Below are 57,671 nucleotides of genomic sequence, written 5' to 3' on the forward strand. Positions count from 1 at the left end.
GCATTAATTAAACTTTCTTTCTGCCTATTTTAAACATCCGCCGATAATCGACTAAACTTTGCCCGTTTTAATAGCATTTGGTAGCGCAGCAAGGGAGTCAATAACGATATCCGCCGCTTTCTCTCCCTCTTCGGTTATGGATTTACCGCTTCGGACTAGAACCTTATGACCGACGCCGGCTTTTTGAGCCGCCAGCATGTCTTCAACTTTATCACCCACCATGTAGGAAGCGGCCATATCGATGTTTAGCTCATCTTTGGCCGATAAAAACATGCCGGGTTCCGGTTTACGGCAGTCGCACTGCTGACGATACTCATCGACGCTTCCTTCTGGGTGATGGGGGCAGTAATAAATGCCGTCCAGATCCACGTCTCTGTCAGCTAAAGACCAATCCATCCACTCCGTCAGGGATATAAACTGATCTTCTGTGAACATGCCTCTGGCAATACCGGACTGGTTCGTAACAACCACCAGCGCAAACCCCATCTTCTTCAATTCCTGACAGGCTTCAATGACGCCATCAATAAACTGAAACCGATCTATTTCATAGACGTAGCCGTGATCGACATTAATGGTGCCATCCCGGTCTAGAAAAATTGCAGGAACAAGATTTGCCACGGGTCCCCCTCTGATGGCCTATAACTTACTGTGATTGTGCTCGATTTTACCCCCTGAGGGCGCTTTCCGATAGATCTAAAATTGTTTGACTTAGACGTCTAGACGCCTTAACATCCGTTCAATCACTCGGCCGATGCCGAGTTCTCTTTTATTGTCAATCGCCCGACGTTATAGCGATTGTAATGGCAGCTACAAATAGAAAATGATTAAACTTCATAATATTACAAAGGTTTTTCACTTAAAGGATAGAGCCGTCAGCGCGCTTTCCGACGTGAGCCTGCACGTCCCTGCCGGACAAATATACGGCGTTATCGGTGAATCCGGTGCTGGTAAGAGTACGCTTATCCGCTGCGTCAACCTGCTCGAGCGGCCGACGTCAGGTCAGGTTTTAGTAGACAATCAGGATCTCACCAAGCTGCTCCCCGGCGAATTAACAAAAGCGCGTCGGCAGATCGGCATGATTTTCCAACATTTTAATCTGCTCTCTTCACGTACCGTTTTTGGCAACGTCTCTTTGCCGCTGGAATTAGACAATACTCCGGTAGAGGCGAGGAATAAGCGCGTAGAAGAGCTGCTGGCTCTGGTCGGGCTGTCGGACAAACGCGACGCCTATCCAGCCAACCTGTCCGGTGGCCAGAAGCAGCGTGTCGCTATCGCCCGCGCGCTGGCGAGTAATCCTAAAGTTCTGCTGTGCGATGAAGCCACCAGCGCGCTGGATCCGGCAACGACGCGTTCTATATTAGAGCTGTTGAAAGACATCAATCGTCGCCTTGGATTGACTATTTTGCTCATCACCCACGAGATGGACGTCGTTAAGCGCATCTGCGATCAGGTCGCGGTTATCAGCGGCGGCAAGCTGATAGAGCAGGATACCGTCAGCGCCATGTTCTCGCATCCCAAGACGCCGTTGGCGCAGCAGTTTATTCAATCAACGCTGCACTTAGACATTCCGGACGACTACTCAGCCCGCCTGCGGCCTGAACAGCAGGAAAACACGCATCCTCTACTGCGTTTGGAGTTTACCGGCCAGTCGGTTGACGCGCCGCTGCTGTCGGAAGTGGCCCGCCGCTACGGCATTAACAACAATATCATCAGCGCCCAGATGGACTACGCCGGCGGCGTAAAGTTTGGCATCATGCTGACCGAAATCCACGGCACCAAGGAAAACACTGAGGACGCCGTTAAGTTTCTCCAAGAACACCACGTAAAAGTTGAGGTACTAGGCTATGTCTGAAGCAATGATTTGGATGATGCTGCAGGCGACCGGCGAAACCATCGTCATGACCTTCGCCTCCGGCTTTTTTGGTTTCCTGATTGGGCTCCCCGCCGGCGTGCTGCTATACGTCACCAGGCCGGGGCAAATACTTGAAAACGCCACGCTCTATCGCGGACTGTCCGCCGTTATCAACGTACTGCGTTCAATCCCATTCATTATTTTAATCGTGTGGATTATCCCCTTCACGACGATCATCGTCGGCACCTTTATCGGCCTTAAGGCCGCGCTGGTGCCGTTGAGTATCGGCGCCGCGCCGTTTATCGCCCGCATGGTGGAAAACTCGCTGTTAGAGATCCCGACCGGGCTGATTGAAGCCGCACGCGCCATGGGTGCCACGCCAATGCAAATTGTCAATAAAGTGCTGCTGCCGGAAGCCCTGCCGGGCCTCATCAACAGCGCGACCATTACGCTGATTACCCTTCTGGGCTACTCGGCAATGGCGGGCGCCGTTGGCGCTGGCGGCCTTGGTCAGCTAGGCTATCAGTACGGCTACGTTAGATATGACGCTACGGTAATGAATACCGTTCTGATCCTGCTGGTTATTTTGGTGTATATCATTCAGTTTAGTGGCGATCGCATCGTTAAGTCCGTTACCCACAAGTAACGGGTATAAATTAAGGCTGCTTGCAGCATACTGTTAACAGAGAGAGAAATTTATGTCATTTAAGTTCAAAACGTTTGCCGCCGTCGGCGCCCTCATTGGATCTCTCGCGCTGGCGGGATGTGGACAAGAAGAGAAGAACCCAAACCACGTTAAAGTCGGCGTGATCGTCGGCTCCGAGCTGAAAGTCGCTGAGGTCGCCAAGCAGGTGGCTAAAGACAAATACGGTCTGGACGTTGAGCTGGTCACCTTCAACGACTACGTGCTGCCCAACGAAGCGCTGAGCAAAGGCAATATCGACATCAACGCCTTCCAGCACAAGCCCTATCTGGATCAGCAGATGAAAGAGCGCGGCTATAAGCTGGCCGTAGTCGGCAACACCTTCGTTTACCCGATTGCCGCCTATTCCAAGAAGATCAAAAGCATTGACGAACTTAAGGACGGCGCGCAAATCGCTATCCCTAACGATCCGACCAATATGGGCCGTTCGCTTCTGCTGCTGCAAAAGCAGGGCTTTATCAAGCTCAAGGACGGCGTTGGCCTGATGCCGACCCCGCTGGACATCGTCGACAATCCGAGAAACTTCAAAATCGTTGAGTTGGAAGCGCCCCAGTTGCCGCGCGCGCTGGATGACAACCAAATCACGCTGGCCATCATCAATACCGCCTATTCCAGCCAGATCGGCCTGACGCCGACCAAAGACGGCATCTTCGTTGAGGATAAAAACTCGCCTTACGTCAACATCATCGTTTCACGTGAAGACAACAAGGACTCAGAGGCGGTGAAGAAGTTTGTTCAGGCCTTCCAGTCTGACGAAGTCGCTCAGGCCGCCAATACCGAATTCAAAGGTGGCGCGGTTAAAGGCTGGTAATAAATTACCTGACTGAGGCCCGTTCTCAGATATACTAAGGCAGATTGATTAATCTGCCTTTTTTATTATCCGCTCGCCCTGTTTACGATGGCGAAGCAGAGGCCCTTACGGCCCATTATTAACGATTAAGGACAAGCTATGCGAACTCTCTCTTTCTGCCTGCTGGCGCTGCTCTTGGGCGGGTGCGCTCAGCAAACCTCGCTTTCGCACGTTGAGCCGGTAAAGCTCTATAAAACCGAAGCAGAGCTTTCCGGCGCAAAGTTTCAGGAGCTGGGCACGGTATCCGGCGACGCCTGCCAGTTTAGCGCTCAGGATTCCCCGCCCAGCATCACCGCGGCGATGCTGGACATGCAAAAGCGCGCAGCCTATAAGGACGCCAACGCCGTATTGCTACACCGCTGCGAGATGATGTCTTCCGCGCCGGGATGCTATCAGGTTGCCGTCTGCGAAGGCACGGCGCTGCGCGTTGCGTTTTAAATGAATTCACTGTCGCTACAGCCTATTGGCGTTATCCGCTCGCCCTACCGTGAAAAATTCGCCGTGCCGCGCCAACCGGGCCTGGTGGAAGACGGTACGGGCGAACTGCTCCTGCTGCCGCCCTACTCTCAGCCTGAGGCGGTACGCGGTCTGGAACAGTTTAGCCACGTTTGGATCCTGTTTATCTTTCATCAGACCAAAGACGGCGGCTGGCGTCCTACCGTTCGCCCGCCCAGGCTGGGCGGCAATGCCCGCATGGGCGTTTTCGCGACTCGCTCCACCTTCCGCCCCAATCCTATCGGCATGTCACTGGTCGAGCTTAAGGGGATCCGCCTGAAAGGGGCGGAGGTTGTCCTTGAACTCGGCAGCCTCGATCTGGTTGACGGAACGCCGGTCATTGACATCAAGCCCTACCTTCCCTTTGCTGAAAGCTTACCCCACGCGCGAGCGGGCTTTGCGCAAGATGCGCCCTCAGCCAACATGCCCGTCGCGTTTTCGCCCGACGCGCGGCAAACGCTGCTGCGAGAAGCGGTAAAATACCCTCACCTTGAGCGATTCATTACCCAAGTATTGGCGCAGGATCCTCGCCCCGCCTACCTCCAAAAAGAGCAGGAAGCGCGGGAGTTTGCCGTTCACCTGCTGGACTTCAACGTCGTCTGGCGGGTTGAAAACGATGAAACCTGCGTCGTCGCTATTGATAAAAGATAGAAATTCCCGCTTCTCTCTTTTGACAAGCCTTCGTCGCTGATACACTAAACCCCTTTTAAAAATCGGGCCGATTTCCTTTCGCCGCCGGTCTTCGGCCGGTGGAAGCAATCTCATGCCGTAACCTGACGTTTATATGGAAGCACTACACCATGCGCACTAGTCAATACCTGCTCTCGACTCTCAAAGAGACGCCTGCCGATGCGGAAGTTATCAGCCACCAGCTCATGCTGCGCGCCGGGATGATCCGTAAACTGGCCTCCGGTCTTTACACCTGGTTACCCACTGGCTTACGCGTTCTGCACAAGGTAGAAACCATCGTTCGTGAAGAAATGAATAACGCCGGCGCGATTGAGGTTTCCATGCCGGTAGTTCAGCCAGCGGACCTGTGGCAAGAGAGTGGACGCTGGGAGCAGTACGGCCCCGAGCTGCTGCGCCTTGTCGATCGCGGCGATCGTCCCTTCGTACTGGGCCCGACGCATGAAGAGGTCATCACCGATCTGGTGCGTAACGAAATCAGCTCCTACAAGCAGCTGCCGCTGAACTTCTATCAGATTCAGACCAAGTTCCGTGATGAAGTGCGCCCGCGCTTCGGCGTTATGCGCTCTCGCGAATTCATCATGAAGGACGCCTACTCCTTCCACACCACGCAGGAGTCGCTGCAGGTTACCTACGACAAAATGTACGACGCCTACAGCAAGATCTTTACCCGCATGGGCTTGGACTTCCGTCCGGTGTTGGCCGATACCGGTTCTATCGGCGGTAGTTCTTCCCACGAGTTTCAGGTACTGGCCAGCAGCGGTGAAGACGACATCGTCTTTTCTACCGATTCCGACTACGCGGCCAATATCGAACTGGCCGAAGCGGTTGCGCCAAGCGCCCCCCGTGCGGAACCAACGCAGGAGATGCGCCTGGTTGATACGCCTAACGCAAAAACCATCGCCGAGCTGGTTGAGCAGTTCAGCCTGCCGGTAGAAAAAACCGTAAAAACGCTGATCGTCCACGCGGCCGAAGAGAGCGGCCACAAGCTTGTCGCCCTGCTCGTTCGCGGCGACCACGAGCTCAACGAAGTCAAAGCGCAAAACCTGCCGATGGTGGCAAGCCCGCTCGAGTTCGCAGGCGAAGAAGAAATTCGCGCGGCGATTGGCGCAGGCCCCGGCTCTCTCGGCCCGGTCAACATGCCTCTGCCGATTGTCGCTGACCGCGCCGTCGCCGCCATGAGCGACTTTGGCGCAGGCGCTAACGTTGACGGTAAGCACTACTTCGGCATCAACTGGTTACGCGACCTGCCGCTGCCGACCGTTGCCGACATCCGTAACGTCGTCATCGGTGACGCCAGCCCCGACGGCAAAGGTACGCTGCTTATCAAACGCGGCATCGAAGTGGGCCATATTTTCCAACTGGGCACCAAATACTCTGAGGCCATGAAGGCCACCGTTCAGGGCGAAGACGGCCGCAATATCACCATGACCATGGGCTGTTACGGCATCGGCGTAACCCGCGTCGTCGCAGCGGCCATTGAGCAAAATCACGATGAACGCGGCATCATTTGGCCCGACGCCATCGCGCCGTTCGAAGTGGTCATCATTCCGATGAACATGAGCAAGTCTTTCCGCGTACAAGAAGCCGCTGAGTCACTGTATGAAACCCTGAAGGCTAACGGCGTCGACGTGCTGCTAGACGATCGCAAAGAGCGCCCGGGCGTGATGTTTGCCGACATGGAGCTTATCGGCGTTCCTCACACCGTTGTCATCGGCGATCGCAACCTCGATAACGACGAGCTGGAATATAAAAACCGCCGCGTTGGCGAGAAGCAGATGATTAAGAGCGGCGACGTCGTCTCTTTCCTGCTGTCTCAAATCAAACGCGCGTAATTCCAACGCTCACATAGACAAAGCGCGCCAAATGGCGCGCTTTTGCTTTATCACCGCTTAACGCGGGTCCGATATTGGCAGGCTACTTACTGATAGGTAAAAGACACCATCATTACGCTAACGAAAACGCCCGAGAAAATGCTGTTCGTCGTGCTCTGCAGTCGGCTGTCAAACGCGAAAGTCACTGAATGGGTATCAGAGGAAATGGCCTTGGTTATTGTCGCCCCTCCCGCCGGATACACGCTGTTATCACTCCAACCGGCCTCTTGCGGCTTAACCTTAATCCCAAAACCCCCATAGTCTCCATCAATAGAAGTGCCGAACAGATAGGCGCTGTTAGGATCTATTTTTCCGGAAATCAACATGGTCGCCGACGTGGTCGTCTCCGGGCAGTCAGTCAACCGAATGGAAAAAGACTTTGTCAATCCGGCCGATCCAATGGGAGAAAGGCTGGCTGCGGGGACCCTGCCGAAATCCACCGTCTGTGACCTGTCATTCACATCAACAACGCATGGAGAAGCTAACACGTTCCCCGTGATGTTAACCGTTACCGTATCCGCTCGGCTGTAAAAGCTACAAACGGTCAAAAGCGATAACAGGCAGTGGCGCCAAGCGCCAGACATGCTCGTCTTATTCATCATCTTGCGCCCTCTCACTGATAAATCATAGTAAGCAGTGCCGTCGTGTTGGCGCTGCCGGGCGTTACTTTAGGGCGGGTCTGGTAGTAACGAGCGGTAAAATTAAGCAGCTCTGACGTGTTGGCAGAACTCACGATCATACGGGTTTCACCTATATGCAGGGGCTGTGAATCTTGTAGGATCTGAACCCCCAGTCCCGTCGCAACGCCGCTTTGCCCTGCATTGGTCAACGCCAGCACGCTGTCGTCGGACGTATCGCCGTTTTGAGTACCCGTCATAGCAACGCTAACGATAGTTCCGCTTTCACAGGTCAAGCCAATCTGGAAATCTTTGGAAACAGTCGTTGCCCCTACCTGGGTCAGGCTATTGGACTGAACGTCCCCAAGAGGCACCTGCAGCTGCGTCGTGTTGACCTGGCAGGAGAGCGACTGGGGATAGATATTTATCGGATTAGAAGCGTATGCTTCAGTTGTAGTCACAGGATCGTATGTCGTAAGGGCAAGCGGCGAATACATCGTTATTGTCCCTTCCCTGACGGTATCCACTAGCACAAGCTCCATACGATAGTAAGCGGCCGGCGTATAGGTATTCGCAATCATGCCATCATAAAACGAACTGCTTGAGCGCTCGGACGGAACAACCTGCCCATAGCTTGTATCATTAGAATTGGAATAATAAAGCCTAATTCCCACAGAGCTGTTAGTACTGGTGATAACGCCGTTTCCATAGGGAGAAGCGGGCGTTGCACCGTAGTATCCTACAGTGGTTGTACTTGTCCACGAACAGCTAACTTTCGAGTTGCCCCCGCTAACCCATCCGCTATCGAAAAGTATGGTGCCCGGTTCAGCGTTGCGCTTAACGTAAATGACCGAAGGGGTATTAATCGTTGTTTTTATTGTTCCACTGCCCCCGGAAAACGAGCAGTTAGCGAACGCTTTTCCCATTGGCAGCAGCGCCAACGCGATAAACAAGGCATATGCAATGCGCGCTTTTTTCATAGTCTTTCCTTTCCTATAAACAAACCGTTGACAGGCGATAAATCCCGGCAGCTTCCTGCGCCTGGCTCGCTTGATAAACGACGTTACACTGCTGCGAAGCATCGTTGCCCCATTTCACAATAAAGCGCCCTTGTTCAGGCATCCCCGTCATAAAAACGTCGCCGCCGTCGCCAACAATCGCCGAATTAGCCTTTTCGCTTTGCAAGCTGGCTATGCTGCCAAAAGGCACCGCATCGCCATTTTCCCTCGTGAGTGAAATCAGCATACGAAGCCCCACGTTAGGCGAGAACTCGGCGCGAACCATCGCGCCGCGCGTTGGAATGACCATTTGGCTGGTCAATGTCATATCGACATTATCCTTTAACGACGCCGTATCCAGAGTTATAGGCGTCTTACGGTATGGCGATACGTAGGGAACCACCGTGTAACCCCGCCAGTCAGTGCTGATGCCCACGCCGTTCATCACGCGAACGTCGCTTGCCAGCGGCGCCTTAACCAGCACGGCCGTTTCGCCAAACGCCTGAGAAAGCGTAATCCCGTCAGCGTGCGCAGCGACACCGCCGCGCAGGCCGTAATTTACGCGCTGCATGTTTTGATCGTAGCTATAGGCCACGCTGGCTTCGCCGTATCCGCCCTTAAAGTTCAGACCGGCGTTACCCGTCGCGCCATCGCCGCCGTCGGTGTACCCTTGGCTAACGCTGTAGCTCAAGTTGTTCCTCGCCAACATCGTGCCGTTTATCCCAACGGTGTTTACCGTTTTTCCGTTGCGGCTGCTGTTTAAGCTGTAGTTGGCATAGCTGTTGGACAGCAGGCTGTCGATCGGGATACTCACGTTAAAAGAGAAAAGGTGATCATCCGTTGAGTCGTCCGTTGTCGTATCGCTGCGGTTTTGGCTATAGGTATAGTTAATCCCATAGTTAGCGCTCTTCCAGCTATTGTTGTAGCCAAGGCTTGCAGAACGAACGTGTCGACCGTTATTCCAATATTCCTCATTACTGAGGCTAACCGAAAGGCTGCCGCCGTTTTCCCAAAGCCTCTGGCTTAGCAGCAGCTCAGAGCGGCTTTTCTTGTGGTCGTAGCTTGAATCGCTGATGTCATACCTGTTGTTATAGCTATCCAACCCTTCCTGTAAGGTATAGAAGCCGGAGGTTGAGTAGCGATATCCCGCCAGTGAAAAGTTTGTTCCCGTGTCGACAAAATTCTTGCTGTAGCGCAACCGCCATGACTGCCCTCTTTCCGACGCACGATCTCTAAGCTCGGCTTTCGCATCCGTCATATCAACAGAAACGGCGCCGACCCATCCCATGTTTTTCCCCAGGCCAAGCGCCATTGAGCTATACCTGTCGCCCGCTGACTGAAAGCCACCGTACGCCGTCAGTCCCCAGGGTAAGCCATAAATCGCGGTTCCCTGAACGAACGACTTCTTCTCTATGTCACCGTTTGAAGGGCGATACTTCCCGCCCGTCACGCTGAACTTAAGGCGCCCCTCGCGCTGCAAAACGGGTACCGAAGCATACGGAACGGTGAAACTGCGTTCGCTACCGTCCGCTTCTTTCACTGTCACGGTAAGGTCGCCGCTGCCCGCGGTAGGATAAAGGTCTGATATCTCAAACGCGCCCGGCGGCACATAGTTCTGATAAATCTGGTAGCCGTTTTGATAAATCGTCACCTGCGCGTTGGTGTTGGCAATGCCTTTAACTACGGGGGAATATCCTTTCATGCTCTCCGGCAGCATGTCATCGTCGGAGGCAAGCTGGGCGCCGCGAAACGGTACGCTGTCGAACACGTCGCTGGGAGAAGTACTGTCGCCCAAGGTGAACTGACTTTTTAATGGAATAACGTCACGCTGCAGGTAAGTATTGATCGAGTCCCAGCGGTCTTCGCCGCCAGAATCTCTGCTCCAGGTGGAATAGTTACGCAAACGCCATGCGCCGACGTTTAACCCGGAACGTAAATTCAAATAGTAGTCATCGCTGTCCTGATCGTTGCCCTGGCGCCCTTTAGAGTGTGCGCCGCTAAAACTATAGTTTAAAAGCAGCGCGTTAATGCCCTGTTCAAACTTATCGGGTGAAACATAGCCCCGAGCCTGAGAGTAAAGCGCCGCCTGAGGAATAGTGAGGTTCAACCGCTGTTGATTGAACTCAAACTTCACTGACGACATGGCGACCGCCTTCGTCAGGTCCACGCATTCTTCACTGTCACTTTGAGAAGAGAGCTCCGTTAGCCTAACGCCCAGAGACTCAAGCAGCGCTTTGCTCAGGCAGGGCTGTAGAAACGCATTTCCTGCAGTATCTTTTTCCAAAGTGAAGTCAATATCACGAGACTCAACGCTCTCGCCGTTTAAATACAGATCGACATGGTATGTACCGGGAGCCTGTACGTCCCCCTGCTCGAACAAAGAAAGATCCGCACCTTCTAACGACGGATTGTCTAGCGAGAGAAGCGCCGGGTTAAAGTATTCATCCGCTCTGGCGCTTGCGCCAAGCGCCAGCGCAACGTGAACTGAAAGAATCGCATATATAAACGGGCGGCAAGCCTTACGTCTGGCCATACTCTTTATTACTCCGGATGTCCTTGCCCCAACGGTGATGGCTCCTTTACCCCTGACTGTTTTTAGCCTGTCGGGCCATTACCTATTAACTTATAAAGAGGTCGAATAAACTTTACTGATGCCGCCGTAGTCGTTAATGATTTTCCAACTCAGCGTTCCACTGCGCGCGCCTGCAGGTAGCTTAAACGTCATGTTGCCACCCGGAGGGAGCATCGTTGCTTCAGAAACCTTGGCGCCGTTGAGCGTTACGGAAAAAAACGTGATGTAAAAAGGAGACGCGTTTGTTGCGACTAACGAACTTCCTTCTTTTCGCCATTTCATCCCTTCTGCCGCTGCCTCCAACGTTTGGCCGAGGCCTGCGGGGCGATAAATCAGCTTGATGCGGGTTTTAACCGCGATCTGTAGTGAATTTTCAGCCTTCTTCGAAGAGGGGATTGACTTGATGTTTAGCCAAAACAAAGACTCTTTGTCTTCCGGTAGGTTTCCCCCGGTACGAACGACGCGCAGAACGTTCTCTCGTCCATCACCGTCCAGACGAAACAGCGGCGGCGTTACCGTAAAGGGCGCCTTTCCCGATACGCCGTCAGGGTTATCCACCCATGACTGAATCAGATACGACAAACTGTCAGGATTGGCTACGCTGATAGAGGACTCTTTACTCCCCCCGTCATAAATCAGGCGAGTACCGCCGATAACAACGCCGGCCTGGGCATAGGCGCATATCATCAGTAAAAAGGAAGTAACGGCTATCTTTATCATGGTTTTCATTTCGGTATTCCAACGAAAATGGAATAGCCAAGACAGGAACGTATAGACTTTCCCTCTTGGCCGTTCCAGACGGTTGACTAAATGAATTAGGTAATATTACGGATAGACAACGGTAAAGTTGGCTACTGCGTTTGCTGAACCAGAAACGATAGCTGTGTTGGTTGAAATATAATAAGCGGTGAAATCCAGAGAGTTCGCACCTTCACTCAGAGGATATTTGGAGGAATCAGAACCAAAGACGATCTTCTGACCGGCATTGTCCTTAATCTGAACGCCTACGCCAGTCGCTACGCTGCCGCTAGCCAGATCGAGGACGTCCGTTTTACCAGTAACGGTTGTTCCTTCAAAGCGAATTTTTGCTCCGTCGGTCGTTACTGCCGCAGGGCATCCGGTTAATTTGAGGCTAAACGGCATTGCCGTAGAAACATCACCCACGCTGGTGAATACCGTTTTAGCCACCCGCCCCAAATTTACGTCCAGGTTCTTAGAATTAATATCAACCGTACAGGCAGTATCTAAAATCGTGCCCTTAAAGTTAACCTGTCCGTCATAAGCCTGAGCGGATGAAACCAGAGAAGCGCCCACGCAAAGCGCAGAAATAAGCAGATACTTATTCATATCTTTTCCTTTATCGAATATATCTTTGTGGCGTAGATCCCAGCCACTCCTTTCCTAAAAACAAAAAACCATCATCCCGTTATGTTTCAACGGGTTTTAGATGACAGGGGTTTTGTTTGATTTATATATTATAAAAAAAGCTTAGAACGCGTTATCCAAAAAGCGAAATCAGAACTAAAAATATTGAAATGGGCTCAATCATCTAAATATGAATAACAGGCTATCCTATGAAGATCAAATAAATAGGAAAATCAAAAGTCCAACAATAGACAATTGATATTTTGACGCAGAATCTCTCTGGCGGCATTTTCTTGGCCAAAAATAAGCCCTCCGAGGCAATACTCATACAAATACCCAGCAAAGCTCAGCCAATAAATTACGCCAATCGCAATAATAAGACTTACCTTATTTAAAACTAAACCAACCCCCAAATACAGGAGACGAGCAATCGTTAAAAATCCTTAATATAGAAAAAATTACGTCACCCATTTACCTCTAAATGGGTGGCCAACTCATATTTATTACTCCCAAAAACGTTGCTGATTAATATATTCATAGAAAATACAACTTTTATAATATGCCCATCCTTCGTAATTAAGAAAACTATTTCTATAATAACAGTTAGTTATCCTAGAATTTTACTTCTCTATAGAGGGCCAATCCGCGTAGCGAAGCAGTAATAAAAGCGCCTCATGAAGGCGGCGGACAGCAAAGCCATTGACGCCCGTTGTTGGCCATTGCGGACGGCGCTAAAATAGCGGCCAATCGCACACCACAAAAAGAGAGCTCGCCTTTGGCCAAGAAGTTTCAGGCGCTGATCCCCGCTCTGTTTCCAGAGGAAGAAGCTCAGTTCTGGCAACGATTATTTGACTCTGCGCCCCTGAGCATTTTCATCAGCCAACTTATTTTGGTCTTCCGGGAAGAACAGCGCTACTTGCCCAGAGAGGCCGCTCCGCTGTTTGAGGAAGCCGCCAGGTGCAGCCATCTGGATGCTGCCTATCGGGAAATTACGCCAGAATATCGCATTGAACGATGCGAATTTTCGCCCTGCCCCCGTCCCTCAAAAGAGCTGAAAGAGGCAGGCTATCGCCACCTGCAGGAAAGGGGAAGAGAAGAGGATCGGGCTATCCCCTTTGAGGAGTACGATATTGAAGTTTTTCTCGATGAAGAGGCGGATGTGGCAAGGCTGGACTTTCTGCCTAAAATTCCGCCGGGCCTGAGCTGGATGGATATCGGTATGGGCGGGCCAGGTATGACTATCTATATAACGCTGACCCAACGCGGTCTGATTCAATGCTGGGGCTATCGCTAACCTCAGCGAACGGCGTAGGCCAAAAGCACTCGACGAGCGCCGATGTAGTGGTCCTGCCAATAGTCATCGTCGAGTCGGCTAATCTGGATGTCTTTTCCCGTACGCGGCGCCTGAATAAACTCGCCGTCGCCCAGATAAACGCCCACGTGGTCGGCATGCTGATTGCTGCGGCCGTGGGTGCGGAAGAAGACCAGATCGCCCACGCGCAGTTCCCCTCTATCAACCCGCTTAGCCTGCGAAGAAGACATGTGATACATGCTGTTTGCCGTACGCGGCAGCGTCGACTTTAGCTTATCCCGATAGGCATAGTTGACCAACCCGCTGCAGTCAAAGCCGGTTATCGGCGACATGCCGCCATAGCGATAAGGCTTACCCAGCTGATTCATCAATTTGGATATCACGATGTGCCTTGCTGACTGGATTTTACTCTTTTCCTGAGCGGTCAACATGGGGGCGGCGCCTTTTGGCTCACTTGAAGCAAAGGGGTTTTTTCCTACCGGAGCGCGGTACTGTGACGTGAGCGACGCAGAGCTGCTGCCCCCCCGCTGCCCTGACGCGCTTTTCTTACGCTTATAGCCGCTCTTGTTTTGAACCTTGGTTGCGACCGGAGTCTTAATATACTTGTGATGCCCCGTAGCATGAGCGCAGGAAGAAAAAAGCAGCAATATCGCTACAAATGCCATCGTCTCCCAGGAAAAATTGAATAAAGCATCGAGTCTTGTTTGTAAGTAAGTCGTCATCATAAGCCAATTTGGATCTGTCTGTTTTCGATTAGCCAGCGGCGGCGACATTTAGTCTATTCAGGAAATCCTCGTTGGGAATGGCTTTTTTGTAACGTAACAGCCGATAAAAATGACAGGATATTTCAGCGTGAAACATGATTCGCAAAATTCGGGTCGTATCATCAATGCGAAAAAGCGAGAGCGCAACCAAGGAAACGAGTGTAAAAACGCCGGGAAATCCCCGGCGTTTTCAATCATAAAGCAAAAGTAAGCTTACTCAGCGACAACGCCCGCCGGCGATGCCTCACTCTGCCTGCGTTTTGCCGTCCAGCCCTTATAGGAGAGCGGCAGAAACGCCACGGCAACGGCCAGCAGCGATACGAAGCCCACATAGTAGGCCGGCGCCATATGGCTTTGCTGCAACCATGCGCCGGTAATCATCGGCGTCAGGCCGCCAAAGACGGCGTAAGACAGGTTATAGGCAAAGGACAGCCCGGAGAAACGGATCGCCGGAGGGAATGCGCGGGCGCCGACAATAGGCGTCGTCGCGATAGCCCCGGAGAACAGCCCCATCAGGCCGTAGTTAAACATCAGTTCGCCTGCGCCGATGCCCGTATGCAGCGCGCTATAGAAGTGGAAGGCGCTCAAGGCCAGGCCGCCCCACGACGCTACCATGCAGACGCGGGTTCCCAGCTTATCGCTAATCCATCCCCAAAAAATACAGCCCAAAGTCAGCATTAGCGTCGCAACGCAGTTCGCCTGTAGCGAAACGGTGCGATCGATCTGATACATTTTTTCCACTACCACGGCCGGCGTCATCAGTACCGTCACGACCACCGCGGTTGACAGAGACCAGGTTAATATCGCCGTAATGATACAGGCCTCTTTATGGCTCCTCATGACGGTTTTCACCGGCATCTCTTTAGCCAGCGCGTGCTTGGCGGCCATTTCCTTAAAGATCGGCGTTTCCTGCAGGAACTTGCGCAGATAAACGGAAATAAAGCCGAATATGCCGCCAAGAACGAAGGGAATACGCCAGGCATAGTCATTGATTTCAGCCGCGCTGTAGCTGCGTTGGATAAAAATAGCCACGATAGAGCCCAGCAGAATGCCGCCGGTAATACCGGAGGTCAGCGTACCAACGCCCAGGCCATAGCGCTGAGCGGGCGTATGCTCTGCGATAAACACCCATGCGCCAGGCATTTCGCCGCCGATGGCCGCGCCCTGAAGAATGCGCATTAACAGCAGCAGAGCCGGAGCCAGCATGCCGATCGTTTCGTAAGTCGGCAGGAGGCCAATCACCAGCGTAGGCAATGCCATAAGGAAAATACTTAGCGTGAACATGCGCTTACGGCCAATTTTATCGCCGTAGTGCGCCATAATAATCCCGCCGATGGGGCGAGCGAGGTAACCCGCAGCGAAAATGCCCAGCGTTTTCATCTGAGCGATAAACTCATTGTCGCCCGGGAAAAACAGATGGGTTAACGTTCCCGTGAAGAATACGAAAATAACGAAATCATAAAACTCTAAAGTTCCCCCCAAAGAAGACAACCCTAAAGTTTTATAATCATTTTTATCTAACGGTCTAGCCTGGGGCTGGCCCGCCTGCGGATCTGAAGACGCTGTCATTGCCTTATAACCTGCCATTAAAACTGTCGTTTTTAAAACGTCGCCTAAAACACTGTCGGTTAATGCAACCGACGCCAAACGCGCCCGCTCAATAAAAAGCGAGGCCGGAATTTATCATTCAAAAATGGTCTATCGCTGAAGTCGTTCAATCCGTTGAAACGCGGTTGGTACTACGCAGCTGTGATGAATGGGTTCGTCTTAATGTTATAGCAGTATGTTCGAATCTCTGTAAACCTTTTAGTTCAAAATAGGGTTATCTGCTTTAAGCATCAGCGAAATATGGAACAAACCACCAAACAAAACGCATTTAGCACGTTTATTGTTGTTGAAGGCGGGGTTCACTCCGGCGCATGCGTTAGTCTTTTAGTGCTATTTTTATTAAAAATGCCCGATTAGCGCCGTTCGACAGGCTAATAATTCACCCCTACCGATAAAAAATCGCTGAAAAAAAGCCGACGCCCCATAAAAAAGCGTCGGCCTTAATCGCCTCAAGTTAAACCTTCGGCTTAGAAATTATAGCGAATGCCCAGATTGCCCTGCATTGGCTCTTCCATCTTGCTGCCCTTTGCGTAGTTCACTTCGGCAAACACGGAAACCTCTTTATTAACCGTTGCGCTGACGCCTAAACCATACTTACCCATATCGCCGGAGAGATCGGTTTTAAAGGTATTCAAATCGTTAATCGTCGTACGGTTGTCGTCAATATACTCATGAACCCAGGCGGCCTTCACGTACGGCGTTAGCGTGCTATTGGCGCCGACGTTAAAAGTGCGCCCCAGATTCATACCAAGCTCGGTCGTAAAGGAGTCCTGATCGTCAATGCTGCCCCTCATTCCGTTGCTCAGTCTGACGTCTTTGCCTTCTACCTGAACATAGGTCAGCTTGGCATAGGGTTCCGCCCAAACGCCGTAGGCAACGTCAACGTTGTAGCCTGACTCCAGCGAACCGCCGATCGCATTCTGGCTATAGTCGCCGCGGATGCCGTCGCCGTTGGTCGATACGGCTTTCACATCGTTGCTGAAGTGGTTGTACTTCAACACTCCGTCGACATACCAGCCGGTATTGTCAAAGTAGGTGGCGTATGCGCCCACGCTGTAGCTGTCAATGTTACTGTTACCGCCCCGGTCGTGTTTGACCTTAGCCGTACCGTAGCTGGTAAAGCCGCCGAAGAACGCCCTGCCGTTCGCATAGTCAACGATACGATCGGCGCCAACCTCAAGGCCAGACTGTTCCAGCTTGAAGTTGGTGTGTCCGGTATTCAGGCGGTTTGTTCCATCGGTCAGCCTTACCCACGCGCCGGCGCTGCCTTCGTTTTGTTCCAACATGCCTTTTCTAAAGCGCAGGTTTTGCAGCTCGTTGTTAAAAATCAGCGTCGGAGCGACGGCCATCGACAGCACCGCATCGGTGCTCGGCGTCGTTTCCGGCCCCGTTACCGGCGGCGTGACTTCTCCCGGCCCAGGGTTAGGCGCTGAAGGATCGTCTTTTGTCGCGTTCAGATACCAGATCTCGCTGCCGGCCTCTTCGCGATGATTCAGGCTGTACATATAGGTACCACCGTCGACCGCGTTGATATTCGTCCCGCTCAGGCTCGCCAGCGTGAAGTTGGCGCCACGGCTCTCGTCGGTAATCAAGTCCAGGCTGCGCTGACCGGGCTGCGTGATTTCCGTTCCGGAATCGGCCACGGAAACCTTATGGCTCCCACTGCCGCTGCTTACCGTCAGATAGTCACCGCGGCCATTCTCAATCGACGTATTGAATAAGAAGTGCAGATTTCCCGACAGGCTGTCGATCTGAAGGCGGGAATAGATCGGTTCTCCCGTCACGCTATCAGCGCCGCTAATAAAGCGAACCTTACCGGAGCCGCTAAGCGCGCCGACGCGGGCCGTATCCGTATCTGCCACGTTAGCGATCGCCAGCAGCACGGCGTTTTCACCGTTTAAGGTAACGTCCTGCGCATAAGCGCCGCCGGTTCCCGCCGCGGACGTTAGCTGCAGTTGACCATTGTCATAAACCTGCGTGACGCCTTCCAAGCGAGCGCCTGCGGCCAGCCAGGATTTAGCGCTATCGCGAACGGTGACGTTATCGGCAAACGAATTGCTGTAAATACTTTGAGTCGCGCTATCAAACAGCGCTACGTTGGACGCGCGGCCGCCCTGCTGAACCTTCTGGGCGCCGGTGCCGTAAATCTTGGTATCGTCAGAAACGCCAGCGACGGCGGACGGGTCGGAACCGCTGATATACAGATACTGAACGCCTCCGCTGTTGATTGTCGTAGCGTTGGCGATGCCGCCGTTGAAGACATACTGCAGGCCGCCGTTGTTGATAGCCGCGCCGTCAGACACGCCGTCGGAGGTTACGTACTGATAGCCGCCTTCATTAACTATGGTGCCGTTCGCCAGCCCTTGCAGACGAACGTACTGGATACCGCCTGCGTTAACCGTTGTGCCAGAAGCGCTCCCCTCCTCCTGCACGTACTCATAGCCGCCCTGATTGACGACGGTTCCTTCACTTTTGCCGCCCAGATAAACATAAAGCTTACCGCCGCTGTTGACCTGATTGTTGACAGACAGCCCCGGATCGTTCGCGTCTCCGGTATTAGAAACGTATACCGTCCCGCCGTTCAGGAAAGAGTCTTTGAGCGTACCGCCATCAAAAACGCGAACCAGGCCGCCGTTGACGTTGATGTTTGTCCCCAGTGCGGGAACCGTCGCATCGTAGTCGCCCACCGCGATTCTGGCGTCTTTGGTAATGTAGACTTCTGCGCCGGTATTCACCGTTGAGTCTCGCATAAAGCCGATAACGCTCAGCTTGCTTCCGCTAAGCATATTAAGATTGATGGCCTCACCGGCGTAGCCGTTTTCTCCACCGTAATTCCAGGCGCCGATTTCTAAGCAGCTGTCGCCGTCCAGATCGCCGGAAAACGTTACGTCACCACCGTAGGTAACATGGGGCCTGCTGCCGCAAAAAGTGTCCGCATAAGCTGACTGAGATAAAGAGAGCGCTGTAAACAGTGCAATAGAGGAAAGCGTGGTTTTTAGTTGCATGGTGCCAAAATCTCCCTATAAAACAACAACCCTAAGAATTAATGATGGGTAAGATACCAAAATAGGGAAATAAAACAACACATTTAAATAATAAAAATAACAAATAAACAACACTTATATTTTTATTCATTGCTATGATATTAAAGTAATTTAATTAAAAATAGCACACCAAAATAAAAATAACATATTGATAAAAAAGAAAAAATAAATTCAATTAAAGAGACATAATAACAATGAGAAATAAATACAACCTTAAGGTTATTTATTCCCTCTATTTTAGTCAGGGAAATATGTCGTATTAATGATAGCTGTCGTCTACATAGATAAAGTTGGGCCGCGTTCTATAAAGAACGCGGCCCGTGTACATAAACGCGCTTAGGAGAGATTATCCCGCGTGTGCCTGTGCCATCTTCCAGACGCTCGCCACATTGCGCGCAGTGACGCGCAAATTGTACTCAGCTTCCTGTAGCGCGTCAGGCAGCGTAACCACTCGAGTGAGAATCGAGAATGCCGCATCCAAGCCGTGCTCATGGACAACCGGGTAGTCTGGCAGCAGCCCTCCCGCTAAAGCGACAACCGGCTTGCCGTAGCGCTTAGCCGCTCGCGCAACGCCGATAGGCGTTTTACCGCAAATGCTTTGGCTATCAAGCCGCCCTTCTCCAGTGATCACCAGATCGGCATCCGCAACCAGATTCTCTAATCCCAACGTTTGGATAACGATATCAACGCCAGGCTTAAGCTCTGCGTTAAGCACGCCAAGCAGAGCCGCGCCCATGCCGCCCGCTGCGCCTGCGCCCGGTACGTTTATTACGTCCCGGCCGGTAGCCTGAAGGATAAGCTTGCCGTAGGCCGACAGAGCGCCGTCCAGCGTGTTAACCATTTCAGGCGTGGCGCCCTTTTGAGGGCCGAAAATAGCCGAAGCGCCGTTAGGGCCGCAAAGCGGGTTATTTACGTCGCAGGCAACGGTAATAGAAACGCCGTTTAACTTAGGATTCAACGCCTGCAGGCCTATCGCCGCCAGCGAAGTCAGCGCGCCACCGTTAAGCGCAAGCGGCTTTGCGTCAGCGTCGAGCAAAGAAACGCCCAGCGCCTGCAGCATGCCCGCACCGCCGTCGTTAGTAGCGCTACCGCCGATGCCCAGCAAAATGCGCTCTACGCCGTGTTCCAGCGCGGCTAAAATCAGCTCGCCGGTGCCAAAGCTGGTGGTCATCAACGGGTTACGCAACTCCGGAGCGACGTGATGAAGGCCGGACGCGGAGGCCATTTCGATGATGGCGGTTTTGCCGTCGCCCAAAAGTCCCCAGCGCGCCATTACCGGCGTTCCCAGCGGCCCCATGACTTCCTGATGTACATAGCGCCCGTTCGTTGCCTCAACCATGGACTCAACGGTGCCTTCGCCGCCGTCCGCCATCGGCAGCTTCACGTACTGCGCATCGGGGTAGATCTCGCGAAATCCCTGCTCGATGGCGGTAGCAACCGCCATCGCAGACAGGCTTTCTTTAAAGGAATCCGGAGCAATAACTATCTTCATTTTTACTACCCCGCCAATCCAAATACGCCGAACATCAGCGTCGACACTGCGGCGATAACGAAGCCAACGATCGTTTCATAAGGCAGAAGGCCAAGGCGCTCGCGGATCTGCATGTTAACGCTGCCGCCGGTCGCGTGGAAGAAGCTGCCGTGGGGCAAGTGGTCCAGCACGGTCGCACCGGCGTGGATCATGGCCGCACCGGCCAGCGCCGTTACGCCAAGATCGAGCAGCGTCTGGCTAAATACGCCCGCAGCAACCGCCGTACCGGCAGTGGTAGACGCCGTCGCCATTGACATAATCGCACCGGAAATCGGCGCCAGCAGATAAGGCGGCAGGCCGGAAGCGGTCAGGCCTTCAATCAGCACCTCTTTCAGCGCAGAGTTGGCGATAATACCCGCCAGCGTCCCCGTGCCAAGCAGCATAATGGCAACGGGCGCCATACGAGACAGGCCCGCCATCATAAAGGAGTTACTTTGCTTGATGCGTCCCATCATCAGTGCGCCTACCAGGCCGCCGACGGGCAGCGCGATCAGCGGATCGATAGCAATGCCCGCAATCGGACGCAGCGCCAGCAGCACAATGGCGACCAACGGCGCGCTAATCGCAGCGAGGAAACCGGGCTGCGCTACCGACGTATCGTGCGAAATCACCTCTTCTGCACTCACCTTGCTGCCTTTATTGGTCAAACGCTTTGCCAGGAAGTAGGCTACGACCAGTCCGAAAAGCCCGGGAACGATACCGGCCATCATGACGGACGTCAGCGGGACGTGGAATGCATCAGAGGCGGCAATGGCGTTAGGGTTAGGAGACATCACGTTCCCCGCCTTGCCGCCGCCAATCATGGCGAGCAGGATGGCGGTTTTGGAAAGATCTGCGCGACGGGCAATGGACAGCGCGATCGGCGCTACGGTAATAACCGCAACGTCAATGAATACGCCAACGGCGGTCAGAATCATCGTCGCAATCGCCAGCGCCAGCAGCGCACGGGTTTCCCCAACCTTCTTGACGACCGTTTCGGCGATCGTATTCGCCGCGCCGGATTCAATCAGTACGCCCGCCAGCACGCCTGCGGCAAGGATGCGCAGCACCGCGTTGGTGATGCCCTGTGCGCCGGTCACCATCAGCGTGACAGTTTGAACCAGATCGGCGCCGCCGATAAGCCCCCCCACCAGTGCGCCGACCATCATGCCGTACGCAGGTGAAACTTTCCTTAATATTAAAACAATGGCTACCACCAGTGCGGCGATCGCGCCAACAGCGGATACAGTCGTCATACTTTCACTCTCCATAAAAAAGACTGAGTGAAGTATGAAAAACGCCGCCAAAAAAGGATTGAGCGTATTGACGAAAGATCTGGCCGTTTTAGAGAGAAAAATTGTAGAAACAGACAGTCTAGCGCTGAAGCTCCATGCCGATATACAGCCAAAACAGTTGTCTCAAATTATTGATCTTTATATTGGTTATATCCTCGATTCGCTGTAGGCGGTAGCGCAGCGTATTCACGTGGATATGCAAACCGGTGGCGGTTTGAGAAAGATCACAATTCTGCTCAAAATAGTGGCGCAGGGTGGTTTGCAAAACGCCCTTGGGATCCTGCTCGATCAGGCGCAGCCAAATTTTGGACAGCTCTTCCGCCTGCCAGGTGTCGGACAGCCCGCCAAGCAGCGAAGCCAGCGCATAGTCGTCATAAAATACGTACTGATTTTTCAGCCGAAGCCTCTTAACCATCGCCTGCACGGCCCTAGCCGTTTGATAGGAGCGCCGAAGCCCCGCTTCGCCGGGGAAATAGCCGCCGACGATAATGCGAGAAAATCCGGAGGATTGCGCATAATGCTTAAACCGCTGAAGCTCGCTCAGCTCTTGCTGCGTATCCCACTCTCCCTGACGCAGGGTGATAGGCTTGAGAATAATCAGTTCGTTAAAGTCGGTGAAGGTCACCAGGTGATCGCGCGCGCTGTATTCAAAATAATCCATCAGGTTACGTAATGCATCGCGATCGGGCTGCTGCAGCTCAAGGATAAGAACGACTCTGGGCTGCAGCAGGTTGACGCCGAGATAAGACACCATCGCATCGAGAGACGCAGGACGGCTTTCCCTCAGTATCAGCTGATGGACAAGCTCTTCGCGGTAGCGTTTATCCCACTGCTTTTGCTCCAACAGCGCCGTTTGTTCGATAATGAGCTCCGACGCCATTTTAACCAATTCGGCATAGGCCCTGACTTCGTCCGGCTCGCCGGTAATACCCAACACGCCGATTAGCCGATCGCGAAAGTTTATGGGCAGATTAATGCCGGGCCTGACGCCCTTAAGCCGATTGGCCGTAGCGGAATCAATTTCCACTACGCGGTTTTCCGTCAGCGCCAGCACGGCCCCCTCATGGCGCTGGTGAATGCGAGAGGCTTCCCCTGAGGCGATAATCATTCCGAACTCGTCCATCACGTTAACGGAGTAGGGTATTATGCTCATCGTGCGCTGCACTATTTGACGGGCCGTCGTGTCTTTTAAATAGCTGGTCTGGGTAGTATTCATCGGTATATCTCAAAACGGCACAAAAAGAGTTCTTTAGCCCCGTATTTTAAACGGCTAAAATATCGACACTTATTAGCGAATTTATACAGAAAATGTCTCAGAGAAAGAGACAAAGAAAGGCTAATTGTGAGGTAGTATTTTGTATTTACATACAAATCCAGTCGGGTTCCTATTGTGAAACATATTACGGTTTATTAATAATTTCAACACATTGAAAACACTTAAGCTTGGCGAGACGCGTGTTTTTACCCTTCGGAAGGGTACTATGACGCCGTTCACGATTTATGACTTAAAAACGCGGGCATGACCGCCTTAAAAAATCGTTGAATATTGCCAATTCTCGTTGATTACCTGCCGTAAGTTGGAATAAATTATACGCCTCTCTGGAGGGCTAAGATCGCTATCGTTGGATCGAAGAATGAATTTTTTTTCGTTAGGCTTTGCTTACTGTTTTTTATTATTTTTCTTATTGTACTGGTCCTTTCGCCCTTCAGTTTCTATACAAAATGGCCTGCTGTTGGGGGCGAGCTATCTGTTTATCGGCTCGTTTTCCCTTGGCTCAGCCGCTGTTCTGCTGATTTACAGCCTGCTGATTTACGGGCTGGCGCGATTTGCCCACCGAACGGAAAGTAAAAAAACCGGCTATATACTGCTGGCGCTGCTCGTATGCGCCTTTTTCGTCGTTTTCAAATACTACCCATTCTTTAGGGAAAGCCTCCAGCTACGCTTAAGCCAGCTCGGCCTACGGGGAAGCCTTCCCACGTTGGACATTCTGGTGCCCCTTGGGCTTTCTTTTTACGCCTTTCACTCCGTCAGCTACGTTGTGTCCGTCGCTAAAAAGGAAATAGAACCGGCGCGCTTTCCCGACCTGCTTCTCTATTTGAGCTTTTTTCCCAGCGTCGTCGCAGGGCCCATCAATCGGGCGATAGTTTTCCTACCGCAAATCCGCCCGCCCCATTTGCGCGAGCTTCGCTTCACCAATCGCGCAATTGGCCTGATAGCGTTGGCCATCGCCAAACTGTTTTTATGCAGCGCTTTTTTAGCGGAAAACTACGTCAACGGCGTATTCGACGCGCCGGACGGCTACACGCCGCTGCAAATGCTGGCGGCGGTTTATGCCTACGCCTGGCAGATCTATTTTAATTTCTCCGGCTACACCAATCTGGTCACCGGCCTGGCGCTGCTGCTCGGTTTCTACGTTCCCAAAAACTTCGATGCGCCCTATGTGTCTCTTAATCTACAGGAATTCTGGAAACGCTGGCACATCAGCCTGTCGACCTTCATCCGCGACTATATCTATATTCCCTTAGGCGGCAATCGCCACGGCTTCATCCGTAAAAACGCCAACCTGATGGTGGCGATGGTGCTTTCCGGCATATGGCACGGTGCGGGCGTTAACTTCATTATCTGGGGCGCGCTTCACGGGCTTGGGCTGGTGCTGTTTAACTGCCGGAACAGGCTGTTTCCTTCCGCGCCTTCAGGCGTAGCGGTAAGCTTTCTGGCGCGCCTGCTGACGTTTCACTACGTATGCTTTGCCTGGATATTCTTTAGAGCGAACGATCTGGACACCGCAATGGCTATCGTGCGCGGCATATCGTCTCTTTCTTTGTCTTCGTTAACTTCCGGCGCGGGCGCAGGAGCGGTTTGGTCGTTCCTGCTGTTTTTTATCGCCTACCCTCTGCTGGTTCGGTTCAAGACAAAGTTTTCAGCCGCCGTTAACGCGCTGCCCTGGTACGCCTATCCCGTACCGCTTGTTGTCTTTTTGACGTTGATTTTTATTTTTGCCCCTGCGGGAATACCGGGATTTATTTATGCGAACTTCTGACGGCAGCACAGCGCTGACAAGGATGTACCAGGTCGTCTATATTCTGCTGTTAAGCTCCCTGGGCCTGGTTTGGCTGAACCAGCGCTCGCTGTCTCTTTACTGGCAACAGGAGTTTCATCAGGAAAGCCCGTGGGCAACTTTTGACAATCCGCTATGGCTCGCCGGCGGGCGCTTTGTTCCCGCGCTGGAGGCCGGCAAGGAAGCCTTTGTCGCCTCATTGAACGCCGAGAGTGAAACCTCCGTAGAGTTCGCTCCAACGTTGGACGTATCGGCGCTGGCCCTGCCGCAGTGGGAGTGGAAGGGTGTCCACCGTCTGCCTCATTCCAGCGCGCACCCCGGCGATCGCGCGCCGGAGGGTAGCACGCAGGAAGCCTCGTCTCGGACGCATTCCGACGCGGCTATCGTACTCTCGCCGCAAAGTAAGGTTCTCCTCGTTGGAGATTCCATGATGCAAGGCGTCGCCCCCCACATGATGAAGGCGCTGTCCAAAGACTACGGCATAAAAAGCATCAACCTGAGTAAACAAAGCACCGGCCTCTCCTATCCGGGCTTTTTCAACTGGCCTAAAACGATCGACGAAGCGCTGGAAAAAGATGAGAACGTCGATCTGCTGGTCGTCTTTCTCGGCCCTAACGACCCTTGGGACATGCCGCCGTCAAAGGGCGCTCGCTTTCTCAAGTTCAAAAGCCCGGAATGGGAAGCGCTGTACCGCAGTCGGATCGAGACTATATTAGAAAGCGCCCAGCGTCACCACAGCCGCGTCATCTGGGTCGGGCCGCCAAATATGCGTAAACCTGCGCTGTCAGATGGAGTAAACTATCTGGACACGCTGTATCGTGCCGAAGTGACCGCCGCCTCGCAGCTCTATATCTCCGTCAACGACGTGTTCGGCTATCAGGGCGCGGACTACTCTGACTATCTGGAGGAAAACGGCAAGAAGGTTAAGCTTCGCAGCGATGACGGCACCCACTTTACCCCTACGGGGCAAAGGCTGATTGCGCAGCGCATACTTTCCGCAATCAGCGTTACCGCGCCGGAAAATCCGGAAAGCCCAAAAGGCCCGGAGCACGTTGAAATGGCGCATAACTGATGAAGAAAAACGCAATGAATGCACGACAATTAAAGATTTTTCTGCCCGTAGCCGGCCTTCTCTGCGCGCTTTCTCTGGTCTCTTGCCATACCACGAGAGAAGACGGCGCGCCGTTAGAGAAAAAGAGCGACGGCATCCACTATGGGCAGTTAACCAACTACGGCGAAAACCGCATCGCAGGCTTCGCCAATCGGCTGACCCACGCACGCAGCCAGAGCGTACACATCGTTCAACTAGGCGACTCCCATACGGCGGCAGACTTCTTCAGCGGCCAGCTTAGATCGCGGCTACAGCAGCGCTTCGGCAACGGCGGCCCAGGATTTGTCAGCCCGCTGTCCGTTCCCGGCCAGCGTCACGGCCTTGTCGGCTTTAGCCAGGAAAAAAAGGCCTGGAGTTTTTATACCAGCCGTAAAGACGACCGCGCCGACTTTCCGCTCGGCGGTTTTATCGCCCAACCCAATGCGGACCAGGCTTCCGCAACAATAAGGCTCTTTAGTAAAGACGGCGCCCCCTATTTGGTCAGCGCGCTTTATCGCGCTTCAGGCGACGCCCGCCTCTCGCTCAATGGCCGCGCCTTATCGCTTGGCGATACCCAGGGCCAGTGGAAATTCTCGGCCCAAGAGCAGGTTACCTTCCCCGCTGAGATCGCCGCTTCCCGCCAAAATAACCTGATGCTGGGAGGCTGGCTGATACAGCGCCCCGAGCACGGCGTCATGCTGACGCCGCTGGGAATCAACGGCGCCACCCTGACCATGGTGGACAAATGGCAGCCCGGCTGGATGGATACGCTAATTTCCCTCAAGCCTGACATGGTAATTTTGGCCTACGGCACCAACGAAGCGTTTAACGACAGGCTGGATCCTGCGCAGTACCGCAACCAGCTAGAACAAAAGATCGCGGCAATACGCCAGGCGCTGCCGGACGCCCCCATCCTGCTGGTGGGGCCATCGGACAGCATCAAAAACAAGAAAGGCGAAAGCTGTGCAGAGATGCAGCCGGCTCCGCTCAACGCGGTTGTCGCTATCCAAAAAGAGGTGTCCCGGTCGCAGCACACCCTGTTCTGGGACTGGCGGGCGTTTATGGGCGGCGAGTGCGCCATCCAACGCTGGGCTGACGCCGGCGACGCGCGGCCAGATCTGGTTCACCTGTCGCAAAACGGCTATAAGAAAAGCGCAGACGCGCTGTTTGAACAGCTGATGGCCCTTATCGGGCGCTAAGCGAAGCGCACAAAAAAGCCGGAGATTATCTCCGGCTTTTTTCTTTACTCATCTATATCAATCAAAACTCGTCCCGAATGCTGGCGGTTTCAACGTCGTTTTGCGCCTGAATGATCAGATGCTCGTTGTTATCCAACACGCGCTGCAAAAACCGACTGTAGGATGCGCCTCTTTCAGAGTAGCGCCCCAGCTTGTTCACCAAATGATCGGCGGTCACCGTATCGCCCTGGCTTCTTAGCTCTGCCCGAGACTCACGCAGTTTGCCGTAGGCTCCGTGGCTATTCATATTCAGCATATAGGCGCGAACGGAATCATCGACCGTATCGTAGGCGGAATAGCCCTTTATGTTGCCGGGCTCGCCGCAGGTCTTACTTCCGCATCGCATGCCAAACAGGTTATTGTTAACCTGAGCAAGCTTAGAGGTTCCCCAGCCGGACTCCGCTGCCGCCTGCGCAACGACCAGGTGGGTCGGAAGCGTATCGACGCGTTTTAGCAACTCGGTCCACTTCACCTTTTCAGGATTAGAGGAACACTGCATCCGATAGTTTGAACAAATCTGCTGCAGACGGGCTATCTCTTTAGAGCTCCAGGCCTGCGACAGGCGTTTTCTCAACAGCCATTCCCTATCCTGGCGAATGAGCGCGTTTTGTTTGTCTATAATAGGAACTACGGCGTTTAAAAAGGCCTTCTTCCGTTGAGTGCCCGAAGGGTATTTTCTCAAATCGGGTAGGCTTTCCAGCTTATCATTGAGAGAATACTCTTGATGATTCATCGTGCCCGTTGAAGCCCAGGCGCTCGAGAATCCTATGCTCATAACGAGCACTGCCGAACCTATTATTTTAAAAACAAGTGAAGTCATAGTACTCCTGCAGGTTTTAAAATAACTCAGATTACTTGCGGACAGATGGTCAATGATGCCCGACTAAAATGAAAGCTGCAAGATGTAACAAAAAACGACTATCTTATAAATTTACTGACATTCAGCATAAAACGTGATGAATAATAATGTTTTTAGCTGGTTATGCTAGTTCAGTTTGAGAGTTCTAAGAGAAAAAAATACAGGCGTGGCACCTTTAAGCCGCCTCTTACGATCGTCCATGCCAGAAAAATTGAGAAAACGCAGCAGCCGTGTTATTACCTTGACGACGGTAAGTAAGGACAGGCGGACTCATCATGGAAATTGAAGAACTATGGGGCCTTATCGCGCTGGGTAAAGACGCGCCGCGTGACTATACCGACTGGGCTGAGCATCGTATGGCGCAAGAGGAATCGGATACGCTGGTTATTCTGGCTTCGCTGGGCTTGGATAAAGAGCCGATAAGAGAAGATGTCGTTCACTATTTTCATCGATATCTTAACGAGCGCTTAATCACACAGCCGACAAAAGAAGAGAGTCTCTCGCGCTACGTTAATCATCTATGTCGGCAAACGATCAACAAGGCGCTCGATCCTGACTGCGCCGTTCTGTTGCTGGCTGACCTCCATCGAAATACGGGTTTTGAAGGCGGATGGGATAATCCGTGGTCCCAGCTCTCTTACGATTTGACGCTGCTGGATATGGGGGAGAAAGTTCGTTTCTTTCATCCTGAGCTAAAACAAAGCAACCGGAATGACTATATTATGTCTTTTGCTTCGTCTTATATTTCCCTGCGAACAGTTTCCGTATGTTAAACAAACTCGCCTCACACCTGCTGTTCCCCTGCCTCCCAGTGGATAAAAGCGCCCTTCGCCGTCGGCTTGAAAATAAAACTGTTCTTATTACCGGCGCCAGCTATGGCATCGGCGAAGCGCTGGCTTACGCACTGGCAGACCTTCCGGTACGGCTTATTCTGGTCGCTCGCACGCAGGAAAAGCTACAGCAGATACAAAGCGACTTTACCGCGCGCAAAGCCGACTGCCAAACGTTCGCCGCCGACCTGTCGAAGCCCGACGAATGCCAAACGCTGGCAGAAGCGATCGACGCGCTGCCCTACCCCGTCGACATCTTCGTCAACAATGCCGGCAAGTCTATCCGTCGCCCCCTGATGGCGTCGTTAGATCGCCTGCACGACGCCGAGCGGACGATGAGCCTGAACTACTTCGCTCCGGTGCAGCTATGCCTTCACCTTCTAAAGGGACACAGGCCAAGATTTACGCACATCGTCAACGTTTCGGCGGCGAACGTGCTTCTGGCGCCCACGCCCCACTGGGCGGCCTATCAGGCCTCAAAAACCGCGTTCGACCAGTGGCTGCGCTGCGGGGAACCTGAGCTTAGGGCAGGCGACGTGCGCGTAAGCTCCGTCTACTTTCCCCTCGTCGGCACCCGTATGATTGAACCAACCTACGCCAACAGATCCGTCCCGGTTTTGCCGGTTGAAAAAGCGGCCAACATTCTCTGTCGGGCGTTGCTTACGCAAAAAAGCGCCTTCAAACCCTGGTGGCTACCGCTGGGCCAGCTGTGTTCCGTCCTGTTTAATTCCCCGTGGCGGCGGGGATGGATCCGCTATCTAAAAGCGTCAACAAAATGAATAAACTGCAACTGCTAAGACAAACGGGTGTTCTGTCCGCCAAAGGGCTGCTGGCGTTAATCAAGTCCATCATGGCCAACGGCATCAGCCTGACGGCGCTTCTTGGCTATGCCGCAGCACGATACCCGGAACGCACTGCGGTTCACGATGACGATGAAGCGCTCACTTACGCCGAGCTTTACTCCCGCACGCGCCGCCTTGCCGCTGCGCTGAAGTATCGCCACGGCCTTGGGCCCGGCCAGAAGGTCGCACTGTGCTGCCGCAATCACAAAGGCCTGCTAACCGCCCTGTTTGCCTGCGCCTATACCGGGGCCGATCTCTTTCTTATCAATACCGAAATCGCACCGGAAAAGCTGGGCGCGCTGGCGGGCAAGCACGCCTTTAACCTGATGATTTACGACAGCGAGCTGAAACCGCTCATCGCAGCCTGCGGCTATCGGGGAAATCAGCTTCCCGTTGACGACGCGCATTTCAACGCCTGCTCCTCTGTTCAAGGGGCTGATTCACTGCCTGCACGCGTAGCCTACGGGCCAGGAAGCATCACCGTATTGACCGGCGGCAGCACCGGCGCGTTTAAAAGCGCCTCACGTAAACCTTCTCTATCGGCATTTCTTAACCCGTTATTCACCCTGTTGGACAAGCTAAGGCTTAGCCAATACCGGAAGCTTTACATCGCAACGCCAATTTACCATGGCTTTGGCCTCGCGGCCCTGTGTCTGGCTACTCTGCTTGGCGCGACCGTTTACCTTAGCAAGCGCTTCGACGCCGAGCGGGCGTCAACGCTGATATCCCATCATCGGGTGGAAGTTATCGCGCTCGTCCCCTTAATGCTTAGCCGGATGCTCCAGCTGGATCCCGAACGTTTGACGCCCCTGCGCTGCATTATTTCGGGCGGCGCGCATCTCACGCCTGCGCTGGCCGAACAAGCCCAAGCCCGGCTGCCCGGCGGGCTGTTTAATCTGTATGGCACGTCCGAAGCGGGCGTCTGCACAATAGCAACGCCAAAAGAGCTCCATGAGTCTCCCGGCACCATCGGCCGCCCGATTGAAGGCCTCAATTTACGCCTGTTGAATTTACGCGGCGGGCAGCCGATAGCCGACGGCAGCGACGTTGGTGAAATCATCGTGCGCTGCGCCTGGTCGGCGCAGGGCGCTGACAGTGACGTCGCCACCGGCGATCTGGCCTACCGCGATAAAAATGGGAACTATTTTCTGTGTGGTCGAATTGACGACATGATCGTATCAGGCGGTGAGAACGTCTATCCCGTCGAACTGGAAAACGTGCTGATAACGCACCCCGCCGTCAGGGAATGTCTGGTCGCCGGCGTTGAAGACGCTGAATTTGGTCAGCGCCTGAAGGCATGGGTGACTATTGCCCCCGCCGAACGCATCGATAAGTTTGAACTGCTGTCGTGGCTTAAGCCCCGCGTGGCTCGCTACGCTATGCCGGTAGACGTCGTTTTAGTAGAAGAAATTCCGCTCACCGCCGTCGGTAAGCCGGACGTCCGACGCCTATTGCAACAATAGGCCGAATTTAAAACAGAGCCCGTTCCTCCGCATGCTCGGAAAGACGGGCGGTTCATCTCTCTCTTCCTTCTTTAGCCTCCAACGCATATTGGCCCTTCTTCACACTTCGATAATGTTAATAATATGTTGCTAATTTTTTATGTTATCTTTAATAAAAGAAAGAAACGTCAATAAATACGCGCCGGCTCACGCCGGAGTACTTGATGAATACTGGAGGAGCCATGTCAGCTGATTTACGTAAAAGTTATGAAGATGTCCTCGCAGTCGACGGTCAAACGTTTAGCTACTATAGCCTGCCCAAGGCCGCCGAAGCGTTAGGAGATATCCAGCGCCTGCCTAAATCCCTAAAAATTTTGCTGGAAAACCTGCTCCGCTTTCTGGACGACTACACGGTGAAAGAAGCCGATCTGAAGGCCATTGTTGAGTGGCTGGCGCAGGGGCACGCCGACCGTGAGATCGCCTATCGCCCGGCACGCGTGCTGATGCAGGACTTTACCGGCGTGCCCGCCATCGTCGATCTGGCGGCTATGCGCGAGGCCGTTCGACGATTGGGCGGAGATCCCGCCAGCGTAAACCCGCTTTCACCAGTCGATCTGGTTATTGACCACTCGGTCACCGTGGACGACTACGCCAACGCTGAGGCATTTTCTACCAACGTCGGCTTGGAGATGAAGCGAAACCGCGAACGCTACGCCTTTCTTCGCTGGGGACAAAACGCCTTTAGCCGCTTTCGCGTCGTGCCGCCCGGAACCGGCATCTGCCATCAGGTTAACCTGGAGTATCTGGGCCAGACGGTCTGGCGGGAAAACAAAGAGGGTAAAACCTGGGTCTACCCGGATACGCTGGTAGGCACTGACTCACACACCACCATGATAAACGGGCTGGGCATCCTCGGCTGGGGCGTCGGCGGCATTGAGGCTGAGGCCGCCATGCTTGGTCAGCCCGTATCGATGCTTATTCCGGACGTCGTTGGATTTAAGCTCGTCGGCAAGCTGCGTGAAGGCATTACCGCGACGGATCTGGTGCTTACCGTAACGCAAATGCTGCGTCAACACGGCGTGGTGGGCAAATTCGTCGAATTCTACGGCGACGGGCTGGCACAGCTTCCTCTGGCCGATAGGGCGACTATCGGCAACATGTCGCCGGAGTTCGGCGCCACCTGCGGTTTCTTTCCTGTCGATGAAGAGACGCTGCGCTACATGCGCCTAACCGGGCGCGATGAAGATCAAATCGCGCTGGTAGAAGCCTACAGCAAGGCGCAGGGCCTGTGGCGCAATCAGGGCGACGAGCCGGTCTTCACCAGCTCGCTGTCGCTCGATTTGTCAAAAGTAGAAACCAGCCTGGCCGGCCCCAAGCGGCCACAGGACCGCGTTCTGCTGGCAATGGTCAAGCAGGCGTTCGCAGACTATCAGGCGCTGGACGTCGCCTCGCGCACCGCGCGTCAGGAACAGGTTCCAGTCACTATCGACGGAAAAACCTATCCCCTCAAGCAGGGTGCCGTCGCCATTGCCGCCATCACCTCCTGTACCAACACCTCCAACCCCGGCGTGATGCTGGCGGCGGGCCTGTTGGCCAAAAAGGCAGTAGAAAAAGGCCTATCGCGCCAACCGTGGGTCAAGTCGTCGCTCGCTCCCGGTTCAAAGGTGGTCACCGACTACCTGAATGCGGCCGGTTTAACGCCCTATCTTGAACGGCTCGGCTTTAACCTGGTCGGCTACGGCTGTACGACCTGTATCGGCAACTCCGGCCCGCTTCTGCCGCAAATTGAAGAGGCTATCAGGCACGGTGACCTGACGGTAGGCGCCGTGCTGTCCGGCAACCGTAACTTTGAAGGGCGCATCCATCCGCTGGTAAAAACCAACTGGCTCGCCTCGCCGCCGCTGGTCGTCGCCTACGCGTTAGCCGGTAATATGAGCATAGACCTTACTCAAGAGCCGCTAGGAAACGATAAAAACGGTCAACCCGTTTACCTGAGCGATATCTGGCCGACAACGCAGGAAATTGCACGAGCCGTAGAAGAAGTAAACGCCGGCATGTACCGCAAAGAGTATGGCGAAGTCTTCACCGGCGATCGGGAGTGGCAAAGCATTGCCATCGAGCCCTCCCTGACCTATGGCTGGCAGCAGGACTCCACTTACATTCGCCAGCCGCCTTTTTTCACCACCATGAAGAAAGCGCCCGAACCGGTTGAAGATATCCATCACGCCCGCATTTTAGTGCTGTTAGGCGACTCGGTAACCACGGACCACATCTCGCCGGCCGGCAGCATTAAGGTAGACAGCCCCGCGGGCCTCTATCTCAGCGAGCACGGCATTGAACGGCAGGACTTCAACTCTTACGGTTCAAGGCGCGGCAACCATGAGGTCATGATGCGCGGCACGTTTGCTAACGTACGCATCCGTAATGAGATGGCGCCCGGCGTGGAAGGCGGATTTACCCGCCACGTTCCGTCGCAGGAGATTATGCCCATTTACGACGCGGCGATGCGCTACCAAAAAGAAGGCGTGCCGCTGGCGGCCATAGTCGGCAAAGAGTATGGTTCCGGTTCGAGCCGCGACTGGGCGGCAAAGGGGCCAATGCTGCTTGGCGTTCGCGTCGTTATTGCTGAGTCTTTTGAACGGATCCACCGTTCAAACCTTATCGGCATGGGCATTCTTCCTCTGGAATTTCCTCAGGGCGTTAGCCGCAAAACCTTAGGATTGCGCGGCGATGAGACCATCACCGTTACAGGTTTGAATGCGCTATCGCCGGGACAAACGGTGCCCGTCACGCTGACGCACGCCGACGGCCAAAGCGTCACGATAGAGACGCTTTGCCGAATCGATACCGGCAACGAGCTGGCCTATTATCAAAACGGCGGCATTTTGCACTACGTCATTCGCAAGATGCTATAACTGTAAAAAAAGAATAGGCCCCATTTTGTGCTAAAAAATAGGGGCCTATCTGCATAAAGTTTTTTATTACTGCAAGTTATCAGCGACAAAAGTAACAAGAAAAAGCGATAAATATGTTATTTGTCATCATAAAATTACATATCTGAATTATCGATTCCCTCTGAACTTGTGAGACTGAATTCTCAATTAAGCAGGTTCAATTCTATCGCTTTCTTTATCGCGTGCTTAGCGTTTGATACGTTAAGCTTATTAACGATATTCTTCATATGAAATTTAATCGTTCTCTCACGGATGCCTAGAATTATTGCCGATTCTATATAGGTTTTACCCATACTCACCCACTTCAATATTTCCAACTCACGGGAAGACAATAGGAATTCCTCTCTTTCCTCAACAAGTTCATCATTAATATAGCGTATGACTTTATCATGAGTGTTAATAAGAAGAAGCTGCAATTCGGCCTGATATAATCTTATATTTTCATGGAAATTTTGATTTCCATCATAATTACAGAAACTCAACAGTGCGATTCGATTACTCGCATCATGAACTGGAAAGGTAAATCCGTCAAAAAGCCGGTTTCGATGCCTAAACTCTGCGATGCCCTCAAGCGGATAGCTCCGCTTCTTCATGTCGAGTTCACGCCAAGAGAAGGGAACAATCGTTTGTTTCGCATGAAGAATAACCGGATCGGTAAGATAGTATTCCGCCGCAATATACTCATCTATCCATTCCTGCGGATAGTTAGAAATAATGGTGGTTGCATTGCCGCTATACTTGGAAAATAAGAAATAGCAATACTCCTTGAGACCATAGTGCGATAACCGTTTCTCAAGGAATGAACGAATACTTTTATCCCTTTTTAAAGGTTTCATCATTACACTGCCTCATCATATACCTAATTCCCTTTTATTCTATATAGCATAATCTGATATCGCCGTCGGCGAAACTGTCATAATTACCAATATTGAAAAAAGTAGCGAAGGATAAAAGTCTATCCTTGGAAGTTATCTATACAAAGATAAAGACTAAGAACCCGTTTATAATTTATTATTCTGTCAGACTCGCATGATTCACTGAATTTATCAAAAATTATTAAACAAAAATCGACACTTATCGCCAATTAGCGATCAAATCCGATCTAAAAATACACATTTACGATCTAAAATATAAATTTATTCTGGTAAGAAGAGCGTAAAAGAGATCTTATTTTTTCAAATGAATAAACTCTACGCGCGATTTTTCGTTGACTTTCAGACCATCCTTCTGCACTCTCCGCATCGTCCAGTATATAGCTCCAAAATCTGCTATATTTATCCATAACTACGTTAACGGTTGCAGGCCAGATGAGACGTATCTACGCCTATGCGCAACAACAAAAGGAAAATGATATGGTTATCAAACTTAACCAAATGTTTACACGATTGACCGACCATCAAGACGGCGGGAAGCTTCTACTGAGAGTTATGGTTGCCGGGTTGATGCTGTTTCACGGCATTGCCAAAGCGCAAAATGGCGTGGGCTGGATAGGCGATTCCTTGGTCAATATGGGCTTTCCCTACTTTATTGCCTACGGCGCCTACGTGGGTGAAATCATCGCGCCAGTCATGATCATCCTAGGAGTGCTCACGCGACCGGCAGCGCTGGTCGTCGCCATTAATATGGTCGTGGCCGTTCTGATGGTCGGCGCTACCGGTAAGTTTTTCACTCTAACCAAAGTTGGCGCCTGGGGGCTCGAAACCGAAGCCTTTTTCATCATCGGCGCCGTTATTGTCATGCTGCTGGGCAGCGGTAAATACTCTATCGTTTCCGCCGATTACAGATAACCGCCGTCGGCCCCGAGTCGCTCGGGGCCGCGGTTAAAAAAATCCCGCTTTTTACCACGCTTTATATATACGTATCTAAGTCAACGTTAATAAAAAAATCAATACGTTCCGCTTGAGTGTTTATGCTAGGCTGTGAAAAGTAGTTACCGCGATGGAAACGACAGCCTATGAAAAAGAAACCGCTTTTCGTTCTTTTAGCAATCGTAGTTTGCGTTATCGGCGCATTTTTGGGCTGGCAGCGCTATGCCGACAGCCATCAACCTTCCCTCACCCTGTATGGCAACGTGGATATCCGAACCGTTAACCTCAATTTCCGCGTTGGCGGCCGTCTGGCTGAGCTTCGCGTCGACGAGGGCGATAAGATCAAGGCAGGAGACGTTCTCGGCCGCCTTGACGACGCGCCTTATCGCATTGCCGTCGCGCAGGCCAGAGCCAACGTGGACGCCCTGAAGGCTCGGCTGGCGCTGATGCAGGAAGGCTACCGCGCGGAAGAGATAGCCCAAGCCAAAGCCGCCGTTGCACAAAGCCAGTCGGCCTACCAGTATGCAGAAAGCTTTTATCGCCGCCAGCAGGGCCTCTGGCAAAGCCGCTCCATTTCCGCCAACGCGCTGGATGACGCCCGCAGCGCCAAAGATCAGGCCTACGCTACGCTGCAATCGGCCAAGCAAAAGTTAACGCAGTTCGAAACCGGCAATCGCCCTCAGGAGATAGCAGAAGCTAGCGCCAACTATGAGCAGGCGAAAGCCGCGCTGGAAAAGGCAGAGCTGGACCTGTCCGATACGACCCTTGTCGCGCCTTCCGCAGGCACCATCCTGACCCGCGCCGTTGAGCCCGGCAGCATGGTTAACGCAGCGAACTCCGTATTCAGCGTTTCTTTAACCAGCCCGGTTTGGGTAAGAGCCTACGTCAGCGAAGTCAATCTGGCCAAGGCGGTTCCCGGCACGGAACTTGAAATTTATATCGACGCTCGTCCAGATAAGCCCTATCGAGGCACCGTCGGCTTTGTCTCGCCTAACGCGGAATTTACGCCCAAAAGCGTCGAAACGCCGGAACTGCGTACCGATCTGGTGTATCGCCTGAGAGTTATCGTTTCCGACCCTGACGAAAGCCTGCGTCAGGGAATGCCGGTCACTATCCGGTTTCCTTCCCGCTAAGGCCTGCCTATGACGGACGGCGCAATCGATCGAGAACGCTGCATCGTGCTGGAAAACGTCATTAAACGCTTTCCGGGCATGGCGCAGCCCGCCGTCGCCAGCCTGACGACTCGAATTGAAAGCGGCGCGGTTATGGGGTTGGTCGGCCCAGACGGCGCAGGGAAAACCACGCTGATACGCATGCTTGCCGGCCTGCTTACGCCCGACGACGGCGCAATACGCGTCGTCGGGCTCGATCCCGTTACGGACGATAAGGCGCTGCACGCGGTGCTGGGCTACATGCCACAGAAGTTCGGCCTGTATGAAGACCTGTCAGTAATGGAAAACTTAAGCCTGTACGCCGACCTTCGCAGCGTGGTGGGAGAGGAGCGAGAGGCGACGTTTAAGAGGCTTTTGGCCTTTACCGATTTATCCCGCTTTACCGACCGCCTGGCGGGTAAGCTCTCCGGCGGCATGAAGCAAAAGCTGGGGCTGGCCTGCACGCTTATCGGCCAACCGAAGGTTTTGCTGCTCGACGAACCGGGCGTCGGCGTTGACCCCATATCCCGCCGAGAACTGTGGAAAATGGTGCACGAATTGGCAAGCGAAGGCATGCTAATCCTTTGGAGCACCTCTTATCTCGACGAAGCCGAACAGTGCCGCAGCGTGCTGTTAATGAACGAAGGCCAGCTGCTCTTCAACGGCCCGCCCGGCGAGTTGACCCAACGCATGGCCGGGCGCAGCGTGCTTATTTCGGCGACGCGCGGCACCAACCGCAGAATGTTGCAAAAAGCGCTCACTTTACCGCAGGTTACCGATGGCGTTATACAGGGGAGATCCGTTCGCCTTATTCTGCGTGAGGGCGAAGATCATTCGCGCCTTCCTGAACTGCTGGATCAGCCGTCAGCTCCGGTCACCGAAGCTGAACCTCGCTTTGAAGACGCGTTTATCGATCTGCTCGGCGGCAATCCCGCCAACGAATCCGCACTCAGCCGAATTATGGCGCGCGTTGAGGGAAACCCGGAAGATGTGGTGATCGAAGCCGTAACCCTGACGAAAAAGTTCGGCAGCTTCGCCGCCACGGACAACGTCAGCTTCCAGGTCAAACGGGGGGAAATCTTCGGCCTCCTCGGCCCGAACGGCGCGGGGAAATCAACGACGTTTAAAATGATGTGCGGCCTGCTTAAGCCCACGGCGGGTAAAGCGCTGGTGCTGGATCTCGATCTAAAAACCAGCTCGGGAGAAGCACGCCAGCGGCTAGGCTACATGGCGCAGAAATTCTCGCTCTACGGCAACCTGACGGTAGAACAGAACCTGAAGTTCTTCTCCGGCGCTTACGGGCTGTACGGTAAGCCGCAGCGCAAGAAGATGGACGACATGATAGAGGCCTTCGGTTTTACGCCAATTCTCAACCAGGAGCCCAACGCTCTGCCGCTCGGGTTCAAACAGCGTCTGGCGCTTTCCTGCGCGTTGATGCACGAGCCTGACATCCTGTTTCTCGACGAGCCGACCTCGGGCGTCGACCCGCTGACCCGCCGGGAGTTCTGGCTGCACATTAACGGCATGGTGGAAAAAGGCGTTACCGTGATGGTAACCACTCACTTTATGGACGAAGCGGAGTACTGCGATCGCATCGGGCTGGTCTATCGCGGCAAAATCATCGCCGCAGGTTCGCCGGATGCGCTCAAGCAGCAGGCGGCCAGCGACGACGCCCCTAACCCAACGATGGAGCAGGCGTTTATCTCGTTAGTGCTCGGCTATGATAAAGAGGAGGCGGCGCGTGGCTAATTCGCTGAGTACCTCATTCTCCCCGCGCAGGCTGCTGGCGCTGTGCCGCAAAGAGACCTACCAAATCCTGCGCGACCCCAGCAGCGGGCTTATCGCCTTCGTTATTCCCCTGATGCTGCTGTTTATCTTCGGCTACGGCATCAACCTAGACTCCAGCAGGCTCAACGTCGGTATCCTGATGGAGCAGCAAACGCCCGAAGCGCGCCGTCTGGTGGACGCATTCATCGGCTCGCCGTACATCAACCCGACTATCGACACGGACAAAAAGCGGCTTATTCATAAGCTACAGGCGGGTGAAATTCGCGGCCTTATCGTCATTCCGGTCGACTTTTCCGAACGCCTGCTCGACGGGCAGGACGGCGTCCCCGTTCAGGTCATCACCGACGGCAGCGAGCCCAATACCGCCAACTTCGCCCAAGGATATGCTGAAGGCGTGTGGCAAATCTGGCAACGAAACCAACTTCAGGACAGCGCGCAGCAGCCCCACGGCCTGATTGACGTCCAGCTGCGCTACTGGTTTAACCCTTCGGCCATCAGCAGAAACTTCATTATTCCCGGCGCCATCACCATCATCATGACCGTCATCGGCGCTATTCTGACGTCGCTCGTGATTGCTCGCGAGTGGGAACGCGGCACGATGGAAGCGCTGCTCTCTACTCAAGTCACGCGCACGGAGCTGCTGCTGTCGAAGCTTGTCCCTTATTACTTCTTGGGGATGACCGCCATGACGCTGTGCGTAGCGGTTGCGGTGTTTGTGATGGACGTGCCGTACCGCGGCTCTCTGCCGATTCTGTTTGGCATGAGCAGCCTGTTTCTTGCCAGTACGCTCGGCATGGGGCTTTTGATATCAACGCTGACCCGCAACCAGTTCAACGCCGCCATGGTAGCGCTGAACGCCGCGTTTTTACCGGCCATCATGCTATCGGGCTTTATCTTTGAAATCGACAGCATGCCGCAGGTGGTGCGAGCGGTCACTTACGTTATCCCCGCCCGCTACTTCGTCAGCACGCTGCAGACCCTGTTTCTGGCAGGGAACATCGCCCCGATTTTAATTATCAACCTGCTGTTTATGGTGGTTTCCGCCATTTTCTTTATCGGATTGACGGCAATAAAAACCAGGCGGAGGCTGGACTAAGCAATGAAGAACTCGACGCTTACGACGCTGCACCGCCTGCTTTCGCTTATCTTAAAGGAGCTGCAGTCGCTGCTGCGCGATAAGCAAACGCGCTTTATTTTGATCATGCCGGTGCTGATGCAGGTCATCCTGTTTCCCTTCGCCGCAACGCTTGAGGTGACTAACGCCACCGTCGCCGTTTACAGCGAGGACGCAGGGCAAGCCTCCGTTGAGCTAACCCAGCGCTTCGCCAAGGCCAAGGCGTTTAGCAACGTGCTTTTGCTCAACGGCGCTCAGGAAATCGCCCCGACTATCGACGAGCAAAAGGCGCTGCTGCTGGTGCGTTTCCCTGCCGACTTCTCCCGCAGGCTGGCGGCCGGCGATACCGCCTCCCTACAAATTATTCTCGACGGTCGACGATCCAACAGCGCCCAGATCGCCGCCAACTACGTGCAGCAGATAGTCAGGCAGTATCAGTTAGAGATAACTCCAAAAGCGCAGGCGCAGAGCCAAAATCGTCTGGTTATTCGCAACTGGTACAACCCTAATCTCGACTACAAGTGGTTCGTCGTACCTTCGCTTATCGCCATGATTGTGACCATCGGCGTGCTGATCGTCACCTCGCTGTCGGTGGCGCGCGAGAGAGAGCAGGGAACGCTGGAACAGCTGCTGGTTTCACCGCTGGCCACCTGGCAAATTTTTATCGGCAAGGCGGTGCCGGCGATGATTATCGCCATCTTTCAGGCCTCAATCGTGCTGGCTATCGGCATCTTCTTTTACCAGATCCCCTTTGCCGGATCGCTGGCGCTGTTCTACGGCACGATGTTGATTTATACGCTGTCACTGGTGGGCTTCGGCCTTCTAATTTCTTCGGTGTGCGCCACCCAGCAGCAGGCGTTTATCGGCGTGTTCGTCTTTATGATGCCCGCCATATTACTGTCGGGCTACGTCTCCCCGGTGGAAAACATGCCGGTGTGGCTGCAAAACCTGACCTGGGTGAATCCGATCCGCCACTTTACCGACATCACCAAGCAGATTTACCTCAAGGATGCGGACTTTTCCATCATCTGGGGCAGCCTGTGGCCGCTGCTGGCGATTACCGCCGTGACGGGGAGTTTGGCGTATGGGATGTTTAGGAGGAATATTGCCTGATATTTTTACCATAGCGCGCGGTAATCCGCGCGCCTTAAATCCATTGGCTTATGACGTATACTTTTCAATATACTCCTGAGCCAGGGCCTGTGCCGCTTTTAGCGTTTTTGCATCCAGTTCTTGCTCAATATCTTTTTTAGTTTCCAATGATGCTTTACTTCCTGATATCTCAGCTACACGAACCCACGCGTAGGCAAGTAAATTATTTTTCTCTACGCCTTCTCCCTGAAAATACAAATACCCCAAATTGTTCTGGGCAGCAGCATTACCCAATTGAGCCGATTTTTGTGACCAATAAAAAACTTGTTCCATATCTCTTTCAATAATCTTGCCTTCAAAATACATGCCGGCAAGATCGCACTGAGCTGAGGCCTCATCCTGTTCCGCCGCCCGCAGCAGCCAATAATGAGCTAATTGGCCATTTTGCTCAACACCATTGCCTGTACGATAAGCTCCCCCCAACATGTGTTGAGCTTCAGCATTTCCTTGTTCAGCTGCTTTGCGGAACAAATCGCACGCTTTGACAGGATCCCTTTTAACCACTTCGCCGCTCTCATAATAGAGCCCAAGTGCATACTGCGCCGCTGCATAGTTTTGTTCCGCAGCTTTACGAAACCATTTAACCGCGGCCTCATCGTCTCGCTTTTTTATAGCATACACGCGAGCTACGCGATCCTGAGCCTCCACAAGCCCCAGTTCCCCCGCTTGTTCATACCAATAAATGGCGAGATCCAAATTTTCTTCAATACTCTGGCCATTTTCATAAGAGACGGCAACATTATATTGCGCTTCAGGTATCCCCGCTTTCGCCAAATCCAGCGTATCCTGAAACTCTTCGTCACCCTGTTCATCTTCTGAATACGTGGGAATCGTTCCGCCTAATCGCGTAACCAGCTCTTCAAACGCGGCCGCGTCCCCCTGCTCTACTCTTTGCTGTAATTTTTCTATTTCAGCTTCGTTGAGTTCAGGCTGTGAAGGTTTCTTCGTACCCGCTTGCTGCATTAATTGACCAATAAAAGAAAAAATACCCTTTGCCATGATTACTCCCTGTCTTATTCACTGCCAGCTATTATTGTTATCGAAGTTGAGCCAAACGGAACAACATGATAACGCTATAAATAATTTTAACCGTGATTATATCAAACAAAGAAAACCGCACAGCAACAATTCAGCATGTACTTTATTCAGGAAAATAGGATAAAGAGGTATTAAAACGGGCGGCCAACGCCGCCCTGTATGTGGTTGAGGATAAAAACAGCGTTTTGTCAGGCGTGCTCCTTCACCCACAACTGCCCTACATTTCCCCGGTCCGCCATCTCCAGATTTTGGCTGTAGTACAAAAACGGGAAGTGTTCGGAAGAAGGCTGGGTAAACCGCACCAGCAGTTCGACCTTGCCGTCGACCCAGACGGTGTCCTTCCAGCCGCTGTCTTCCACCGACGGGGCCGCGCCGTTAACCGCGCTTACGAAGAACTGCGCGCCCTGAACGTGGAAAGGCTGCGGCATCTCTGCGTTAATAATCCAGCGCTCCCAGGTACCCTGTAGGGATTCCGTATTGATGCGCATTGGATCCCAGATTGCGCCGCTGATGCCGGGAATAGCATCGCCTAGAACGAATTCACGAGAGCGGACGATGCTGCCGTCGAGGCGATCGACGCCCTTCAGATTAGCAGGCAAGGGCTGAGTAGAGAGCGCCATCAGCCCGGTTGGGCGCAGCGTCAGAACCAGCGACGAGTTAAGCAGGCTGGACGGTTCAAAGAAGCTGCGAAGGCGGTCGACGACGCCGGCCGAAGCGCCGGCGGTAATAGAAACCTCATCCCCTTTAGAGACGTCGATCAGCACTTCCCTGCGTTCGCCCGGCGCCAGATTAATCTGGGGCATGGCAATCGGCGCAGGCAGCAGGCCGCCGTCGTTAGCCACCAAATGGAACGGACGTCCGTCGCTCAAAGACAGCGTGTAACGGCGAGCGTTTGACGCATTCAGCAGGCGAAGCCTCACCCAGCCTCGGCCAACCTCAACGTAGGGCCCCTGAGCGCCGTTAGTTAGCAGCGTATCGCCAAGGAAGCCGGTCTCACCCGTCTGAGGGTATTCCGGCTGGCCGAAGGAATCGAAGCGCTTGTCCTGAATAATGATGGGGAAATCGTCCACGCCGTAGCGGCCAGGGATAGTCAGACCGCGGCTGACGTCGTCCTCCACAATCCACATTCCCGCCAGACCGTTATAGATATGGGGCCCCATCTTATTAGGCGTAATGGCATGATACCAACAGGTCGCCGCCTGCTGGCGGATCGGCACAATAGGCGACCAGTCAACGCCGGGAGACATCAGGCGAGCGCCGTTACCCGTCAAAACGCCCGGCGTTTGCAGGCCGCTTACGGTTACGGCGACCGGCTCGCTCAACCGATTGCTGTAAACCATCTTGACGTCATCGCCGTTGCGAACGCGCACCGTCGGCCCCAGGTATCGACCGTTAAAACCCCATACCGGCGCTTTAGAGTCAGAAAACTGCCAATGGGTGCGCTGCATGGACAAATAGAGAGGCTGACCACGGCGCATTTCCAGCAGAGGAGGAACCGGCAGCGCCGGCTGCGGCGTAGCCGCCAGCGCAGCTTTTGAAGACAGCATGTTGGCGCCTAGCGCGACGCCCGCGGCCTGCAGCAGGCGGCGGCGGCTGATAGGCAGTACATTCTTTTTCAGTTCAAAATCCATCAAAACAGACCTTTGGCTATAGCGTCCCTATTTTATCGGCGTCCCATAATGACAACCCGATTCTGGGTTAGCTTCCGCGCTTTGCGTCCTGCGCTTCAAGCTCGGCCACTTCCCGATTAATCTCGTCCAGCTTCTCGACCATCACTTGATGGCAGTGAAGCGCCAGCTCGCGAACCTGGTCTTTGCCATACTGCGAGGTGTCAATCGGCGCCATCATCTCTACGATAACGCGGCCGTTGTTGCAGCGGTTCAAATCAATTTTGTTGTGGGTATTGGAAACGCAAATCGGTACGATCGGTACGCCCGCCGCAATCGCCGCGTGAAACGCGCCGGTTTTAAACGGCAGCAGTCCGCGGCCCCGGCTGCGGGTGCCTTCCGGGAACATCCAGATTGAAATATCGCGCTTTTTCATCTGATCGACGACCTGATATATCGTTCCGCGCGACTTGGTTTTGTTGTTGCGGTCAATCAGGATATTGCCCGTCAGCCAGTAAAACGGCCCAAAGAAGGGGATCCACAGCAGGCTTTTTTTGCCAACGGTAACCGTTCTTGGCTGAACGGCCTTAGCCGCCGTCACCATATCGTAGTTGTTTTGATGGTTGGCAATATAAATACAGTTACCGATATCGCCCACGCCCGGATAGATCCGCGTTTCCACCTTCAGGCCAAACACCGGCGCCAGCCTACCGAACAGGCGGCCAAAGGTATAGGAATGACGAGGATGCCGAGGGCTAAAAAGGCAATAGATTGACCCCAGCAGGCACACCAATATGCAAAACGGAATAACCACCAGAGCGCGCAAAATTAAAAGCATATGAACCTCTTTTTTATGTACCCTAAATAATTCGAGCTGCCGGACAAAACGCCCACGGCGTTTTGAACAGCGCTTGCGCTGGCCCTGCAAGGGTGAGTCCCGTAGGGGCGAATCACGCGGCAAGAGAGAGAACCCCAAGAGCTTACATGAGTAAGTGACTGGGGTGAACGAACGCAGCCAACGCACCAGCAGCTTGAAGTATGACGGGTGCAGCCGGTAAGTATACCGACTTATAAAAAAAACGCACCGCCTCTCGGGGCAGTTATACAATAGAACCCGGCGTTTAAGCCGATAAAAACGCGCGCTTATTCTACTCTACTCCACGCGTCCTGATGAGGTATTTAATAAAAAACAGGCCGCCCCCTATCGGAAAGCGGCCCGTCGTTTACGCTATGCTTCTCAGCCGGCGTTCTCACTTCCCGCCGGAGGCGGCGTCTCGACGTCAATACTGTCGATGCGCTGTAGCCCGCGGGGCAGAAGCGTTCCTTTGCGGCCCCGCTCGGCGCGGAACTTCTGCAAATCTTCGGGCCGCAGCAGCAGCTTGCGTTTACCTACGTGCAGCGTCACCGATGAAGACGGCTGAAGCAGCAGCAGGTAGGCAATCTTGTCCTCTCCGCTGGCCGCCTGCGCTGCAGGGATAGAGACAATCTTGTTCCCTTTGCCTTTAGACAACTGAGGCAAATCTCCCACGGGGAACAGCAGCATTCTTCCCGCCGCGGTGATAGACAGCAGCAGTTCGTCTTCTGAATTCACCTCCAGCGGCTCCAGCACTTTTGCGTTTTCCGGTAGCGTAATCATCGCCTTACCGTTGCGGTTGCGCGCCACCAGATCTTCAAAGGTACAGATAAAACCATAGCCCGCGTCGGACGCCATCAGGATCTTCTTATCGTCCGTAGCCATCAACACGCGGTCAACGCCCGCGCCCGGCGGCAGCTGGAGCTTGCCGGTGAGCGGCTCGCCCTGGCTTCGCGCCGACGGCAGCGCCTGCGGATCGAGCGCGTAGCTCCGGCCCGTAGAGTCAAGGAACACCACCGGCTGATTGCTCTTGCCGCGCGCAGCCGCTTTGAATGAGTCGCCCGCGCGATAGCTCAGGCCGGAAGGTTCGATATCGTGCCCCTTGGCGCAGCGCACCCAGCCCATATCGGACAACACGACGGTCACCGGCTCGGACGGCACGAACTCGTGCTCGCTCATGGCTTTCGCCTCGGTGCGTTCAACGATTGGCGAACGGCGGTCGTCGCCGTAGGCCTGAGCATCGGCCAGGATCTCTTTCTTAATCAGCGTGCCCATTTTGCGATCGGACGCCAGCAGCGCCTGAAGGCTGTCGCGCTCTTTCGCCAGTTCGTCCTGCTCGCCGCGGATCTTCATCTCTTCAAGCTTGGCCAGATGGCGCAGCTTCAGTTCCAGAATCGCTTCGGCCTGGGTGTCGGTAATGCCGAAACGCTGCATCAGAGCCGGCTTCGGCTCGTCTTCGGTACGGATGATTTCGATAACTTCATCGATATTCAGGAAGGCGACCAACAGGCCCTCAAGGATATGCAGACGCTTTAACACTCTTTCTAGGCGATACTGTAAGCGTCGAGTCACCGTATCGCGGCGGAACGTCAGCCACTCCTTAAGGATTTCAATCAGCCCTTTCACCGCCGGTCGGCCGTCCAGCCCCAGCATGTTCAGGTTAATGCGGTAGCTCTTTTCCAGATCGGTGGTGGCGAACAGGTGGTTCATCACCTGCTCCAGATCCACGCGGTTAGAGCGAGGCACCAGCACCAGGCGCGTCGGATTCTCGTGGTCGGACTCGTCGCGCAGATCGTCTATCATCGGCAGCTTTTTCGCCCGCATCTGGTTGGCTATCTGCTCCATGACGCGCGCGCCGGAGGTTTGGTGCGGCAGCGCGGTGATGACAATCTCGCCGTCTTCCTTTTTCCACACCGCCCGCATGCGAACCGAGCCCTTGCCGGTCTGATAGATTTTTCTGATTTCATCGTGCGGAGTAATGATCTCCGCTTCCGTCGGGTAGTCCGGCCCCTTGACTTCGCCCATCAGGTCATCAAGCGTCGCGTTGGGGTTGTCCAACAGCATAACCGCCGCGTTAGCCACTTCGCGCACGTTGTGGGGCGGAATGTCGGTCGCCATGCCGACCGCAATGCCGGTTGTGCCGTTAAGCAGGATGTTCGGCAGGCGGGCGGGCAGCGTTTTCGGCTCTGAGAGCGTGCCGTCAAAGTTGGGAATAAAGTCGACCGTGCCCTGCCCCAGCTCGCTCAGCAAAAGCTCTGCGTACTTGGACAGGCGCGATTCGGTGTAGCGCATGGCCGCAAACGACTTGGGATCGTCCGGCGCACCCCAGTTGCCCTGACCGTCCACCAGCGGGTAACGGTAAGAGAACGGCTGCGCCATCAGCACCATCGCTTCATAACAGGCGCTGTCGCCGTGCGGATGGTATTTACCCAGCACGTCACCCACGGTGCGCGCCGATTTTTTAAACTTCGCCTGAGCGTTGAGGCCCAGTTCAGACATGGCATAAACGATGCGGCGCTGTACCGGCTTCAGGCCGTCGCCGATAAACGGCAGCGCCCGGTCCATAATGACGTACATCGAATAGTTGAGGTACGCATTCTCGGTAAACTGGTGAAGCGGCTGCTGTTCTACGCCGTCGTGAGTAATATCACTCATAGTATAACTTTTCCTTGCTCGCTAAAGCGGCCTCTGTAGGCGGCCTTCGCGTTCAAATTAAACCTCGATCTCCACCAGATCGCCCTTCTCCTGCAGCCAGTTGCGGCGATCTTCCGAACGCTTTTTGGCTAGCAGCATGTCCATCAGCGCCATAGTGGCGTCGCTGTCTTCCAGCGTCAGCTGCACCAGGCGGCGAGTGTTTGGATCCATGGTGGTTTCGCGCAGCTGAAGCGGGTTCATTTCACCCAGCCCCTTAAAGCGCTGTACGTTGGGCTTGCCCTTTTTACGCTTAAGCTGTTCAAGGATGCCCGCTTTTTCTTCTTCATCCAGCGCGTAGTAAACCTCTTTTCCAAGGTCAATACGGTAGAGCGGCGGCATGGCGACGTAAACGTGCCCTTCTTCCACCATCTTGCGGAAGTGGCGCACGAACAGCGCGCAGATAAGCGTTGCGATGTGCAAGCCGTCTGAGTCCGCATCCGCCAGAATGCACACCTTGCCGTAGCGCAGCTGGCTGAGATCGTCGCTGTCGGGGTCGATGCCGATAGCGACCGAAATATCGTGAATTTCCTGCGAGGCCAACACTTCATCGGAAGAAACCTCCCAGGTGTTCAGGATCTTGCCCTTCAGCGGCATGATAGCCTGAAACTCGCGGCTGCGCGCCTGCTTGGCTGAACCGCCCGCCGAATCCCCCTCGACGAGGAACAGCTCGGTCACGCTCAGGTCCTGCGAGGAGCAGTCCGCCAGCTTACCCGGCAGCGCGGGCCCGCTGACCAGCTTTTTACGCACTACCTTTCTGGCGGCGCGCATACGCTGCTGGGCGCTGGAAATAGCAAGCTCGGCCAGCTGTTCCGCCGCCTGTACGTTCTGGTTAAGCCAGAGGCTAAAGGCGTCTTTGATAATGCCGGAAACGAACGCCGCGCTCTGACGAGAAGAGAGGCGCTCTTTGGTTTGCCCGGCAAACTGCGGATCCTGCATTTTTAAAGACAGCACGTAGGCGCAGCGATCCCAAATATCTTCCGCGCTCAGCTTCACCCCGCGCGGCAGCAGGTTGCGAAATTCGCAAAACTCGCGCATGGCGTCCAGCAGCCCTTGGCGCAAGCCGTTAACGTGAGTGCCACCCTGCGTCGTAGGAATAAGGTTGACGTAGCTTTCGCTCAGGGTTTCTCCCCCTTCAGGTAGCCACAGAAGCGCCCAGTCCACCGCCTCAACGTCGCCGGAAAAGGCGCCGACGAACGGCGCTTCCGGCAGGGTAACCAATCCGTTGACCGCTTCCATCAGGTAGTCGGTCAGGCCGTCCTGGTAGCACCAGCGCTGCTCGGTCTGATTGACCTTATCGACAAAAACGATTTCCACGCCGGGGCAGAGCACCGCTTTGGCCTTCAGCACGTGCACCAGACGAGAAACGGAAAAGCGCGGGTTGTCGAAGAAGCTGGCGTCAGGCCAAAAATGGACGCTGGTGCCGGTATTGCGGCGACCGCAGGTGCCGATGACCGTTAAATCCTGCACCTTGTCGCCGTTTTCAAAGGCGATGCTGTATACCTGCGCGTCCCGACGAACCGTAACTTCCACCCGCGTTGACAGGGCGTTAACGACGGAAATCCCCACGCCGTGCAGGCCGCCGGAAAACTGGTAGTTCTTGTTGGAAAACTTCCCGCCGGCGTGCAGGCGGCACATGATAAGCTCGATAGCCGTCACGCCCTCTTCGGGGTGAATATCAACGGGCATCCCGCGACCGTCGTCAATCACTTCCAGCGACTGATCTTCGTGCAGGATAACCTCTATTTTATGCGCATGACCGGCCAGCGCTTCGTCAACGCTGTTATCGATAACCTCTTGCCCAAGGTGGTTGGGCCTGTCGGTTTCAGTGTACATGCCGGGGCGGCGACGTACTGGTTCTAGTCCGCTGAGCACCTCAATGGAGTCAGCGTTATAACTGGATTGGCTCATGATTTGGCTTTCTGGAATCTGATTTTATTCCTCGCCTTTCGCACCGCGACGCTGTCGTAGTGGGGAAACGAGAAGCATTGGATCTCTTTATTTATAGAGAATAAAAACGATCGCGACGCGCCTGTCGGCACATACCGGCGAACTTTCCCTGCCCGACCGACTGAGGATGACTATTAAGCCGCACTAAGCCCTAAAAAATCAACAATAGCGGGAAAATAGTGTTCAAAACCGACAAAGCTGTGGTTCCCTCCGGACTCTACGGTCTGACGGCAGTGCGTGTAGTACGTCACCGCCTGACTGTAATCGAGCACTTCATCGCCGGTTTGCTGCAATAGCCACAGCAGGTCCGGTGCTTCCAGCGGCTCTATCTGCATCACTTTAAGATCGTAAACGTGGCGAGACTCTATCACATATTGCTGGCCAGTGTAGGGATTCTCGTTGCTGCCGATATATTCCTGTAGCCATTCGAAGGGCTTCACTGCGGGGTTCACCAGCACGGCAGGGATCATAAAGCATTGAGAGAGCCAGGTCGCATAGTATCCCCCAAGAGAAGAGCCGACGATGCCCAAAGGCTCCCCTACGCGCTCCAGCACGATATCTTCCAGTACCGAGGCCGCATCTGACGGATAAGGGGGAATAGCGGGGATCAGCATCTCGATATGAGGATGATGCTCAGCCAGCCACCGCTTGAAGTTGGTAGCCTTGGCCGACTGGGGAGAACTGTTAAAACCGTGTATATAAAGCAGCGTCGCCATCAATAACCGTCCGAGTTCATATCAGGACGGAATGCATCGCTGTTTAAGCGGCATACCGTCGTTTCAACTGAACCATCCGCATAAAGGTCAAGGTAGCGCCAGCCCGGCGCAAGGTCATCAATAGTAAAGTTAGTACAGTGCGGCTTAAACTGCACGCAGGTGGAAGGCGTAGCCAGTACGCGACGGCCGTTCCAATCCAAAGAGAGATCCTGATGAATATGGCCGCACAGCAGCGTTTTCGCCTGAGGGTGCCGGTCTAACACCTCTGAAAGCACGTGCGCATTACGAAGGCTGTGCTGATCGAGCCAGGTGCATCCGGAAGGCAGAGGATGGTGATGTAATAAAATAAGCGCATGGCGAGAGGCGTACTGCGTCAAAGATCGATCCAGCCACTCAAGCTGATATTCGCTCAGCTCGCCGTGAGGTACGCCAAGCACCTGGCTGTCCAACAGGATGACAAACCAGTCTTCGCCCAGCAGCGCCAACTTGGAGGGAAGAATGCCGGCCTGCGCCATCGCGTCGACCATCGCCGGCTGGAAGTCGTGATTTCCCGGCAGCCATACGCACGGAGCGTGAAGTCTGGATATGCCGTCGGTGAAGCGTTGATAGGCGGCAAAGCTGCGGTCCTGCGCCAGGTCACCGGTTGCGACGATCAGGTCGTAATCGCACTCCCGTCCGGTAATTTCGTCGAGGACAGCGTGAAAGCTCTGCAGCGTATTTACGCCTAAAAGCGTTTCATCCGCACCGGAAAACAGGTGGGTATCAGTAATCTGTAATACTCTCACTTTGGACCCACTCGCCAAAGGGAGTTGAAAAAGGCTTTCCAAGAGGTTTCCTTCAAAAAATTGAGTGAGTAAGCTCCTGCTTTCTACGTGTTTAACAAACGACAGCAGACCTTAGGCAAAAACGCAGCCAGTCCGCCAAAAATTGATTAATTTGGTGCTTTTCATCACGCTGGTGCAAATTTCTATTGGGATAATCATAACTTGCTTTAAATCGAAAGATCTGTTGACTGGAACACACTTCTGCAACTAACGCGTCGTGATAAAGCCGAACGTTTAAACTCGGCATGCTCCAATAGCTGACTTTCGGCTGCACCTGCTTAATAGCAACCAGCGAGGTGTAACGAGTGGACTCAAGCGTTTCGATACTGTAAATCGCCCTATCGACCTGTAGCTCAACGCGACTACCTATTTTTTCATCGCGGGGGATCAGTCGGCGCAGCTGCGCATAGTTGACCTCGGTCAGGCGCATCATGGCGGGAAAATCAGGAGTATATCGCTTTTTCATATTACATCGGTCGGACGCCAAACGTTCCTCTCTTCGTATCGACTCTGGTCTATTTTCGCCAGTAATAAATGTCTTGCGGTATTAATCGAACGGGCTTGCTAAATAGGCATTCCATTATGAAGGAAACTTTGACAAAAAATAAAGAAACAAATGCGAAAAGCCGAGGTTAATGGAGAAGTTTCTCCACCGAAAGGCCGATATAATACCCATGACAATATAAGGGAAAATAAATAAGCGAATGCTCAAACGTGCGTATAGTTCACTTCGCAATAAAAACCTTTCATATCGCTGCCGCCGGAAATCAGTCTGTAGCTAATAATATGATCGTTAGCCCGGCGGGAATAAAAGGTGAAATAGGAGTACTGCATTGCGGTAACAAAGGCCATAAAATGTTCTTTGATCTCGTGCAGTTCGGTACGTCGAAGGGATACGTCGATAATGTATTTATTTTCGATGACTTCGTAGCTGAACTCTAACACGGCCTCATGCTGATGAAAGAAATCATAAATGGAAGAATCAATCCACGGATCGGTAATCAGCTCAATGCTGCTGATGATATTTTCAACAATTCGATTGGCCACGGCGCGTCTCCCCGTCATTATTATTTTTATATTAGCAGCCCATTATCGCTTTTACAGACGCCGACGATAAAATTATCGTCGGCGTCCGAAGGCGATGATTAAGCGTTCAGGTTTTGTCCCCTGATGATGAAGCTCAGCCTACCCATTCTTTCTGCAATTTGCGATAGTTGAGCTGTAACCACTGAACGGCGATCACAGTTGCCGCGTTATCAATAACGCCCTCTTCTACCCATCGATAGGCCTGTTCGCGGCTAACGACGTGAACCCGAATGTCTTCATTCTCCTCGGGCAGCCCGTGAACGCCCTTGGCGTTTGACGCGTCAACTTCACCGACAATAATAGACATTCGTTCCGACGTTCCGCCCGGACTCGCCAAATAGCTCAGTACGGGTTTACAGCGCCCCACCTCAATGCCGGCCTCTTCCTGCGCCTCGCGTCGAACGACGCTTTCTACGTCTTCACCGGGTTCGATCATTCCCGCAATCATTTCCAACAGCCACGGCGTTTCGCTGGTTTCCATCGCCGCAATGCGGATTTGTTCAACCAGCACAACTTCATCGCGCCGCGCGTCATAGGCCAGCAGCACGCCCGCGTGGCCTCTTTCAAAAATCTCACGAACGACTTCGCCGCTCATCGAGCCGTCAAAGCGGCGGTGGCGAAAACGGTACTCCGTCAGCGAAAAGAAACCGCGGTAAAGCGGTTTCTGTGCAATAATTTCAACATCGCGTTTGTCTAACGTTACCGGAGTCGATTCATATAGCGGCATGGAGCATCTCTTTCTTAACGGATTTAGGAACATGCCCTATTTGATGACCTATGGCCGCCGACTTCAACCAGGAAATGAAAAAAACGCGTAATTTTTCTGTAAATAATACAGTTATGGCACATAAAGCTACCTTTATTATCATGAATACTCTGGTAGAATTTGCGACTATATTTATGTCAGAGTCAGACAATACAACACGAGTGCTGTACAACAAGGATCGCCCATGAAAAAACTGCTTCCTTTGATTATTGGTCTTAGCCTGGGAGGCTTCAGTGCACTAGGTCACGCTGACGATCTCATGCAAGTCTATCAGCAGGCCAAAAGCAACAACCCCGATCTGCGCAAAGTAGAAACCGATCGCGATGCAGCATACGAAAAGATCAGCGAGTCCCGCGGCGCTCTGCTGCCTCAGTTAGGCTTGAACGCAGGCTATAACATCAACCGCGGCTATCGCGACAACAGCGGCAGCAAAAGCGACGTCAGCAGCGGCACGCTGCAGCTCAGTCAGACTATTTTTGACATGTCATTATGGCGTCAGCTCAACATCACCGAGAAACAGGCCGGCGTTCAGGACGTCGCCTATCAGGCCCAGCAGCAAACGCTGATTCTGGATACCGCCACCGCCTATTTCAACGTGCTTCGCGGCCTCGACATCTTATCCACCACGGAAGCGCAGAAAGAGGCGCTGTACCGTCAGCTGGATCAGGCTCGCCAGCGCTTTAACGTAGGCCTGGTCGCCATCACCGACGTGCAGAACGCGCAGGCGCAGTACGACCAGACCCTCGCCGACGAAGTCGTTGCCCGCAACAATTTGGAAAACTACCTGGAAGTGCTCCGCCAGATTTCCGGCATGTTCTATCCAGAGCTAAGCTCGCTCGACACGCAGCGTTTTACCACTAAGCGCCCGAACGACGTCAACAGCCTGCTGAAAGAGGCGGAAAGCCGCAACCTGAACCTGTTGACCGCACGCCTGGCGCAGGACGTCGCCCGCGAGCAGATTCGACTGGAACAAACCGGCCACATGCCGACCGTATCGCTCAACGCGTCAACCGGTATGTCCAACAACGACTATCGCGGCTCGGGCTCGATGAATAATCCCGATAGCATCAACGGCAACACTACCGCCGGCATTACGCTGAGCTTCCCGCTGTTTAGCGGCGGCCAAACCAGCTCCCGCGTAAAGCAGGCGCAGTATAGCTACGTCGGCGCTGGCGAAGCGTTGGAAAGCGCCCACCGCTCAATGATTCAGATCGTGCGTTCGTCCTATAACAACGTATCTGCCTCCATCAGCTCCGTAAGCGCCTATAAGCAAACCGTCGTTTCGGCGGAAAGCTCATTGGAAGCGACGCAGGCAGGGTATGACGTCGGTACTCGCACCATCGTTGACGTGCTGAATGCGACCACTACGCTGTATAACGCCAAGCAGCAGTTGGCCAATGCCCGCTACGACTATCTGATCAACCAGCTCAACATCAAGTATGCGCTGGGTACGCTAAACGAAAACGATCTGGCGACGTTAAACCGTACGTTAGGCAAGCCGACCACGACAATCCCAACGATCAAAACCAATTAATCGATCGTTTCATCTCGTTTGGATAAACAAGATCCCTGCTTCTAGCAGGGATTTTTTTATCCAGACGTAAAGCGAGAATTCGCGCACATTTTGCCAGATTGGGCATGAAAAAACGGCGAAAAAAAACATCTTTGCTTTAATTCATCGGCTATTTCGCCTATCCTACGGGGTGCTTAATTAAAGGGAATTTCCCCGCCATTTCCGCAGTGCTCGGCTAATGATGAATGCTTTTAAGCGCATTGTTAAAACGCCTTAATAGGTCGGCGTGGCGGTAATCAAACTTCGTATTTAACACCAGGATTGAAATCATGAAGCGCACAAAACACATTAACCGTGACTCCTTTCGCAAATCATTTCGCACCTATCGCCTTGCGCCGGTTGCGTTAGCGGTTAGCGCCGTATTTATGCTGTCAGGCTGTGAGCAGGCTGACGAAAGCGTTTCTTTATTCAAAGACGCTGAAGAATGTAAGCAGGTCAATCCGTCTCTGGCGGAGCAGTGCACCACGGCCTATAACACCGCACAGGCCGAAGCGGTTAAAACCGCGCCCAAGTACGCCAGCAGAGAAGACTGCGTGGCCGAATTCGGCGAATCCCAGTGCGTAGAAACGCCTGCACAAGCAGGCGTTGGAGCAACCAGCCAATCGTCTCACAGCACCTGGATGCCGCTGATGGCGGGCTATATGATGGGCCGCATGATGAGCGGCGGCTACGGTCAGTCACCGCTGTTTACCTCCAACTCGCCGAACAGCCCCGCGCGCGGCAAGTTCGTTGACGCGACCGGCAAGAGCTTTGGTAACGCCACTACCGGCAGGACGATGAAGGTAGACAAGAGCGCACTGGCGCCCAAGCCGGCCACCACGACTACGGTAACTCGCGGCGGCTTTGGTGAATCGGTTGCCAAGCAAAACGCGGCTACGCGCAGCACCAGCACCAGTTCAAGCTCCCGTTCAAGCAGCGGCAGCCGTTCTTTCGGTGGTTAAGGTCAACGCCTGATGATTCGTCAAACGATTAGCGAGCGCCCCAACTGGCGCGAGGTAGCTACCGAGTATGGCTTTAACTTTCATACTATGTACGGCGAGCCCTACTGGTGTGAAGACGCCTACTACCAGTTTACGCTGGCGCAGGTAGAAGAGCTGGAAAGCGCAACCGCCGAGATACACGAAATGTGCCTGCAGGTGGTTGAAAAAGTCGTCGACAGCGAAGAGCTGCTGACGCGCTTTTGCATTCCGAAACACTGCTGGGAATTCGTGCGCAGCTCCTGGAAAACCCAGCAGCCTTCGCTCTATTCCCGCCTGGATTTGGCCTATGACGGAAAAAGTCCGGCCAAGCTTTTGGAAAACAACGCCGATACGCCTACTTCGCTGTACGAAACGGCCTTTTTCCAGTGGATGTGGTTTGAAGACCAGGTCGCTGCGGGCAAACTGCCGCAAAACGCCGATCAGTTCAACAGCCTGCAGGACAAGCTGATTGAACGCTTTGCCGAGCTGAAGTCTCGCCACGGCTTTAACCTGCTGCACTTTGCCTGCTGTCAGGATACCGAAGAAGACCGCGGCACCGTCCAGTATCTGCAGGACTGCGCCGACGAAGCGGGGTTAGCCAACGAGTTCCTCTATATTGAAGACATCGGGCTTGGCGAGAAAGGCCAGTTTACCGATATGCAGGACCAGGTGATCGGCAATCTGTTCAAACTGTACCCGTGGGAATTCATGTTCCGGGAAATGTTCTCCACCAAGCTGACGGACGCCGGCGTTCGCTGGCTGGAGCCGGCCTGGAAGAGCATCATTTCCAATAAGGCGCTGCTGCCGATGCTGTGGAAGATGTTCCCCAACCATCCGAACCTGCTGCCCTCCTACTTCAGCGACGAGCCGCACCCGGAGCTTTCCCACTACGTGGTTAAGCCGCTGTTCTCTCGCGAAGGCGCCAACATCCGCATCGTGGAGAACGGTAAAGATGTCTGCAGCGTTGACGGCCCGTACGGCGAAGAAGGCTTTATCATTCAGCAGTTCCAACCGCTGCCGCGCTTTAACGACAGCTACACGCTTATCGGTAGTTGGCTGGTAAACGATGAGCCCTGCGGCATGGGAATACGGGAAGACCACAGCCTGATTACTCAGGATCTTTCCCGCTATTATCCGCATATTATTTTGGACTAACGTCGGGCTTAATATATCAGTACGCCCTGAACCTTCAGGGCGTACTCGTTTCTAAACCTACCCAACCCGCACCGACAGCATGCTAATCGCCGCCATATCGATACCGTCCAGCGGCACGCTGACCGCTTCGCCTTCCTGACGCGCCCCTAAAACGTACAGCAGCGGTAAAAAGTGTTCGGGCGTAGGGTTAGCCATTTTTGCATCCGGATGCTGCATAAAGTTAACTAAAGGATGAGGTTCTCCTTTTTCCACCAGTTGGCTGCGAACGAAGTTGTTAAATCGTACCGCCCAGTCATGGGGCTCGCCTTCGCCCTGCCACTTCACCGCCCTCAGGTTGTGCACTACGTTGCCGCTGGCGACGATCATCACCCCTTCGCTGCGAAGCTTAGCCAGCCTTTGGCCAAGCTGATAGTGGTAAAGAGGAGGCTGCGTGCCGTCCACGCTCAGCTGCACGACGGGAATATCCGCATCGGGATACATTTTTATCAGCACGCCCCAGGCGCCGTGATCCAATCCCCACTCGCTTCGGTCAAGGATCGTTTCGGCTGGCGCCAGCAGGTCCGCCACCCGCTCGGCCAGCGCGGGTGAACCGGCGGCCGGGTACTGCGTGTCAAACAGCGCCTGTGGAAAGCCGCCGAAGTCGTGGATCGTCCGGGGCTTTTCCATGGCCGTCACCGCCGTACCGCGCGTATACCAGTGAGCGGAAATCGCCAGCACCGCCTTAGGTTTAGGAAGGGTTTCTCCGAGTCGACGCCAGGCCTGCGTATACGCATTTTCTTCTAATACGTTCATCGGGCTGCCGTGTCCCAGAAAAAGAGCCGGCATTAAATAAGCATTCATCGCTAGGCCTCCATGATGGGTTTATACCGTTCGGTTGCGCCATGCCGGATAATCGGCTTTACTCAGTAAGGCGGGCGTACAACACGGTCATTCCGTACGCTCTCGTAATAGGGCTATTATTGGCCCTAATTGAACACTTTGATAGATAATAACTATGATGTTCTCTGTCAAAAAAAGTGAACAATCGGTTTTTAAATTCGCCTATTAAATAAATCGACTTCAACGTATTTGTTTTTGTTTATGGCTCTGTTAGATTTATGAATGATAATTATTATCATTTAAGGAAAGGTGTTTATGTCGGTTCCACTTATACTTACCGTACTCGCCGGAGGCTCAACCTTTATAGGGGCCTTTCTGGGCATTATTGGCCAAAAGCCCTCTAATCGCCTGTTGGCTTTTGCGCTAGGCTTCGCCGCCGGCATTATGCTGCTGATCTCACTCATGGAAATGTTGCCCGCTTCATTAGGCACGCCGGGCATGCCGCCGGTGCTAGGGTACAGCATGTTTATTCTGGGGCTGCTGGGGTACTTTTTACTGGACCGCCTGCTTCCGCACCAGCACGCTCACGACCTGATGCCGGGCCAAAAGCCCCCTCGTAACCTGAGACGCACCGCCATTCTGCTTACGCTCGGCATTAGCCTGCACAACTTTCCCGAGGGGATCGCCACGTTCGTTACCGCCAGCACCAACTGGGAGCTGGGGCTCGGCATCGCGCTGGCGGTTGCCATACACAACATTCC

At 53.7% G+C, this 57,671-nt stretch carries 48 protein-coding genes (1 of these 48 only partly in view); 23 read left to right on the forward strand and 25 right to left on the reverse strand.

Annotated features, from left to right (window positions below):
• Positions 1 to 51: 51 nt before the first annotated feature.
• A complete protein-coding gene (gene gmhB, locus V8L73_RS14325; RefSeq protein ID WP_027274949.1) occupies positions 52 to 618 on the reverse strand; it encodes a D-glycero-beta-D-manno-heptose 1,7-bisphosphate 7-phosphatase in 567 nt (188 codons plus the stop codon).
• 202 nt (positions 619 to 820) lie between these two features.
• Here gmhB and metN point away from each other — a divergent pair, with 202 nt between their 5' ends.
• From metN to proS, 6 genes are all read left to right on the forward strand, one after another.
• Complete coding sequence (gene metN / locus V8L73_RS14330) at positions 821 to 1,852, forward strand: methionine ABC transporter ATP-binding protein MetN (protein WP_347253302.1); 1,032 nt, start codon at positions 821 to 823, stop codon at positions 1,850 to 1,852.
• Positions 1,845 to 2,498 carry a methionine ABC transporter permease MetI gene (locus V8L73_RS14335; protein WP_027274951.1) on the forward strand — a complete coding sequence of 218 codons (654 nt, stop codon included), beginning with the start codon at positions 1,845 to 1,847 and terminating at the stop codon, positions 2,496 to 2,498. The genes metN and V8L73_RS14335 overlap by 8 nt, the downstream gene beginning before the upstream one ends.
• A gap of 52 nt (positions 2,499 to 2,550) precedes the next feature.
• Entirely contained in the window at positions 2,551 to 3,366 is an 816-nt protein-coding gene (locus tag V8L73_RS14340; RefSeq protein ID WP_027274952.1) for a MetQ/NlpA family lipoprotein, read from the forward strand.
• Between the two features lie 138 nt (positions 3,367 to 3,504).
• Positions 3,505 to 3,843, forward strand: coding sequence for an Rcs stress response system protein RcsF (gene rcsF, locus V8L73_RS14345; RefSeq protein ID WP_027274953.1), 339 nt, complete (start codon positions 3,505 to 3,507; stop codon positions 3,841 to 3,843).
• Positions 3,844 to 4,551 carry a tRNA (N6-threonylcarbamoyladenosine(37)-N6)-methyltransferase TrmO gene (gene tsaA / locus V8L73_RS14350; RefSeq protein WP_347253303.1) on the forward strand — a complete coding sequence of 236 codons (708 nt, stop codon included), beginning with the start codon at positions 3,844 to 3,846 and terminating at the stop codon, positions 4,549 to 4,551.
• A 149-nt stretch (positions 4,552 to 4,700) separates the two neighbouring features.
• Positions 4,701 to 6,422, forward strand: coding sequence for a proline--tRNA ligase (gene proS / locus V8L73_RS14355; RefSeq protein WP_347253304.1), 1,722 nt, complete (start codon positions 4,701 to 4,703; stop codon positions 6,420 to 6,422).
• Between the two features lie 86 nt (positions 6,423 to 6,508).
• Here proS and V8L73_RS14360 read toward each other — a convergent pair whose 3' ends face one another.
• The 5 genes from V8L73_RS14360 to V8L73_RS14380 all read right to left on the reverse strand — a co-directional run bounded on the left by V8L73_RS14360 (position 6,509) and on the right by V8L73_RS14380 (position 11,995).
• On the reverse strand, positions 6,509 to 7,063 hold the full coding sequence (locus V8L73_RS14360) for a fimbrial protein (RefSeq protein ID WP_347253305.1): 555 nt from the start codon (positions 7,061 to 7,063) through the stop codon (positions 6,509 to 6,511).
• Positions 7,064 to 7,074: 11 nt separating this feature from the next.
• Positions 7,075 to 8,058, reverse strand: coding sequence for a fimbrial protein (locus V8L73_RS14365; RefSeq protein ID WP_347253306.1), 984 nt, complete (start codon positions 8,056 to 8,058; stop codon positions 7,075 to 7,077).
• Positions 8,059 to 8,071: 13 nt separating this feature from the next.
• Positions 8,072 to 10,609 (reverse strand): fimbria/pilus outer membrane usher protein, encoded by a 2,538-nt coding sequence (locus V8L73_RS14370; protein WP_347253307.1) that lies wholly within the window; start codon positions 10,607 to 10,609, stop codon positions 8,072 to 8,074.
• A gap of 90 nt (positions 10,610 to 10,699) precedes the next feature.
• Positions 10,700 to 11,377, reverse strand: coding sequence for a fimbrial biogenesis chaperone (locus V8L73_RS14375; protein WP_027274957.1), 678 nt, complete (start codon positions 11,375 to 11,377; stop codon positions 10,700 to 10,702).
• 96 nt (positions 11,378 to 11,473) lie between these two features.
• The gene (locus V8L73_RS14380; protein WP_261832538.1) at positions 11,474 to 11,995 is read right to left on the reverse strand and encodes a fimbrial protein; all 522 of its coding nucleotides are present in this window, start codon (positions 11,993 to 11,995) and stop codon (positions 11,474 to 11,476) included.
• Between the two features lie 793 nt (positions 11,996 to 12,788).
• On the opposite strand from V8L73_RS14380, the gene V8L73_RS14385 reads away from it, so the two are divergent.
• The gene (locus tag V8L73_RS14385; RefSeq protein WP_347253308.1) at positions 12,789 to 13,307 is read left to right on the forward strand and encodes a hypothetical protein; all 519 of its coding nucleotides are present in this window, start codon (positions 12,789 to 12,791) and stop codon (positions 13,305 to 13,307) included.
• 2 nt (positions 13,308 to 13,309) lie between these two features.
• On the opposite strand, the gene V8L73_RS14390 is transcribed toward V8L73_RS14385, so the two are convergent.
• The 6 genes from V8L73_RS14390 to V8L73_RS14415 form a co-directional block, all read right to left on the reverse strand.
• Entirely contained in the window at positions 13,310 to 13,990 is a 681-nt protein-coding gene (locus tag V8L73_RS14390) for a C40 family peptidase (RefSeq protein ID WP_347253309.1), read from the reverse strand.
• A 312-nt stretch (positions 13,991 to 14,302) separates the two neighbouring features.
• The gene (locus tag V8L73_RS14395) at positions 14,303 to 15,658 is read right to left on the reverse strand and encodes an MFS transporter (RefSeq protein ID WP_027274960.1); all 1,356 of its coding nucleotides are present in this window, start codon (positions 15,656 to 15,658) and stop codon (positions 14,303 to 14,305) included.
• A gap of 506 nt (positions 15,659 to 16,164) precedes the next feature.
• Complete coding sequence (locus tag V8L73_RS14400) at positions 16,165 to 18,702, reverse strand: autotransporter outer membrane beta-barrel domain-containing protein (protein WP_347253310.1); 2,538 nt, start codon at positions 18,700 to 18,702, stop codon at positions 16,165 to 16,167.
• A 385-nt stretch (positions 18,703 to 19,087) separates the two neighbouring features.
• Complete coding sequence (locus tag V8L73_RS14405; RefSeq protein ID WP_261832541.1) at positions 19,088 to 20,233, reverse strand: glycerate kinase; 1,146 nt, start codon at positions 20,231 to 20,233, stop codon at positions 19,088 to 19,090.
• A 5-nt stretch (positions 20,234 to 20,238) separates the two neighbouring features.
• A complete protein-coding gene (locus V8L73_RS14410; RefSeq protein WP_027274963.1) occupies positions 20,239 to 21,507 on the reverse strand; it encodes a GntP family permease in 1,269 nt (422 codons plus the stop codon).
• 118 nt (positions 21,508 to 21,625) lie between these two features.
• Positions 21,626 to 22,762, reverse strand: a complete 1,137-nt coding sequence (locus tag V8L73_RS14415; protein WP_027274964.1) for a sugar diacid recognition domain-containing protein — start codon at positions 22,760 to 22,762, stop codon at positions 21,626 to 21,628.
• Positions 22,763 to 23,180: 418 nt separating this feature from the next.
• Here V8L73_RS14415 and V8L73_RS14420 point away from each other — a divergent pair, with 418 nt between their 5' ends.
• From V8L73_RS14420 to V8L73_RS14430, 3 genes are read left to right on the forward strand one after another with little or no spacing between them, the layout of a single operon-like run.
• On the forward strand, positions 23,181 to 24,587 hold the full coding sequence (locus V8L73_RS14420) for an MBOAT family O-acyltransferase (RefSeq protein WP_261832542.1): 1,407 nt from the start codon (positions 23,181 to 23,183) through the stop codon (positions 24,585 to 24,587).
• On the forward strand, positions 24,574 to 25,677 hold the full coding sequence (locus V8L73_RS14425) for an SGNH family hydrolase (protein WP_347253311.1): 1,104 nt from the start codon (positions 24,574 to 24,576) through the stop codon (positions 25,675 to 25,677). The genes V8L73_RS14420 and V8L73_RS14425 overlap by 14 nt, the downstream gene beginning before the upstream one ends.
• A gap of 14 nt (positions 25,678 to 25,691) precedes the next feature.
• Entirely contained in the window at positions 25,692 to 26,894 is a 1,203-nt protein-coding gene (locus V8L73_RS14430) for an SGNH/GDSL hydrolase family protein (RefSeq protein WP_347253312.1), read from the forward strand.
• A gap of 61 nt (positions 26,895 to 26,955) precedes the next feature.
• Here the strand turns inward: V8L73_RS14430 and V8L73_RS14435 are convergent, their stop codons facing one another.
• Positions 26,956 to 27,708, reverse strand: a complete 753-nt coding sequence (locus V8L73_RS14435; protein WP_174788502.1) for a protein bax — start codon at positions 27,706 to 27,708, stop codon at positions 26,956 to 26,958.
• 359 nt (positions 27,709 to 28,067) lie between these two features.
• On the opposite strand from V8L73_RS14435, the gene V8L73_RS14440 reads away from it, so the two are divergent.
• The 4 genes from V8L73_RS14440 (at position 28,068) to acnA (ending at position 33,821) form a co-directional block, all read left to right on the forward strand.
• Positions 28,068 to 28,565, forward strand: coding sequence for a hypothetical protein (locus V8L73_RS14440; RefSeq protein WP_347253313.1), 498 nt, complete (start codon positions 28,068 to 28,070; stop codon positions 28,563 to 28,565).
• Positions 28,559 to 29,401 (forward strand): SDR family NAD(P)-dependent oxidoreductase, encoded by an 843-nt coding sequence (locus V8L73_RS14445; RefSeq protein ID WP_347253314.1) that lies wholly within the window; start codon positions 28,559 to 28,561, stop codon positions 29,399 to 29,401. Before V8L73_RS14440 ends, V8L73_RS14445 begins: the two co-directional genes overlap by 7 nt.
• Complete coding sequence (locus tag V8L73_RS14450; protein ID WP_347253315.1) at positions 29,398 to 30,927, forward strand: AMP-binding protein; 1,530 nt, start codon at positions 29,398 to 29,400, stop codon at positions 30,925 to 30,927. Before V8L73_RS14445 ends, V8L73_RS14450 begins: the two co-directional genes overlap by 4 nt.
• Before the next feature lie 221 nt (positions 30,928 to 31,148).
• Positions 31,149 to 33,821, forward strand: a complete 2,673-nt coding sequence (acnA, locus tag V8L73_RS14455) for an aconitate hydratase AcnA (protein WP_347253316.1) — start codon at positions 31,149 to 31,151, stop codon at positions 33,819 to 33,821.
• Between the two features lie 182 nt (positions 33,822 to 34,003).
• Here acnA and V8L73_RS14460 read toward each other — a convergent pair whose 3' ends face one another.
• Positions 34,004 to 34,699 carry a helix-turn-helix transcriptional regulator gene (locus tag V8L73_RS14460; protein ID WP_027274972.1) on the reverse strand — a complete coding sequence of 232 codons (696 nt, stop codon included), beginning with the start codon at positions 34,697 to 34,699 and terminating at the stop codon, positions 34,004 to 34,006.
• A gap of 513 nt (positions 34,700 to 35,212) precedes the next feature.
• Here V8L73_RS14460 and V8L73_RS14465 point away from each other — a divergent pair.
• From V8L73_RS14465 to V8L73_RS14485, 5 genes are all read left to right on the forward strand, one after another.
• On the forward strand, positions 35,213 to 35,647 hold the full coding sequence (locus tag V8L73_RS14465; protein WP_027274973.1) for a DoxX family protein: 435 nt from the start codon (positions 35,213 to 35,215) through the stop codon (positions 35,645 to 35,647).
• 167 nt (positions 35,648 to 35,814) lie between these two features.
• Positions 35,815 to 36,801: a secretion protein HlyD gene (hlyD, locus tag V8L73_RS14470; protein WP_347253317.1), complete on the forward strand. Its 987-nt coding sequence runs from the start codon at positions 35,815 to 35,817 to the stop codon at positions 36,799 to 36,801.
• Between the two features lie 9 nt (positions 36,802 to 36,810).
• Positions 36,811 to 38,568, forward strand: coding sequence for an ATP-binding cassette domain-containing protein (locus V8L73_RS14475; protein WP_347253318.1), 1,758 nt, complete (start codon positions 36,811 to 36,813; stop codon positions 38,566 to 38,568).
• Positions 38,561 to 39,703, forward strand: a complete 1,143-nt coding sequence (locus V8L73_RS14480; protein ID WP_422655590.1) for an ABC transporter permease — start codon at positions 38,561 to 38,563, stop codon at positions 39,701 to 39,703. The genes V8L73_RS14475 and V8L73_RS14480 overlap by 8 nt, the downstream gene beginning before the upstream one ends.
• Before the next feature lie 3 nt (positions 39,704 to 39,706).
• A complete protein-coding gene (locus tag V8L73_RS14485) occupies positions 39,707 to 40,834 on the forward strand; it encodes an ABC transporter permease (RefSeq protein WP_027274977.1) in 1,128 nt (375 codons plus the stop codon).
• A 48-nt stretch (positions 40,835 to 40,882) separates the two neighbouring features.
• Here V8L73_RS14485 and V8L73_RS14490 read toward each other — a convergent pair whose 3' ends face one another.
• The 10 genes from V8L73_RS14490 to nudF all read right to left on the reverse strand — a co-directional run bounded on the left by V8L73_RS14490 (position 40,883) and on the right by nudF (position 52,365).
• Positions 40,883 to 41,872: an SEL1-like repeat protein gene (locus tag V8L73_RS14490; protein WP_347253320.1), complete on the reverse strand. Its 990-nt coding sequence runs from the start codon at positions 41,870 to 41,872 to the stop codon at positions 40,883 to 40,885.
• A gap of 227 nt (positions 41,873 to 42,099) precedes the next feature.
• Complete coding sequence (gene ftsP, locus V8L73_RS14495; protein ID WP_027274978.1) at positions 42,100 to 43,515, reverse strand: cell division protein FtsP; 1,416 nt, start codon at positions 43,513 to 43,515, stop codon at positions 42,100 to 42,102.
• A gap of 94 nt (positions 43,516 to 43,609) precedes the next feature.
• Positions 43,610 to 44,356 (reverse strand): 1-acylglycerol-3-phosphate O-acyltransferase, encoded by a 747-nt coding sequence (locus tag V8L73_RS14500; protein ID WP_027274979.1) that lies wholly within the window; start codon positions 44,354 to 44,356, stop codon positions 43,610 to 43,612.
• 399 nt (positions 44,357 to 44,755) lie between these two features.
• The gene (gene parC, locus V8L73_RS14505; protein WP_347253321.1) at positions 44,756 to 47,026 is read right to left on the reverse strand and encodes a DNA topoisomerase IV subunit A; all 2,271 of its coding nucleotides are present in this window, start codon (positions 47,024 to 47,026) and stop codon (positions 44,756 to 44,758) included.
• Between the two features lie 57 nt (positions 47,027 to 47,083).
• Positions 47,084 to 48,973 carry a DNA topoisomerase IV subunit B gene (parE, locus tag V8L73_RS14510; protein ID WP_027274981.1) on the reverse strand — a complete coding sequence of 630 codons (1,890 nt, stop codon included), beginning with the start codon at positions 48,971 to 48,973 and terminating at the stop codon, positions 47,084 to 47,086.
• 173 nt (positions 48,974 to 49,146) lie between these two features.
• A complete protein-coding gene (yqiA, locus tag V8L73_RS14515; RefSeq protein ID WP_027274982.1) occupies positions 49,147 to 49,728 on the reverse strand; it encodes an esterase YqiA in 582 nt (193 codons plus the stop codon).
• Positions 49,728 to 50,555, reverse strand: a complete 828-nt coding sequence (gene cpdA, locus V8L73_RS14520; RefSeq protein ID WP_347253322.1) for a 3',5'-cyclic-AMP phosphodiesterase — start codon at positions 50,553 to 50,555, stop codon at positions 49,728 to 49,730. Before cpdA ends, yqiA begins: the two co-directional genes overlap by 1 nt.
• A gap of 49 nt (positions 50,556 to 50,604) precedes the next feature.
• Entirely contained in the window at positions 50,605 to 51,018 is a 414-nt protein-coding gene (locus tag V8L73_RS14525; RefSeq protein ID WP_027274984.1) for a DUF1249 family protein, read from the reverse strand.
• 242 nt (positions 51,019 to 51,260) lie between these two features.
• On the reverse strand, positions 51,261 to 51,599 hold the full coding sequence (locus V8L73_RS14530; RefSeq protein ID WP_134389158.1) for a hypothetical protein: 339 nt from the start codon (positions 51,597 to 51,599) through the stop codon (positions 51,261 to 51,263).
• 133 nt (positions 51,600 to 51,732) lie between these two features.
• The gene (gene nudF, locus V8L73_RS14535) at positions 51,733 to 52,365 is read right to left on the reverse strand and encodes an ADP-ribose diphosphatase (protein ID WP_261832556.1); all 633 of its coding nucleotides are present in this window, start codon (positions 52,363 to 52,365) and stop codon (positions 51,733 to 51,735) included.
• Between the two features lie 223 nt (positions 52,366 to 52,588).
• Here nudF and tolC point away from each other — a divergent pair, with 223 nt between their 5' ends.
• From tolC to V8L73_RS14550, 3 genes are all read left to right on the forward strand, one after another.
• Positions 52,589 to 53,938 carry an outer membrane channel protein TolC gene (gene tolC, locus V8L73_RS14540; RefSeq protein ID WP_261832557.1) on the forward strand — a complete coding sequence of 450 codons (1,350 nt, stop codon included), beginning with the start codon at positions 52,589 to 52,591 and terminating at the stop codon, positions 53,936 to 53,938.
• 308 nt (positions 53,939 to 54,246) lie between these two features.
• Positions 54,247 to 54,918 (forward strand): DUF1190 family protein, encoded by a 672-nt coding sequence (locus V8L73_RS14545; protein WP_036024058.1) that lies wholly within the window; start codon positions 54,247 to 54,249, stop codon positions 54,916 to 54,918.
• A 12-nt stretch (positions 54,919 to 54,930) separates the two neighbouring features.
• Complete coding sequence (locus V8L73_RS14550; RefSeq protein WP_261832558.1) at positions 54,931 to 56,091, forward strand: glutathionylspermidine synthase family protein; 1,161 nt, start codon at positions 54,931 to 54,933, stop codon at positions 56,089 to 56,091.
• Between the two features lie 57 nt (positions 56,092 to 56,148).
• Here the strand turns inward: V8L73_RS14550 and ygiD are convergent, their stop codons facing one another.
• A complete protein-coding gene (gene ygiD / locus V8L73_RS14555; RefSeq protein ID WP_347253323.1) occupies positions 56,149 to 56,931 on the reverse strand; it encodes a 4,5-DOPA dioxygenase extradiol in 783 nt (260 codons plus the stop codon).
• Positions 56,932 to 57,225: 294 nt separating this feature from the next.
• Here ygiD and zupT point away from each other — a divergent pair, with 294 nt between their 5' ends.
• Positions 57,226 to 57,671, forward strand: partial view of a zinc transporter ZupT gene (gene zupT / locus V8L73_RS14560; protein WP_347253324.1) — the 5' portion only. 319 nt of this gene lie beyond the right edge of the window; only the first 446 of its 765 coding nucleotides appear in the window; the start codon lies at positions 57,226 to 57,228; its stop codon lies off the right edge, out of view.

The organism is Leminorella grimontii, assembly GCF_039789245.1.
Classification (GTDB): domain Bacteria; phylum Pseudomonadota; class Gammaproteobacteria; order Enterobacterales; family Enterobacteriaceae; genus Leminorella; species Leminorella grimontii.

Bases quoted from the DNA above. Each gene is read 5' to 3' on its own strand.
- metN (WP_347253302.1), top strand. From the start codon at position 821: ATGATTAAACTTCATAATATTACAAAGGTTTTTCACTTAAAGGATAGA.
- V8L73_RS14335 (WP_027274951.1), top strand. From the start codon at position 1,845: ATGTCTGAAGCAATGATTTGGATGATGCTGCAGGCGACCGGCGAAACC.
- V8L73_RS14340 (WP_027274952.1), top strand. From the start codon at position 2,551: ATGTCATTTAAGTTCAAAACGTTTGCCGCCGTCGGCGCCCTCATTGGA.
- rcsF (WP_027274953.1), top strand. From the start codon at position 3,505: ATGCGAACTCTCTCTTTCTGCCTGCTGGCGCTGCTCTTGGGCGGGTGC.
- tsaA (WP_347253303.1), top strand. From the start codon at position 3,844: ATGAATTCACTGTCGCTACAGCCTATTGGCGTTATCCGCTCGCCCTAC.
- proS (WP_347253304.1), top strand. From the start codon at position 4,701: ATGCGCACTAGTCAATACCTGCTCTCGACTCTCAAAGAGACGCCTGCC.
- V8L73_RS14360 (WP_347253305.1), bottom strand. From the start codon at position 7,063: ATGATGAATAAGACGAGCATGTCTGGCGCTTGGCGCCACTGCCTGTTA.
- V8L73_RS14365 (WP_347253306.1), bottom strand. From the start codon at position 8,058: ATGAAAAAAGCGCGCATTGCATATGCCTTGTTTATCGCGTTGGCGCTG.
- V8L73_RS14370 (WP_347253307.1), bottom strand. From the start codon at position 10,609: ATGGCCAGACGTAAGGCTTGCCGCCCGTTTATATATGCGATTCTTTCA.
- V8L73_RS14375 (WP_027274957.1), bottom strand. From the start codon at position 11,377: ATGAAAACCATGATAAAGATAGCCGTTACTTCCTTTTTACTGATGATA.
- V8L73_RS14380 (WP_261832538.1), bottom strand. From the start codon at position 11,995: ATGAATAAGTATCTGCTTATTTCTGCGCTTTGCGTGGGCGCTTCTCTG.
- V8L73_RS14390 (WP_347253309.1), bottom strand. From the start codon at position 13,990: ATGGCATTTGTAGCGATATTGCTGCTTTTTTCTTCCTGCGCTCATGCT.
- V8L73_RS14395 (WP_027274960.1), bottom strand. From the start codon at position 15,658: ATGACAGCGTCTTCAGATCCGCAGGCGGGCCAGCCCCAGGCTAGACCG.
- V8L73_RS14400 (WP_347253310.1), bottom strand. From the start codon at position 18,702: ATGCAACTAAAAACCACGCTTTCCTCTATTGCACTGTTTACAGCGCTC.
- V8L73_RS14405 (WP_261832541.1), bottom strand. From the start codon at position 20,233: ATGAAGATAGTTATTGCTCCGGATTCCTTTAAAGAAAGCCTGTCTGCG.
- V8L73_RS14410 (WP_027274963.1), bottom strand. From the start codon at position 21,507: ATGACGACTGTATCCGCTGTTGGCGCGATCGCCGCACTGGTGGTAGCC.
- V8L73_RS14415 (WP_027274964.1), bottom strand. From the start codon at position 22,762: ATGAATACTACCCAGACCAGCTATTTAAAAGACACGACGGCCCGTCAA.
- V8L73_RS14420 (WP_261832542.1), top strand. From the start codon at position 23,181: ATGAATTTTTTTTCGTTAGGCTTTGCTTACTGTTTTTTATTATTTTTC.
- V8L73_RS14425 (WP_347253311.1), top strand. From the start codon at position 24,574: ATGCGAACTTCTGACGGCAGCACAGCGCTGACAAGGATGTACCAGGTC.
- V8L73_RS14430 (WP_347253312.1), top strand. From the start codon at position 25,692: ATGAATGCACGACAATTAAAGATTTTTCTGCCCGTAGCCGGCCTTCTC.
- V8L73_RS14435 (WP_174788502.1), bottom strand. From the start codon at position 27,708: ATGAGCATAGGATTCTCGAGCGCCTGGGCTTCAACGGGCACGATGAAT.
- V8L73_RS14440 (WP_347253313.1), top strand. From the start codon at position 28,068: ATGGAAATTGAAGAACTATGGGGCCTTATCGCGCTGGGTAAAGACGCG.
- V8L73_RS14445 (WP_347253314.1), top strand. From the start codon at position 28,559: ATGTTAAACAAACTCGCCTCACACCTGCTGTTCCCCTGCCTCCCAGTG.
- V8L73_RS14450 (WP_347253315.1), top strand. From the start codon at position 29,398: ATGAATAAACTGCAACTGCTAAGACAAACGGGTGTTCTGTCCGCCAAA.
- acnA (WP_347253316.1), top strand. From the start codon at position 31,149: ATGTCAGCTGATTTACGTAAAAGTTATGAAGATGTCCTCGCAGTCGAC.
- V8L73_RS14460 (WP_027274972.1), bottom strand. From the start codon at position 34,699: ATGATGAAACCTTTAAAAAGGGATAAAAGTATTCGTTCATTCCTTGAG.
- V8L73_RS14465 (WP_027274973.1), top strand. From the start codon at position 35,213: ATGGTTATCAAACTTAACCAAATGTTTACACGATTGACCGACCATCAA.
- hlyD (WP_347253317.1), top strand. From the start codon at position 35,815: ATGAAAAAGAAACCGCTTTTCGTTCTTTTAGCAATCGTAGTTTGCGTT.
- V8L73_RS14475 (WP_347253318.1), top strand. From the start codon at position 36,811: ATGACGGACGGCGCAATCGATCGAGAACGCTGCATCGTGCTGGAAAAC.
- V8L73_RS14485 (WP_027274977.1), top strand. From the start codon at position 39,707: ATGAAGAACTCGACGCTTACGACGCTGCACCGCCTGCTTTCGCTTATC.
- V8L73_RS14490 (WP_347253320.1), bottom strand. From the start codon at position 41,872: ATGGCAAAGGGTATTTTTTCTTTTATTGGTCAATTAATGCAGCAAGCG.
- V8L73_RS14500 (WP_027274979.1), bottom strand. From the start codon at position 44,356: ATGCTTTTAATTTTGCGCGCTCTGGTGGTTATTCCGTTTTGCATATTG.
- parC (WP_347253321.1), bottom strand. From the start codon at position 47,026: ATGAGTGATATTACTCACGACGGCGTAGAACAGCAGCCGCTTCACCAG.
- parE (WP_027274981.1), bottom strand. From the start codon at position 48,973: ATGAGCCAATCCAGTTATAACGCTGACTCCATTGAGGTGCTCAGCGGA.
- yqiA (WP_027274982.1), bottom strand. From the start codon at position 49,728: ATGGCGACGCTGCTTTATATACACGGTTTTAACAGTTCTCCCCAGTCG.
- V8L73_RS14525 (WP_027274984.1), bottom strand. From the start codon at position 51,018: ATGAAAAAGCGATATACTCCTGATTTTCCCGCCATGATGCGCCTGACC.
- nudF (WP_261832556.1), bottom strand. From the start codon at position 52,365: ATGCCGCTATATGAATCGACTCCGGTAACGTTAGACAAACGCGATGTT.
- tolC (WP_261832557.1), top strand. From the start codon at position 52,589: ATGAAAAAACTGCTTCCTTTGATTATTGGTCTTAGCCTGGGAGGCTTC.
- V8L73_RS14545 (WP_036024058.1), top strand. From the start codon at position 54,247: ATGAAGCGCACAAAACACATTAACCGTGACTCCTTTCGCAAATCATTT.
- V8L73_RS14550 (WP_261832558.1), top strand. From the start codon at position 54,931: ATGATTCGTCAAACGATTAGCGAGCGCCCCAACTGGCGCGAGGTAGCT.
- ygiD (WP_347253323.1), bottom strand. From the start codon at position 56,931: ATGAATGCTTATTTAATGCCGGCTCTTTTTCTGGGACACGGCAGCCCG.